This window comes from Emticicia fluvialis (genome assembly GCF_024793945.1).
GTDB classification, from domain to species: Bacteria; Bacteroidota; Bacteroidia; order Cytophagales; family Spirosomataceae; genus Emticicia; species Emticicia fluvialis.
The window spans coordinates 1-57,671 of sequence record NZ_JANUSD010000021.1; the positions used below are offsets into that span (position 1 = coordinate 1).

A 57,671-nucleotide genomic window follows, 5' to 3' on the forward strand; every position below is an offset into this window, starting at 1 on the left:
TATCATTCAAAACGCAACTCTCGCAAACGATTCATAGCAGAATTTATATCTCTAAACCTGAACAGGAAAAGTTACTTAATTTGTTTCATATCAATTTTGGGTGACCCAGCGAGGAAAACAGGAGAAAAGGCAGGTACTTCCGGTTTTTTTAAAACGTGAAGCATCTGCCTTTTTATGGCGGTTCTGTATAGGTTAATCTGATATCTTAAGGTAATTCAGGCACATAATCAAGTGGCAGTAGCTCTCCGATTTTTTCATTTCCCCAACGGCCTTCAAAAATAATGGAGAGCGGGTTAATTAAATGGCCGTTTTTTTCAACCAGTGCGGGGGGCTCAAGCATAGATAAAATAGATACCTGAGGTATGTTTTTTTGTCCGGCCGAAAGAAACTGTGGTTCTTCATACTCTTTGTTATAAACAACATATATATGGTTACTGAAATCTATTTTATATATGTCTTCTGACGGACTTATTACCTCTGATTCTTTCAGTGGTGTTTTTACCAGATACTGCACATGGCGGGCAAAACTGCTGGTGGGTAGTTTACTAAGCGTATGGTCGGCGCGAAGTTTAACATCGGCAGAGTCTACGATAATTTTTTCTTTTGATGCCTCTGTAACTATATTACCCAGGCTGTCTCTTTTTTCCGGAAACATCGGTACAAGAAATGTCTTCTTCTGCTCTCTAATCAGCTTGTGCATAGTATAGCCTTCTTCAACCAGTCGTTTATCAACCAGCGCTTTAAAAAAGTGTTGCGTAGAGCCATAATAGGCGCGGTTACGGTTTTCAATCCACTCTTTCTTCTTTTTATTGCTTTTGGTTTGCATTTCTTCAAAGAAAGGGTATCCATAAAATGAAACATACTGTTGCCTGAAATGATAGCTGAAGTCTTCCAGCTGGTATTTAATTACATACCCTAGTTCTTTGTTTTCTATAATCAGGGGTTCATCTGCTTTAATAATCAATTCAGAATCGTCATTGCTTAACCTGAACGACAACGCCTTTGGGTTTTTAAGTTTGCAGGCAGCCGAGAAAAGGGTTTTGCCCATAAAACCATCCTGAAACAAATGTATATACTTCTTGTAGCCGTCTTTAACTGTTTTTATGGTTACACCCTGTAACTCAATGGCATCTGGTTGTAACAGTAACAGCAAGGGTCTTTTCAGCGTATCGGCTTTAATTTGTAATGAAAATGTTCTATAACCTACAAAACTGATTACGAGGTCAATAGTACCACCCGGCACATTGTATAACTTAAACCGGCCTTTGTCGTCTGTTTGCTGGCCTTTGGTAGTATTGCTGATAAACACATTGGCAAAGGGCAATGGCTTTTTGTCTGAGGCATCAATAACCCGCCCTTCAATATTGAGCTGCCCCAGGCTTAGCACAGGGGCGCTCATTATCAAAAAGAAAAAGGCCGCAATCCGGTTCTTCATTTGTACTTCGGTAAGATTAATTTGTAATAATACTACAAAGGTAGAAACTAATTTCTTAGTTTCAGGTTAATTAAGGTTAAAATAGATTCAGGTAGGTTTATGCTAGGGCTTTATGGTTATACGTAAGATTTGAAATTTACCTGAGTTTTCTTAATATTGAATTAAAATTAATGAACTCATGGAAGAACAAAAGAAAATAACCAAGCACTATACCAATGAAGAATTAACGGTTGTCTGGCAACCGCACATGTGTATTCATTCAGCGATATGTTTTAAAGGCTTGCCGCATGTGTTCGACCCCCGCAAGCGTCCATGGGTTACACCTGAGAAAGAAACCAGCCAGATAATTATGGAGCAGATAGACAAATGCCCCTCGGGCGCTTTGTCTTATTTTATAAACGAGGTAGGAGAGAAAGAAAAACAGATTGACAGCGAAACCATTATTGAAACCACCAAAGATGGCCCCCTGCTGGTATATGGTAATATATTGATTAAAGATACGGAAGGAAACCTGACCAAAAAGCATAAAGTAACGGCGTTGTGCCGCTGCGGGGCTTCGGAAAACAAACCTTTTTGCGATGGCACCCATACCAAGATAGGTTTTACAGCATAAGCCTTTTAGGCATTTATAAAAACCAAAAGCCACTTGCATTAAACAGGTGGCTTTTGGTTTTTACAGCAGATATTTATCATTTATCGCTTTCTTTTTCAAGATCGGCTAAACGTCTTTTTTCTTCTCTGGCTGATATAATAATACTTACTTCATACAATATATATAAAGGAAATGCTACCAGTAACTGGCTGGTCATATCAGGCGATGGAGTGATAACCGCTGCCACAATCAGGATAACTACCACTGCATGGCGGCGATACGTTCTCATAAACTGAGGCCCTATGATACCAATCTTGGTCAAAACAAAAATGGCAATTGGTAGCTGGAAAGCCACACCGCAGGCCAGGGTAAGCGTAGCCAGCAATGAAATGTAAGAACTGATATCAAACTGGTTCTCAATGCTTTTGCTTATCTGAAAATTAACCAGAAAGTTAATAGCCAAAGGAGAAACAATAAAATACCCGAACATTACACCCGAAAAGAAAAGGAAGGTTACATAGAAAACCGCACCTCTGGCCGATTTCCGCTCGGTCATTTTCAGGCCGGGCTTAATGAAACGCCAGATTTCCCAGAAAACATAAGGAAACGCAAACACCAGACCTATAATAGCAGCCGAGGTAAAAGCCATAATAAACTGGCCGGATACCTCGCGGCTCATTAAACTAAACTGGAGTTTTTCTACACACAGGCCCGGGGCTCCTACAGCCTGCCCTAATTTACACATCATCCGGTAGGTCCAGAAATCAACTTTAGAAGGGCCCAGAATAACGGTATCGTAGATTTCCTCAATATAGACAAAAGCGAAAACCATAAAGAAAACAATAGCTGCAGCAGCGCGAATCAGGTGCCAGCGAAGTTCTTCGAGGTGGTCAAGAAACGACATCTCTTTCCCTTCTTCTTTCCCTTCGCTTTCGCTATCATTATCGTAATCGTAATAAGGGGTTTGATCTAACGGCATCTTATTCAATAATTTTCTTTAGTGTACTTTTAGCGAGCTATTATTTTTTGGCGGTTGTGTCTTTTTCAACACTTATTTTGCCACTTTTTTTATCGTCAGCATATTTTTTATTCAGGCCTTCCAAAACTAGTTTGGTTATGTCAAGGTCTTCTTTGGCGTAAAGTACTCCGCCACCTTTAGAATAACCAATTACCATATCATATTTATCGCCGGCGTTAAATTCTTTCAGATATTCATGAATTTTGTTCAATATATCTTCGGTCTTTTTCCCTTCTTCCTGCGCCAGTTGTTGTGCATTTTTGTCGCGGTAGGCCATCAGGTTTTGTTCTTCCTGTTGCAATTGCATTTGTGTTGTTTGCGCCTGCTCTTGTGTCATGTGGCCTTGTTGGGCTCTTTGCTGGAAAAACTGAACTTTGTTCTGGAACGACCGGGCCTTATTAGCTAAATCGTTTTCTAACTGGAATCTTTTATTTTCAGAAGCCTTCAAAATGTCTTTGTAATAATCATATTTGGTTAGCAGGGTGTCTGTATTTACATAAACAATACGGCCAGATGGCTGCTTGCCGCCAGATGTTGTTGAAGTAGAAGCAGACTTGTCGCATCCCCAGGCAATAACAGAAACTAAAAGAACGAAAACTGAAAGTTTTTTCATGAGAAAATTAATTTGATGCACCACCGCTTGAGGCGCCATTAAAAAAGGTATTTAGATAAATTTTATGCAAATAAAGGTTGCAAAGATAGAAAAACCAAACTATTTAAGACTGACTATAAAGGCTTTTATTTGATTAGCTGCCTGAGCTGATAACCCGCCAGAGCCGAGAAGCCGCCAACAAGACCGCCGATAAGGGCCATAATCAGAAAAAACGATACTGAAAACGGTATACTGTTAAGGAATTTGAGGTTGTCGGCAAATAGATTGCCTATTCTGTTGAGCATAAGGCCGTCATGTGTTATGTTCAGATAGGCTGCATAAGCTATCCATAATGTGGCAATGGCGCCTGCTCCGGCCAGCCATGCTCCTTTACCTGATTTCGAGGTAAACATGCCTACCAAAAAGGCGATAGGGGCAATGACCCACCAAGGAAGAAAAAACTGTGCAATGGCACTTATAACGAGAATTCTGATATATGTCATGAGATAACTTCGTTTTATAATTAAATGATAAGCTAATAGCGACTCTTACTATTACTTAGCTGTTATTTTAGTGCTTGATACAATTCTACTGCTCTTTTCAGTTTTGTTTTTCATAAATAGCAGTTCGTTCAACTCGCCTTTAGCCCATTTGTCAATCATATTGTCGTAGTAAGGGCTACCGGGGTCACCAGATTGGCCACCGGGGTATAGCCCATACGCTTTAGGCCATTCTTTATCTAGTTGCACCACCATTCTCCACGACGGCCCGTGGGTTTCTGAAGTAGCATTTACAATACCTGGGCCTCCGCCATTTGGTATGTCTTGTCTGCCAAAGCCGGCTATTCTGCCCAGATGGTTAATGTCAGTACTTTTTACTTTGGTCCATGCCCAGGTTTTGGTATCAAACGGACCCAGTTTAGCAGTTAAAGAGTCAATTGTTGCTTTAAAGCTACCTCTTACAATATCCTGCATGGTTTCTACTTTACCGGTAGTAGTTACGTTATCAAACCATTTGGCATTGGGCTGGTTCTTTATCATGTCCCAGGTGCGGTCTCTGGTTGGTTGAGTCATAATTACATCTGTATTTTTGGTCGGAAACTCATCTTCCCATACCCATGCTCTCAGTTCTTTTACCCATCTTTCAAAAATGGTCGGGCCAATTTCGTTAGCATCGTTTCTCATGTTCCATCTGGCAAGGGTTTCATAAGCTACATTGTTTTTATTGGCGGGGTCTTCAGACAGTATTTTTAGTATATCTGGTAATACCCGGCGTGCTTCCACATTGAAATTGTCGTTCTGTACCGAACGCAGACTGTCTACTGTTGCCTGTTGCATAGCAGTAAGGCGTTCATTAATGCGCAGGCCTCTTTCTGCCGGAGCGAATTTCCAGCCTAAATAATATGGATAGGTAGGGTCTGTAGAAAACTGATTAGCCGAACTCACAAAACCACGGGGCGGATTTTTAACTGTTGGGTTCTGGTCTGCCGGTATCCATCCCTGCCAGTCATGCGCCGGGTTTGAGCCGTCTAGTATAAACTTGCCCTGTTCTTTCCATTTTAAAGGAAGTTTTCCATTGGGGGTTATGGCAATATCATTGTGGTTGTCGGCAAAAACAAAGTTTTGTGCAGGCGCTTTATAGTAGGTTAGCGCTTTACGGTAGTCGTCGTAGTTTTTGGCTTTATTCAGGTAATAGAACCCGAGCAGGTCGGTATTGTCTTCAATATGGCCAACCCATTTCATGGCGTGGCCTATGGGTACGTTTTTACTGAAACTGTTGTCTTCGGCATGGTTGTAGAGTATCGGGCCGTGATGCGTATAAACAAGGGTATCTTTTAAAGGCTCAGCCTTGCCTTTTATTTTAAACTCTTCAATAACGGTGGTTGTAGGTTTCCAGGCACCGTTATACCAGTATTCTTTCATGGTTTTATCCCTGAATTTTATCTGGTAAAAATCCATAACATCAGAGCCCACATTGGTTACACCCCAGGCTATGTCTTTATTGAACCCGATAGTAACGCCGGGTGCGCCAGGCAAACAGGCACCGTAGACATTCATGGTGGGGGTTGAGAGTTGTATCTGGTACCAAATAGAAGGCAAGGTTAATTGCAAATGCGGATCGTTGGCCAAAATAGGTAGCCCACTGGCTGATTTACTGCCACCAACTGCCCAGTTGTTGCTACCTATTTCTGGTGCTGGTGAGGCAATGTTATAGGCTACCTTGCCTTCTTCTTCTGGTTTGGCAGCAATATCGGCAGGTACAGGCGGTACCGGTACGGGTGTAAACTCCCACTTGGTGCCTACCGGTATAATGGGCGATTCTATTACGGGGTAATTGGGAAACAGCTCTTTCACGACATCGGCACCATATTTGGCCAGCACATGGCTCATCCTGAAATCATCGCTTCCGCCGTTCAGAACATTGCGCATGTTCATCAGCATCAGAACTGTTTTGTACGGAGCCCATTCTTCCGGCTTATACCCGATAATTTTGTATTCTACAGGCAAATCTTTGTAAGATAATTGCCTGATATATGCGTTTACCCCGGCGGCGTATGCTTCCAGAATTGTAAGTGCGGTATCGCCTTTTTTGTAGCTTGCGGTAATTTTCTTTGCGGTTTCTGCCATACCCAGGCGCCTGTTGTAGCGGTCAAGTTGTAAGGCTCTGTCACCAACTACTTCGGTCAGTCTACCGGCAGCAGCCAACGTATAAAACTCCATTTGCCAGAGGCGGTCTTGTGCAACCATATAGCCTTGCGCAAAGTAGAGGTCATCTTCGTTCTGTGCAAAAATGTGAGGCACGTGGTTGTCGTCGAAAACAACGGTTACTTCGTCTTTTATACCTTCCAGTTTTAATTCGTCAGCCGAAAGTTTTGTGCCGCCATTTTGCCAGAATCCCTCAAAGGGGTTGAATAGTTTCCCCAGTGCCGGTAAAGCGCCTAAAGGATTGTTAAAGACGTAAGTCAAGCCAGCAGCCAGCAAAAGACTTACAATAAACCTGATGAATATCATAGATGAATTAGTAATTGTATCGGTAGGAATATGGTTAATGGTTTGTTTAAGATGGTTAGCTCATTTGAAAGCCTTTAGAAACTTATCTTTTTAAGGCTTATGAGCTGGTTTTTTACGTTGCGAATGTAAAAAAAAGAATTGATGATTTTATTATTTGTTTAATTTTTAGGATTTTTTTAATAATGCCCTAACCTGCTGGTGCAAACAAAACAGGCTCAACCGATTATTATACCGATTGAGCCTGTAAAAAGGGCTATAGTACCTATTAGTTTTGCATTAGTTTCTCAAGAATCGTTTTCCAACCCTGATAGACATTCTGATAAGCGGCAACATCTTGCGCTGTTGGCTCAATTACTTTCAGTTTTATCAGTTTACTCATGGCCTCTTTTGGGGTGCTGTAATACTGCACGCCATAACCGGCACCCAGTGCCGCGCCTTTGGCGCCATCGGTATCATACAGTTCTATTGGTGTATTGGTTACATTTACCAATGCATTGCTGAAAACATCACTCAAAAACATATTGGCCTTGCCTGCTCTGATAACCTTTGGCTCTACACCATTGGCCTGCATAATACCAAAGCCATAGTTCAATGAAAAGGCGATTCCTTCTTGCGATGCACGGAAAATATGCGCCTGCGAATGTGTGTTAAAATCAAGATTATGGAATGAGGCACCCAGTATACGGTTGTTCAGCATGCGTTCGGCGCCGTTGCCGAATGGCATTACCAGAAGCCCGTTACTGCCAATTGCTACCTGTGCCGCCTGGTTGTTCATTTCGGGGTAGCTCAGGTTTTTGCCAAAATTGTCTTTTACCCAGCGGTTTAAAATACCTGTACCATTTATACAAAGCAGAATACCCACTCTGTTTTCGCCGCCTATCTGGTGGTTTACGTGGGCAAACGAATTGATTCTCGACTGGCTGTCGAATGAAATCTGGTCGCTTACGGCATACACCACCCCTGAGGTGCCAGCGGTTGCTGCAATTTCGCCCGGATTCAAAACATCCAGTGAAAGCGCGTTATTCGGTTGGTCGCCTGCTTTGTAGGTTACCGGTACTTCGGCTTTAATGCCTAATAAATCGGCTATGTTGTTGGTTACTTTGCCATGCTCGCTGAAAACCGGTTTAATATCCGGTATAATGCTTTCATCAAAGCCATAGTAATTCAGTAAATCTTTTGAAACTGCATTGGTACGGAAATCCCAGAAGATACCTTCCGACAAGCCTGAGTTAGAAGATGTAATTTCATCAGTCAGTTTCATGGCTATGTAATCGCCCGGCAGCATAATTTTATCGCATTGCTCAAAAATGTGCGGTTCATTGGCTTTTACCCATGCCAATTTTGATGCCGTAAAATTGCCCGGAGAATTCAGCAGTTGGTTCAGGCACTTTTCTTCACCTATGTCACTAAATGCCTTTTCTCCAATCTGAACGGCACGGCTGTCGCACCAGATGATAGACGGTCTTAAAACATTTTTATTTTTATCAACCATTACCAGCCCGTGCATCTGGTAAGCAATTCCTATGGCGCCGATGTCCTGCGGATTAAAACTACCTGACGCACTTACTCTTTTTATGGCCTCAACGGTGTTGTTCCACCACATTTCAGGGTCTTGCTCGGCCCATCCGGCTTGGGGCGACGAAATTGGCGCCTCAATATCAGGGTACTGAGCAGATGCAATTACTTGTTGGGTGTCGGCGTCTACGACTGATGCCTTAATGGAAGAAGTACCGATGTCAATTCCGAGGAGTAGCATGTTAAATTTTAGATTGAATTTTAATTGTCAAAGTTACACTTTTAATGGTCTAAAACAAAAGGCATAATAACGATAAAGTTTTATAGAATGGCTATGCGCCAATACCAATATAGTGGCAGAAATGCTTATTTCGGTATTTTAAACTACCTTTGCCTCCTAAATACTAATGAATTGTGCAAAATAATTATTATTTCTTAAGGCAGCTTACCAGGCAGATTGAAACAAAAATCAGTGGATTGAAATTGATGGAGTGTTTCAGTCAGGAGAAAGACGAACTCGTTTTGGGCTTTGCTGCTGCCCGCGGAAAAAAGAAGAATTATAAAGAGTTTTATATAAAAGCTGTTGTCTTTCCCGATTTCTCTTGCCTTTATTTTACCGACCAGTTTGAGAGAGCCAGAAAAAACAGCATTGATTTGTTTAGCCAGCTTCTTGATTTAGAAGTAGCAGGCGTGCGGCAGTTTCTGAACGAGCGCTGCTTTGCCATTGATTTTGAGCAGGGTTTTTCGTTGGTTTTCAAGATGTACGGCAACCGTTCAAATATTATTCTGTTCAGTAACGGCGAGGTAATAGACCTGTTTCATAGCCGTATTGTAGCCGACAAAAACCTGGACATTCAATCACTTGACCGTTCAATCGACCAGTCGCATGAGGCTTTTATGGCTAATAATCAGGATCACAGAAAGTTGTTTCCAACTTTTGGGAAACTCGTAAATGCCCATCTTGAACAGGAACCACTGACCTGGGAGCGCATACAAAAGGTGGTGTATCAACTGGAGTATCCAAGCTATTATCTCATACGCTGGCAGCATGAAATCCACCTCTCACTTTTACCAATGGGAGAGGTACTGCAGGAGTTTCAGGAACCCATGGAAGCCATCAATGCTTTTTATGTTCAATACAACAAAGTAAGTACGCTTGACAAAGAAAAGGCCGATATACTCCGGAAACTGAATAAAGAGAAAAAGCAAACAGAGCTATATCTGAAAGATGCTTACCAAAGACTGGAGACGATTGACTCGGCCATCAAGAATGAAGAAATAGGCCATATTTTAATGGCCAATCTGCATCAAATACCTGAACGGGCAGAAAAAGCCGATCTTTTTGATTTTTATCGCAATCAGGATATTAGCATTAAACTGAGAGCGGATTTAACGCCTCAAAAAAACGCTGAAAATTTTTATCGCAAGGCTAAAAATGAGAAAATAGAGATTGAGAAAATCATGGAGAACATTGAAAACCGTGAAGAACTGTTGAAAAGTCTCAACCTGCACATTGAAAAAATTGAAGAAGCCGAACACCTGAAAGCCCTGCGTACTTATCTGAAAACCAATAAGCTCAGCCGTAATACTACACAGGCGATATCTTACAAAGATTTATTCAAGCGGTTTGAGGTAGAAGGTTTTGAAATATTGGTAGGCCGTAACGCTAAAAACAACGATTTGCTTACCCAACAATATGCCTATAAAGAAGACCTTTGGCTGCATGCGAGAGATGCGCAGGGGTCTCATGTTTTGGTAAAATATAAATCAGGTAAAAAGATTCCGAATTCTGTGAAAGAAGCCGCGGCCTCTCTGGCTGCCTATTATTCTAAAAGGCGTAATGAGACCCTGGCACCTGTGATACTTACCCAAAAGAAATTTGTACGCAAAACCAAAGATTTAGCCGAAGGGCAGGTTATTGTAGAAAAAGAAGAGGTAGTTATGGTAGAACCGAAATTGCCTGATAACTCATGACTTTCAGAAACAGGCTTCAGTATCTGTTGGTTAAAAAATTACAGGTTTCTAACCGGCAGGCCTTGCAAATTATTCTTTCCGGCCATGTCTTGCTTAACGGCGAGGCTGTGAGAACCAATGTAGAATTAAGCCAGACCGATGAAGTGGTTTATAATAATGAAGTACTGAAAGAAGGAAAGAAGCTCATCTACATAGCATTCTACAAACCCAGAGGCATAGAAACTACACTTAATACAGAGATACCCGATAACCTGAAAAACATTCTGCCCTTTGAAGAGGATCTTTTTCCGGTTGGCAGGCTTGACAAGGAATCGGAGGGGCTATTGCTACTTACCAACGATGGCACACTTTATGACAAAGTGCTGCGGAACGAAAACAAAACTGAAAAAGAATATATAGTAACAGTAGATAAAGAAATTGACGGCTATTTTCTCGACACAATGAGTAAGGGTATCAATATTATGGGTAAAATGACCTTGCCTTGCACAGTAGAAAAACTGGATGATTATACTTTCAGAATCATACTCGTTCAGGGCCTGAACCGCCAGATACGCCGTATGTGTTATAAACTACATTATGCCGTGCTGAAACTGGTACGGGTTAGGATTGGTTACCTTGCACTTGGCTATTTAAAACCCGGAGAATATAAGGTGCTGGATGGTTTTCAACCATAATTCTTATGGCTTATCAACAAAAAAAGACCACCCTTCAGGGCAGTCTTCTTGAAAAATATAGTAATAGACAAATACTATTCGTCTTTATCAACTAAACCATCCTGGTCGCCGGGTTTGGTGTCCATCAATGCATCAGCGTCAACGGCTACAGTTGCCTTGATTTTCTCTTCCAGCTCAGCCAATAGCTCAGGGTTATCTTTCAGCATATCTCTTACGCCGTCGCGACCCTGGCCTAATTTACTGCCATTATAAGAGAACCATGATCCTGCTTTTTTAACAATTTCCAGGTCTACGGCAAGGTCAAGTATTTCGCCTGCTTTAGAAACCCCCTGGCCGTAAAGAATATCAAATTCAACTACTTTAAAGGGTGGCGCCACTTTGTTTTTCACCACTTTCACTCTTGTGCGGTTACCTAGCACTTCGTCGCCGTCTTTTATGGCTCCTATACGGCGGATATCAATCCTTACCGAAGCATAAAATTTAAGTGCGTTACCACCGGTGGTTGTTTCAGGGTTACCGAACATAACACCGATTTTATCACGCAACTGGTTGATGAATATGCAGCAACAGCCCGTTTTATTAATGGTACCTGTCAGTTTACGCATGGCTTGAGACATCATACGTGCCTGCAGACCCATCTTGCTGTCGCCCATTTCTCCTTCCAACTCCGCTTTAGGCACCAAAGCCGCTACTGAGTCAATCACGCAAATATCAATTGCGCCTGAGCTAATCAGGTGTTCGGCAATTTCCAATGCCTGCTCGCCGTAATCTGGCTGAGAGATAAGCAGGTTTTTGGTATCAATGCCCAGTTTCTGTGCATAAACTCGGTCGAACGCATGCTCTGCATCAATAAAGGCTGCGATGCCACCGCTTTTTTGAGCTTCGGCAATTGCCTGCATGGCAAGGGTTGTTTTACCTGATGATTCAGGCCCATAAATTTCAATGATACGTCCTTTCGGAAAACCATTCACGCCCAGGGCAAGGTCAAGGCCAAGAGAACCTGTAGAAATAGATGGAATCTCTAAAACTTTAGTATCGCTCAGGCGCATAATTGTACCTTTACCAAAGGTTTTATCTATTTTCTCCATGGTCGTCTGGAGAATCTTCAATTTGTCGCTGTTGTTTTCTTTTTCTGCTGCCATTATTTATTGTTATTGAAAATTATATACTAAGTTGTCAGACTAATAAATTATTTCTTGGGTGCATTGAGTGCAGGCGGTATGCATTTTTCCTCAATTAACCGCTGAAAATTTGCTAATAAATCCGACACTATCAACACATCTTTGATTTTTTTGTCGGCTTCCTGCTGTCTCGCCATTTTCAGCAGGTCGAAACAGTAGAAACGGTTTTGTTTTTTGCTCAATGCAGTTTTCATAATTTTATTCACAAATTTGGGTTTTGCTATTAATATTCAGCTTGAACTTATTTCTCCAGTATGCCTTTCAGATTATTCAGTCCGGTTTCAAAGTCTTTGCCAATCATCTGGTCCATGCTCATAAAAACAAGCGTCAGATTGGTTGGATACTCCATTTTTCCTGAGAAACCCCATTTTACTTTGGTATGTGTTGAATCTACGCTTTCGGTAGCCATATAGGCATTGGCGCTTGATTCAAACGGCTCAATAAAACGGAGCATATAATCTATTCTTTGGCCTTCTACTACATTTATAATGGTTTGTTCGCCAGTACCTACATCTTCGTTTTTACTTTGCCAGGCCGACACAAAACCTGTGGTTCCGTCTGTTCCCTTAAAGGTCTTTTTCATGTGAGGGTCCATACTTGCCCAGACACTGAAATTGTTCTGGTTTTTCAGATACTTTACATAGTTAAAAACCTCAGCTTTGGGTTTGTTTATAATCACTTCTTTTTCTACTGCGTAGTCTTCTTTAACAAACATAGCCGCAACAAGCGCAAGAGCAATAATGCCGATTACAGCAAAAAGGATGATTTTAAGCGTTTTCATTTCAGGAATAATTTTAAGGTTAATATTTATCTGTAAACAATAGGTGCTAATGAATATTTTCCAACCTTTTCCCGCTTTACTCAATCTATGCTCTTGTGTCTTGCTAATAATTTAAAACTAACCCGCTATGCCTGTTTTCCGTTTTTTTTCTTTACTTTCCTATCTTTAAGAAAGTATATCTATACGGCTGATTAGTTTTTTAAAGGAACTTTATAAAAAAAATACAATCAGTATTTTTGCTGTTTTTTGACTGTTTTAAAACTTTCTATCATGCCGGATTTATTTATTTGTTACGCTTGATTACAATACAAAGATATATAAAATATGAATATTACACACTTAAAAAATGATAAACGGTTTTTTTTAATGATGAAAGGATTTTATAATTGGAAAATTTTTTGTATGACATTTTTGCTTGCCATCTCCTTGAAACTGCAGGCCCAGACCAATACAACATCGCTCGAGGATACCTATTCTTATAGTAGGTCTAAACTTGGAAAAGTTCAATTCAGGTTTTCGGCGTTAAGCTATGTGAGAAACAACGAGTATTTTAATTATATAGCAGACGGCTACACGCTTTTAGGTACTTATATAAACCCCAGAATAAGTTATCAGCCCCATGAAAAAGTACTGTTAGAATTGGGCGGATTTGCCCGTAAAGACTTTGGCGCGAAAGGACTTAAAGACCTTGAACCTACTTTTACTGTGCGTATTAAACAGAATAACTGGCAGTTTCTGATTGGTAATCTCGATGCCAACATTAACCACCGGATGATAGAACCCATGATGAGTTTCGAGCGCTTGGTTACTAATCCGCTCGAACGTGGAATACAGGTTAAATACAATAAGACAGGTACCATTGGCAAAACAGACATAAAAGATGAAACATTTTTTGATTCCTGGATTGATATGCAACAAAGTACCAGCCCCGGACAAACCCGTCAGGAGTATATCTGGGGTGGCACGTCTTTTATAAGCCCTGGCGTAATGGTGAAGGGCTTTAAACTGAAAGGCCTGGTACAGGGTAGTATCTATCATATGGGCGGGCAGAATATTCAGTCAACTCAGCCGGTACGCACGCTTTTCAATAGTGCAGTAGGGGTTAGGGTACAGAAAGAACTAACCAAGACACAAACACTGACAGCCGACAATTATTATGTAAGCTATTATGAGTCGCCTTTTCAGGGAAGCGCCTATTATCTGAACAGCTATTGGCAGAATCCTAAATATCAGGTAGGGGTAAGTTATTGGTTCGGGCATTTTTTCAATTCGCCAATGGGTAACGATTTGTTCCAGTCATACTCGCGTAAATTTGGGTATTCAGACTGGTACGAAGCCTACCGTAGCATTCTGCTTCTGAGATTGGTAAGAGACTGGAAAGTGATAGACGGGTTAAACGTTTCGTTGCGCGTTGAGCCTCATTACGATGTACAGAATGGCAAGTTTGAGCATTCTGAAGGCCTTTATGTTAAATATAACTTGCCATGATAGCTTTTAAAGCCGGGAGTTAATTTTCCCGGCTTTATTAGTACTAAAATCTTATTTTGATTTTTGCTTTCCAGGATTTGTATATACCGCAACCCCATTTTTTAAGACCATCTCTACATCATACAGGCTTCTTGCAAAATCATTTTCAAGATCTCTGTTGAAAAACACAATATCAGCTTTCATGCCTTTTTTTTTATATCTCCGATGCTTTCAGATGCGCCGAGGGCTTTAGCGGCATTAACCGTGGCATATTGCAATACTTCAGTGACCGGAATGCCCGCCTCATGATATGATAATATTACACCTACGGCGCCTTTGACACGGGGTAAGGCATCAATGTTGAGGTAATAATCAGAGCCTGCTACAATGGTAACGCCCTTGCTTACCGCACGATTCAGCCTTTCATGTACGCTTTTCAGAAAACTATTAGCATAATTTTCGGCCTCTTTACCTTTCATACCCACGCCATCTACCAGAATCATGGCCTGCTCTTTGGTTACATCTGTCGGCACCAGATAGGTGCCGCGTTTAGCCATCAATTCAAGCGTGCTGTCAGATAAGACGTAGCCATGCTCAATGCCATTGACACCCGCCATAACGGCATCCCGCGCCGATTCGTCATAAGTAGCATGTGCAGTTACAGGAATACCGTTTTCATGCGAAGTTTTTACAATAATACCAATTTCGTCAGGAGCTAAAACACGGTTATCAGTATTCATACAAACTTTTATCACATCTATACCCATTTTTATGTGTTCAAGCACAGCAGCCCGTGCATCATCAGCGCCTTTTACAACTCTGTATTCCTGTTTAATAACAAAACTGTCGGCAGGGGCCAGTTTACCAAACTGACCACCCAGAGGGCTAATAATAGGCCCCGATATGTACAAGGTTGGTGCGGTTGTTCCGGTTAGTTGTTTTTTAAGTGCAAGGTCCAGATATTGCCCTGAATTACCCAGATCCCTTAGCGTTGTCAAGCCTGCCTCCAGATTTTGTCTCGCAAATTCCTGTCCCTGCTTCAGGCGTTCTGCCGCTGCCAGTTTTGAACCTTCCACCATGCCATCAGCCGTCTGTTTCTGGTGTAGTAACAAATGGCTGTGCATATCAATTAGCCCCGGAGTGGCTGTGCAGTTACTTAAATTAATGATTTTTGTTCGTTTCTTTTGAGCTACCTGAGCGCCTACATCTTTAATAATGCCGTTTTCAATAAGTATTTTCTGATTGGTAACGAACTTCTTATGTTCGGCATCATATAGTTTCCCTACCTGAATGAGGTAATTGCCGGGTTTTTGTGCCGAGGAGACCAACGATATAAAAACGAGAATGAAGGATAGATACGGACGCATTTTATTGAGGTTATGTTGATTGATAGATGTTCAAAATAAATAAATAGTTGCATTGGCTATATGTACTGTAAACGAAAAAACGTTTTCCAGACCGGAAAGATAACCCTTCCTGTGGTCTTGAAAAACGTTTTTTACTTTGTTTAGTGTTTTCCGGCTTGCCTGATGGCAGCCATTATACAGCCTACTTCTTTAATATAGCTTGTATAGGCTTACCCACACAACCGCTCGGCTCCTGAATTTTAAGCAAGGCGGCAAGCGTAGCGGCAATGTCTGATATATAGGTTTGTTCGGTAGTTTCTCCTGCAGGTATATTCCAGCCATACCATAAAAGTGGTACGTGGCGGTCATATTGCCACATAGTGCCATGGGTGGTGCCCTTTTTGCTTCCGCTATGGAACCAGCCCGGCTCCAGCAGAATCATAAAATCGCCACTGCGCTTAGGGTTATATACGTTTTCAACCAGTGTTTTATAAAACGGCGGGATAACCGTATTGGCCATATCATGGAAGTTAACCACCTGATAAACCGGCGAACCCAATGAAATCAGTTCTTCTTTTACCAGTTTGAACATATCGTTCATGCTTACATTGTTTTTCTTCATCAGTTCACGGTTCATGGTCAACTGATAATTATCTGTAGACAATATCCATTTGCCGGGGCCGTATTTTTCTGTAATGCGGCCATTCAGATAGTTTACTTCTTTTGAGCCTTCCCAAACACCACCGGGCAATTTATTTTTACGTAAAAAAGCCGGTATGTCAGCCGCAGCGTGGTCGGCAGTCAGAAAAACCGTGTAGGTGCCTTTGCCTAGCGTGGCATCCAGATAATTAAGAATTTCTTCAATGTCTTTATCAAGGCGCAGATAGGTATCTTCGGTTTCAATAGAATGCGTTCCGGTGGCATGGCCTACGTAGTCGGGTGAAGAGAAACTCACACAAAGGAAGTCGGTATATTGGCCCTGGCCCATTTTCTCGTTTTTCAATGCAGCCAAAGCTATTTCTTTGGTCATGTTATTGCCGAACGGAGAAGTAAGAATGGCATTGTTATTATTGATAGCATGCGGAAAAACCGGCAGTTTTTCACCACTCATTACGTTTTCATATTCCTGATTGTCTTCATCGCTTTCAGTGTACTGCTCAATCGGGAATAACGTGTTCCATTTCTGGCTTTTGTAATAGTCTGGCAATTTTCTGGCGTTAAACGCTTTTGCCCATTCCGGCAGTTCTTTCATGTAATAGGTACTCGTAATCCAGTTGCCCGATTTGCCATCAAACCAGTAAGCCGCATTGGCCGAATGCCCCGCCGGAAGAATACCTCCACGGTCTTTGGCGGCAATACCAATTACTTTAGATTTAAACTGCGTAGCCAGACGCAACTGGTCGGTAATGGTTGTGGTTTTCATATTCACCGGCGACCGCTTGCCTTCTGTGCCGGCTATGTCGGTTCCTACGGCAGTTACCGTTGTGTCTTCGGCCACATAAACTACTTTATTAAGAAAAGGGTCATACCAGTCATTGCCTATAATGCCATTCACGGCCGGTACTGAACCCGTATATACCGCAGCGTGGCCTGGGCCTGTTATGGTGCTGGCATAATGATAATGGTTATTGCGGCAGTTAAAGCCCTGATTCATCAGTCGTTTAAAGCCTCCGTTGCCATATTTACTGTAATAACGCTCCAGGTAGTCATAGCGCATCTGGTCAACCATAATGCCCAGCACCAGTTTAGGTTTGGCAGGTGTGGCTGCCTTCTGTGGTTTTTGTGCTAAGACAGGCAGGCTTAACAACAGTAGTAGATAGATAAGACGTTTCATTGTTTAAAATTTATTTATAGAATATTATTGGTGTTACGGATTGAACAGGGTTCAAAATTATAAATCTTCTGGATGCTTTTTCAAACATTCGACGCTAATTTTGTGTTAAGAAGACGATAACGAAAATTTTATAGATTTAAACCTAAAATAACCGCACTAAAATGTTTTTAATAAAAGTGGCAATTGTAGCAGGCACTTTCTGCTTTATGGAATTTATGGCCTGGTTCTCGCACAAATATATTATGCACGGCTTCGGCTGGAACTGGCACAGAGACCACCATAATCACCACAAGGGTTTTTTTGAAAAAAACGATTACTACGCCATTGTTTTTAGTATTGTGGCTGCTTCAACCATTATTTATGGCGATTTGAATCCTGACTTCTGGTACCTTACCTGGATAGGCGCAGGCGTTACCTGCTATGGCGTAGCTTATTTTGTTTTTCATGACATCATCGTGCACAGAAGAGTAAAAATAAAGTTTGTGGCCAAAAACAAGTATCTCAAAAGAATTATTAATGCGCATTATGTGCACCACAGGGTACATACCAAAGAGGGCGCCGAGGCATTCGGGTTTTTGTATGCTCCACCCAAATATGAACCCAAAAAACGGGATTGAGTTCTTTATTTCAGGCTTTCCCAGCATATCAGGGCTAAATCACCTATAATTTTTTCTGCCTGGCTCATTTCGCTAAAACCTTCAACAAATACAGATAATATAAACGGGTTGCCGGTATAAACAATACCGGCATCTCCACGTACATAGCTCAATTCTCCTGTCTTATGGGCTATGGCCACCTGCCTGGGCAGGTATCTTGGTATGGTGGTGGTATCGGCACAGTTTTTCAGTATTTCCAGCATTTCTTTACACAAAGCCGGTGTTGCTACTTTGTTGTTGTAGATTTTACGAAGCAAATCGTTAATTTCTACCGTATTTACATAGTTTTCCCGGCCTTGTCTGGTGGCCAGTGTATCCATCATTATACGGTTCAGGCGGGTATGCGTACTACCCAGCCTTATTAAATTATCATTAATTGCTTTCATGCCAACTTCTCGTATCAGCACATTGGTAGCTGTGTTATCGCTTGAATGTATCATCTCCTGAGCCAGTTCTCTGAGCGTAAAATCCTTGCCATCAGGCATACCGGCTATAATTCCTGAGCCTCCGGTTTTATCTGCCGCGGTTAGTTTATAAATTTTAGTCAGTTCTATTTCCTGCTTCCCTGCCTGTTCCATCAGTTCTATCAGAACAGGTATCTTAATCACACTCGCAGCCGGTACTTTTGCTTCAGGTCTGAAAGCAAAATACCTATGCCCTGTAACGCTCTCTGCCACCATAGATACTTTTATTGTTGCCGGAAGCTGCCGTAGGTAGTCATTCAGTTTATTTACGTCTATACTCTTTTGCATGGATTGTTGCCCGTATGCAATGGCTGAAAAAACGAACAGAAGCGGGAATAATAAATGTATTTTCATTTTATTTTGAAAATAAAAAATATTCTGAAAATAATATATTGATTGAATGTATCGAATTAATTGTAAAAATTAATTTTACAGTAAATTTAATCAATTTTGTTTTTATTGAAGATTAATGCCTTTTGATTGGAAAATTTTACTTGGTGCGTTCAATGGTGAACTGAATCAGGTCATGTAATGACTGGCGGTAGACAGACTCAGGGAAAGTAAACAGTATTTCTTTGGCTTCTGCCACATAGCGTTTCATGATGTCGGTAGTGTAATGAATACCACCTGACTGCTTCACAAACGTAATAACCTCGTCAACCTTCTTAGGGTTTTCAGAATGGTTTTTTACAAGATTTATAATCCTACGTTTTTCAGACCAACCGGCATTGTTCAGGGCATAAATGAGCGGAAGTGTCATCTTTTTCTCCTTGATATCTATACCGGTAGGTTTACCGATTTCGGCATCTCCGTAGTCAAACAAATCGTCTTTTATCTGAAACGCCATGCCAATTTTTTCTCCCAATAGTTTGGCCTGGGCAATTGTGGTTTCATCTGCACCCACAGAAGCAGCCCCAACGGCACAGCAGGAAGCTATGAGAGAAGCAGTTTTTTGCCGGATAACGTCATAGTAAAGGTCTTCAGTTATATCAAGCCTGCGGGCTTTTTCCATTTGCAACAGCTCTCCCTCGCTCATTTCTTTTACGGCCGTAGACATAATTTCAAGCAACTGAAAATCCTGATTTTTAACACTGAGCAGCAACCCCCGCGACAGCAGGTAGTCGCCCACAAGCACTGCTATTTTGTTTTTCCAGAGCGCATTGATAGAGAAGAATCCACGTCGGTAGTTTGAGTCGTCCACTACGTCATCATGTACCAGGGTGGCTGTATGAAGCAATTCAATCATGGCTGCTCCACGGTGTGTAGATTCGCTGATAGGGCCTAACGTACCGGCCGTCAGAAAAACAAACATAGGGCGTACCTGCTTGCCTTTACGGTGTACGATATAACTCATTATCTGGTCGAGCAGCATTACATCAGTTTTCATGGACTGACGGAATTTCTTCTCGAAAATTTTTAACTCCTGTTCAATCGGAGCCTGTATTTGCTTTATACTTAAAGACATTTAGACCTGAGCAAGTAGATAGCTTACTCTTAGAGTGCAATGTTACAACCTAAACCTGATTTTTAATGCAGAACTAAGTAAATAATACTATAATTAGTGCTTTAATGCAAATAAATATGGTAATTGTTTTACTTTAATAAGATTTCTGAATCTGGTTTCAGATTACAACAATTGGCGTATGTTATAGTATTCAAAATTTGCTCAAATATAAAACTGATAATAATGATAGCCAAATTTAATTTTGTACGGTATATTTGAATAATTAGTAAATATTTCCTAATTCGCTTATCTAAATTAACTTAACCACTATTCATGAAGGCATTAGTTTTGGGGGGAGGCTCGCTGAAAGGAGCATGGCAGGTAGGGGCCATTCAGGCAATTTTAGAAACCGGGTTTAAGCCTGAAATGATTTATGGCATTTCGGCGGGTGCACTTAATGCCAGTTTTATGGTAAATGAAGCCGGGCGGCAGCACGTTGAAACAGGTGAAATAAACTGGGACCTGGTCAATAAAAAACTGCTTAAATTCTGGCTTGAAAACATAACCCGCCCAAGCGATATCGGTATCCTGAAATCAAGATTCTCATTGGGCATTGATACCATCATGAGCCGCTTCAATGGCCTGATTGATACTAATCCGTTGCATGATAAACTCAAAAAATACCTTGATGCCAACCTGTTGCGTAAGAGTCCGGTTTATCTGAAAGTAGGCGCTGTAAATATTAATACCGGAGCCATGAAATACGCCGACCCCATGGAACAACATTTTCTGGACTACCTGCGGGCCAGTAGCTCTTTGCCGTTTATTATGCCGGCGATACAAATTGGCGGCGACCACCGCGAGGCATATATGGACGGGGGCCTAAGAGAGGTGGTACCCGTAAAAAAAGCCATTGAAGATGGCGCCACTGAAATTTATTGCATACCTACGCACCCCAAGCATCGCCCGCTTGAGCATTTTAACTACCGCAATTTTCTGAGCCTTATAGAACGCGTAAAAGACATAACTGTGAACCAGTTTGAAAACAGTGATATTGAATGGGCCGAAAACTATGCTGAAAATTATATGACGATTGGTTCTTTTAAACTGGCCAGAAAAGTAAATCTGAATATTATCAGGCCTGACGAGCCGATTCATCTGGAATTGACGGATTTCAACTCAAACGATATCAGAGAGGTAATTAAACAAGGATATGAACACGCCTACAAAAAGTTGTTTGAACGTGTGAAGTAGCTGTTAATTAACCAAAAAAGAGGGTCTCAGATTTAATTCTGCAGACCCTCTTTTTTGGTTCAGAAAAGCGCTCTCTCTATTGTGCTACTTCCTGCAAGGTTACTTTGGCAACTGTCAGATCTTTCCGGATGTCGTAAAAAACAAAATATGCGGTTACCAATGTAGATAATATAAAATAAGCAGAAATGGCATAAACCGCCCAGGGTATCTGCGTACTGATACCAAACCAGTTGCCGGTGTAATAAATAATAAACAGACCAGCCAGGTTTTTAAAGATTTCGTACAGCAAGGCATAAGGGTTTCTGTCCATCAGCTCTGAATAGCTGAAAACAATCAGAAAAACGAAGCCACCATAAATAAAGATACCCGGGCTACCAATGGCAGACAGGTTAGCAAAGAAATAACTGATGAGCGCAAATGTAAAAATGAACTGCACCCAGATCCAGGTTTGCATCAGCAATGAAGACTTAGGCGCGTATTTTTCAAAATGATAAGGGTCTTCAATTTTAAAAACCGGATACTTTTCTGTTACGTCGGCGGGTCTCCAGCCGGTAGGCATAAACCATATTCGCAGTTTGTCGCGCCAGCTAGCGGTATGGTAGGCATCCTGCATCAGTAACCACAAATGCTGAAAATTAATCTTAATCGGGTTCCAGGTGCTTACCGGTCTTGTAATACCATAAACCGGGGGTATATCGGGTAGCTCTTCCTGAAATGTGCCAAAGAGTTTGTCCCAGATAATGAATATCTGCGCATGGTTTTTATCCAGATACTCCGGATTAATGGCATGATGCACCCGGTGGTGCGACGGGGTAACTATGATTTTTTCAAGAAAGCCCAGTTTGCCAATATAGACAGTGTGATACCAGAACTGCGCAAATAAATGCAGGGGTGCCACAATGGCAATTACTTTGCTGTCAACCCCCAGCAATGCAGCAGGAAGCAGAAAAACGGTAAATAGATTAACGAACGAAGAAATACTTTGCCGTAACGCACATGCCAGGTTGAACTCTTCACTGCTATGATGGATGGCGTGTTTGTTCCAGAAGAAATTTATCTGGTGGCTCAGGCGGTGTATCCAGTAGCCAGAGAAGTCTAAGGCAACAAAAGCAATGATATAAACCCAGATGGTAGACTCAACTTTGTAAATAGCCCAGTGTTTTACCATGTAGTCATAAGTGATAATAGAAACGCTTAGTCCTAATACATCTTTAATAATATTGGTAAAGCCCGAGCTCATGCTTGAGAGCATATCCATGGTTTTGAATGACTCTTTCCTGATAGCCCATCCATAGAGTTTTTCTAATAAAACCAATGCCAGAAAGACCGGCATGGCTATGTTAAGAATTTTGCCGTAGGTTTCCATTTAAGTATGCCTGCATAATAATTTTAGATCAAAGATAGTAATATTCAGAGAAAAAATAAAGTTTTTTGCAGAAAAGCAGGTTCGGTACGTTGAATGTACATGACCTGGCGGCGAGTCTTGAATGATGGTCTATCTGCCAGAATGGTAGTCAAATTGCCACCGGGTTACTTCTTTTTTCTTAGCGTGTAAACACTGCGTTGCTCGTTGGTAACAATAAAATCAGTATTGTTACTATATGCAATAGCCTCGGTCTGTTTACGGTCAAACTTAATACATCCTTTGGGTTTTGAGAAATCAATCTTACCATTCGTAATCTCAAAAGTAAAGATTTTGCCATAGGTAAGCAGTGCAAATTCTTTACCATCAGGGCTTACATCAGCAGCGGTAACCTGCGTTTTTATAAAAATACTGTCTATGGGGCTTACTGTATAATCGCCGGGTTTGTCTGGCATTACATACAGTTTCGATACATGTTTTTTTGATTTATCCTTAGAAAACAAATAGAGGTTGTTGTTAAACCAGAAAAAAGCCTCGCAATCAAACACCGTCTCCTTTGCCGGATACTCTGTCTGGTCTGCATACCGAAACGTTATTTTATCTGTCTGGCCATCTTTAAATCTGTAAATGCCCAGGTCTTTTCGTTTCTGGCTGTTATTGCCAAAATCGCCTATATAAATGTATCCGCGGGTATCGTGGGTAAGGTCTTCCCAGTCAACATTTTTACTATTGGTAATTTTCAGGGTGTCAGATACATTTCCATTCGTATCTACAAGGTATAATTCTGGTTTTCCGCCGCTGTCGTTGTGGGTCCAGTATAGCCCAGGTTTAGCAGAAGGTGTAAGCCCCGAACTCTCATTCACTACTCCCTTTAATTCTCCGGTTTTTGTTATTTTGTAATGGGCTTTGGCCCTATTAAATCCACTTTTATGAATTTCAGGATAGCAATTGCAAAGCGCCACTTTCATTGAAAACAAAAACATATAAAATTTAAACAACATCGATATGCGGATTTTTTTAATTCATTGTAAATGTTTGAATATCGCAAACAAGTTAGCTATTTTTGGATTGTTTGAGAAAGTTTCCTAATTAATAGTATCCAATTTATTTCTAACCTCTCTGTATGAAGGTCCGTCAGCAGCCATTTTATACCCGTCTAGCGTATGTGCTTATTTCGGTGGTAATTATCATTTACGGTATGTACATCCTGAAAGATTTGCTCATACCGCTCACGTTTTCGGGGCTGTTTGCGCTGCTTTTATTACCGGTATCGCAGTTTCTTGAAAAATACGGGGTGCCGCGCTGGCTGGCTATTTTTATGTCTATTCTGATTGCCCTTTCATTTTTCTGCCTGTTTTGCTATATGATATACGTACAGATAATAGATTTGGAAGAGGTGCTGCCACAACTTACTGAAAAAGCCGAGAAATGGTACCGCAGTTTTCAGTTGTTGATTCGTGATACTTTTCATATCAGCCGAACCAAGCAGCGGATAGAAGGACAGAAATACCTGACTGAACTGCTGAAAAACAATAGTTCTATCATTACCAATACGTTATCAACAACCACCGGGCTGTTAGGTAACCTGACCCTGATTCCGCTTTATATATTTTTATTGTTGCTCTATCGCGACTTCATCCGTGTGTTTTTTTATAAAGCATTAAAGCCGGTAAGTAACCACCGGGTAGACGTGGTCTTGAAAAAGGTGAAAGATGTAATTGTCAATTACGTGGTAGGTCTTATTATAGTAATTGGTATTATTGGCATACTAAACACCCTGGGTTTGTTTATTATGGGTATTGAACACGCCTTTTTCTTTGGTTTTTTTGCAGCCATACTAGTGCTTATACCCTACATTGGCGTGGCCATTGGTTCTTTACTGCCCATAGTGTTTGCTTTAATTACCAAAGATTCGGCCTGGTATGCATTAGGGGTAGCGGCTTTGTTTGGAGGAGTGCAGTTTCTTGAGGGTAATTTTATTACACCTTATGTGGTGGGCTCAAAGGTGAGTGTCAATTCAATGGCGGCTATTATTGCGCTTATTGTTTTTGGCAACTTATGGGGGTTGTCTGGCCTTGTGCTGGCATTACCTATAACGGCCATCATAAAAGTGATATTCGATTCTATAGAAAGCCTGCGTCCTTACGGATTTCTAATTGGCGATGCCGACCATAATGATGTAAAGAAATGGCGTGTAGAAAGATAAAACCCGGTATAGGTGCCATTGCCAGCACAATTCAATACCGGGTTATGTTTAATCTGGTTGATAGATGGGTAGGTAAAGTTGTATCAAATTTCGGCTCCGGCAAGTTTTCGTTGTAATGGTAAATCGGTTCGTTTTACAAAAGTAATAGGCACAAACGCTTCTGTGGGGGCGCCAATGTAATAGAGCGTCCAGTCCTGGTCGTACCTAGCCAGCATGTTTCTGATGCACTCAGCGCGGTCAATTATCGGAAACTCGCACTCGTCCCAATAAAATAGCTCTACTCTGTAATGCAATTCTTGTTTTAAACCATTGATGGTTACTTCGATTTCGATATCCTGCTTACCCGGAAGCGACGGAATCGGTACAGCTATATGTGCCATTGTTTCATTTGGTTTAGAGCAGAAGACAACGGAGCAGGGGGGTAAGGGCAAAGGGCATAAGGTGAAAAACCCTTTGCCCCATGCTACATGCCATTTGCTTTTTTTTATTCAGATTTAAGAGATTTCATCGGATTCATCAAAGCTGCTTTGATTGACTGATAGCTGACAGTCAGCAAAGCAATTGCCACGGCTACTAAACCCGCCACCAAAAAGAACCACCACTGGATTTCAATACGATAGGCGTATTTTTGCAACCAGTTTTTCATCAGATACCACGCCAGCGGGAACGCAATCAAAGCGGCAATAAACACTAATTTCAGAAAATCTTTAGACAGCATAGCTGTAATACTAAATACACTTGCGCCCAGTACTTTTCTTACGCCAATTTCTTTAGTGCGTTGTTCGGCGGTAAACATGGCCAGACCAAATAAACCCAGACAAGAGATAAAAATGGCCAGAAATGCAAAGTAATTAGCCAGCTTGCTAACCACGTTTTCGCCTTTATACTGGTCGGCAAATTCCTGGTCAGTAAAATAATACTGAAACGGAAAGCGCGGATTAAATTTCTTGTAGGCTTTTTCCATACTTGCCAGGGCTTCGCGGGTTTTTCCTGCCTCTGCCCGCACAATTATCTGACCCCAGTTTTCTTTCCCTCTCTGAAAATTAAGAATCAGTGGTGGAATACTCTCATGCAGCGAATTGATATGAAAACTTTTTACCAAACCAATAATAGTGCCTTTTTTGCCCCACATGGTCATTTCTTTACCAACAGGGTCTTTCATGTCCATTTTTTTTGCTGCCTCTTCATTAATAATATAATTGGAGGTATCTGTGCTGAAAGACGGTGAGAAATCGCGCCCGTCTTTTAATTTTATGCCCATCGTTGCCAGATAATCAAAAGAAACCGGATTCTGCGAGAACAGGATTGTCTTGGTGGTATCTTTACCCGGCCAAGTCACCCCCTGCGTAGAGCTTCCAACCTGCAGTGGGTCCGCCTGCGAGCTGGTAACAGATTTAATGCCCTGCATATTGAGTAACTCCTGCTTGAAGGCCGTAAAATTGGCACGGAGGTCTCCTTCAATAGGCGAAAAAATCAGATTTTCTTTGTCGAAACCCAGGTTCTTGGTTTGTATAAATTGTATTTGCCGGTACACCACCATCATGCCTACAATAAGCATGATAGAAAGTGAAAACTGAAATACAACCAGTCCTTTTCTGAAAAACGTAGCGCTGGGTTTAAATTTCAGGCTGCCTTTCAGAACCACTACAGGTTTGAGCGATGACATAAACAAAGCCGGATAACTACCAGCTACTAAACCCGTAATGATGGTAAGGCCCAGCAGAATAAGCAGGAAAAGCGGGTCGGTAAAATTAAGGCTCAGGTGTTTGTCGGTAAGTGTGTTAAACGCCGGGAGTATCAGAAATACCAGTAAAATGGCGAAAATCAAGCTTAAAAATGCGATAATTAGCGATTCTCCCAGAAACTGGCCTATCAGAGAGTATCTTAATGCGCCAACTACTTTGCGTACGCCTACCTCTTTAGCCCGTTTTACCGAACGCGCCGTGGCCAGGTTCATGAAATTGATGCAGGCAATTACCAGAATAAAAACAGCTATAATGCTGAACATCTTAACGTAGTCTATACGGCCGCCATCTTGTAAACCAGCTTTGTAATTAGAGTACAGATAAACGTCTTCATAAGGTTGCAGAAACAACTCAACGTTACTGTCTTTATTTTTGGTTTTGATATAGCCCTTTATTTTGGCCTGAACCTTTTTGATATCGGCGTTTTTGTTGAGCATTACGTAACATCTTGGCCCGTTATTACTCCATTCTTTGGCCCATTCGTTAGTTTTAAGCCAACGGTCATAGCTCATCAGGAAGTCGAACTTGAGAGAAGACTGCTCAGTAATTTGCTTAAGTACACCTGTTACCATTACGTCATCACGGTTATCAACCCGGATGATTTTGCCCATAGGGTCCTGATTAGGGAAGTACTTATCTGCAATTCTTTTAGAAATAACCACGCCGTCGGGGCGTTTCAGTGCTGTGCGGGCATCTCCTGTTGCCAGTTCAAAACTGAACATATTCAGGAAATCGCCGTTTACATACCGGCCTTTTTCCTTTTCAAAGATATCGCCTACCGTAAAAAGTGGAGATTCTTCCCAGAGTATCTGGCTGGCCATTTCAATCTCAGGAATGTCTTTGGTAATATGCTGAGACAAAATGCCCGGAGTGGAAGGGTAGGTAACTACTTCACCGGCGTAAAACTGGTTTTCCATAACCCGGTAAAGCCTGCTACCGTTTTTATGGAACTTGTCTTTTTGTAATTCATCCTGCAACCATAGCATAATAAGCAGGCTGCAGGTCATACCTAAAGCCAGACCCATAATGTTGAGCAGGCTGAATGTTTTGTTTTTCCATAAATTGCGCCAGGCAACTTTCAAGTAATTTCTTATCATAATTTTGTATTAAGGAACAGGTCTTTGAATAAAGCATCTGCAAACCCTATACCAATAAATATAAATGGTTGATATATAGTATTTTATGTTTTTTTGCCTGTGGTTAACTGTCCGAAAACGGACAGTTCTTTGTTCATATTTGGACAAACCAGCTTTGCTGCCTTTCAGCCGCAGCAACAGCTGCATTTTTAGAAGCGCAAAGGTGTTAAACAGGGTTGATGTTTTGTATATTTGCATAGATAAAATCTATTTAAGTTGAATATACAACAATTGGAATACATAGTGGCGGTTGATAAGCACCGTCATTTTATGAAAGCGGCCGAGGCGTGCTTTGTAACGCAGGCTACCCTAAGCATGATGGTGAAAAAACTGGAAGAAGAACTGGAGGTAATTATATTCGACCGCAGCAAGCAACCCGTGGTGCCCACCGATACCGGCAAAAAGATTATAGCCCAGGCGCAGGTAATATTAAGAGAAACCGGAATCTTGAAAGAAGTAGCCAGAGCAGTAAAAAAAGAAGTGCAGGGCCAACTGAGAATTGGTATAATTCCTACCCTAGCGCCTTATCTGCTACCGCTGTTTTTATACGACCTCCTAAAAAAATATCCGCAGGTAAAGGTGCGTATCAGTGAGCTTAACACCGGGCAGATAATTGAACAACTAAGCAATGACCAGATAGATGTGGGGATTCTGGCCACACCCATTAATGCAGAGGGTATAAAAGAATATCCGTTGTTTTATGAAAAACTGGTGGCTTTTGTGTCGGATAGTGAAGAAACGCTGAACAAAAAGTATATAATACCTGAGGATATTGATGTGAATCGCCTTTGGCTGCTGGAAGAGGGACATTGTTTACGCTCACAAATGATGAACCTGTGTGAGCTGCGCAAGAAGAATACCGACCTGGGGAATCTGGAATATGAGGCCGGGAGTATTGAGTCTTTGTTGAAAATTGTAGAAATCAACAAAGGCATAACGGTAATACCCGAACTGGCCATCATCAATTTTGACGACAAAAAGAAAAGCCAGATCCGGGAGTTTATGTCGCCCGTGCCTGTGCGCGAGATTAGCCTGGTTACCTACCGCCACTTTATAAAAACCCGGTTGCTGGAAGTACTGCAACAGGAAATAAAAGAGGCAGTAAATAAGGTATTGCCCGAAAACCCGGACGGCCAATTTGTGGTTGAAATTTAATCCATAAATTCCCAGGCGCTTTGGTAGGTGTTCAGTTGCTCGGTATAGGCAATGAAATCGGCATAGAACGGAAACGAAGCCAGCGTGGCGCTGTCGCCTACAATTACCAGTTTTTTTCGGGCGCGTGTCATGGCTACGTTCATCCGGCGGATGTCTGATAAGAACCCGATACTGCCTTCAGCATTGCTTCGGGTCATGCTGATGTACACAATGTCGCGTTCCTGCCCCTGAAAACTGTCTATGGTATTTACCGAAATCTTAGCCCTATAATCCTGTAAATCGGGGCTGCTTTCTAACTGTGCCTGCAATAGATTAATCTGCTCTTTATAGGGCGATATAACTGCAACAGAAGGGAACTTCTCTGGTGTATGGCCTTGATTTTTTAACTCTGCCACAAGTGCATGCAGGTGTTTGAACACAAACACGGCCTCGTCGGGATTGGTGGTACTCGTGCCTTCCAGTTTTTCATCAAAGCTACACCCCGCCGTATCTATAAAAACAACTGGCAAATCATTTTTAAACAATAAATGATTTGCCACAGTGCTATTGGCTTTCAGACGGTTTTCATAAAATACTTTCGACGAAAAACCCATAATCTGTTCATTCATACGGTACTGTTCTTCCAGCAGCACCACAGCCTCCGGATGCAGGCTGACGAGTTTTTCGAGCAGGGTAGTGGCCAACCCGCCTCTGGCTGCCTCATTTGATTTGATAGTCGGTGGAAGCTGAAGATGGTCGCCGGCCAGAATTACTTTTTGCGCTTTCAGAATGGGTATCCAGCAGGCGGGTTCAAGGGCTTGTCCGGCTTCGTCAATCACCACGGTATGGTACTTCAGATTTTTAACCGTGTAATTGTTTGCCCCAACTAAGGTGGCCGTAATTACCTGAGCCCTGGCAACAATGTCGTCAATCATGTACTGCTCTGAATTACCCACTTCTTTCATTATCTTATGGGCTTCGTCAAACAGTAGTTTACGCTGGTCACGTTCGGCTTTTCCGAAGTTTCGTTTATATTTATGCGCCATGTTTTTGTATTCCTGCGCTTGTTTTTTTAGCTTTTTTGCCTCTTTCATCAGGCTGTGTTCTGCCATTTTGCTGTCGAGCGTCAAGGCCATCAGTCTCTCGGTTACCCGGGCCGGATTACCCACACGCAGCACATTCAGGCCTTCCAGATGCAGTTTCTCGCTTAGTAAATCTACTGCAGTGTTGCTGGGCGCTACTACCAGAATGGGCTTATGATCTTTTTGCCATAAGGCCTTAATGGCCTGCACCAGGGTAGTAGTTTTACCTGTGCCGGGTGGACCATGCACAATGGCCAGTTCGTTGGCTTGCCATATTTTTTCAACTGCCGATTGTTGCGATTCATTCAGATTTCCACCCAAAAAAACAGGTTTTTCAGTCTGAAAAGTAGGCGGTTTTTCTCCAATCAGTATATCTATCAGCTTGCCCTCTTGTTTTTCGCTGATGGCAGATGCCTGTTTCAGTGCCTCCTGCATTTCGTCATAACTGTTGTCATCAAACAGCACATCAATGCCCAACTTACCATCCCGGCTCCAGTCGGGCAGTTCATCAGTGCGGAGCGTTATCTTAAGCCTGTTATTGTGCTGAAAAGCAATTGTACCTTCAACCTTGTCATTTTTGGCATCGTAGTTACTGAAAAGCACGGCCGGCATGCCGGTTCTTAGTTGGTGGGCAATGTCCTGATGGGTGGTTCGCTCAACTTCAACGGTCAGGTAATCTCCCCGGCTCATTTCCATGCCTCTGATAGCAATTGGATACCAGCATAGCCCTTTGGCTCTACGGTCGGCAGCAGAGCTTTGTTCGGTTTGTTTTATGTATTGATTGTGGTCTTCTTCCCGCTCAATCCGGAGTAAGTCCAGTAGTTTTCTGAAATAATTCATGCAGCAAAGGTAGCACTAAAAATGCGGTTTTGGGTTATCTACTGTTTGCAGGCCGTAATCCTGACAAAAAGACCTCAAGAAAAGCAAAAAGCGGCTGTCTGATACACCAGACAACCGCTTTCAGATACAATGGTCGTAAACTTACACCCTTTCCAGTTTGATCGGATAAGTTTTTTTAGAACTCCACTGCGGTACGTAAATGTTGTCGTCAGAGTCCATGTAAGCATCATGCGGGTGCATAAAAACATTAAACGGGTCTTGTTTAAACTGGGGTTCCAGCTTACCGTTGGTATAGATAGGTTCACTACCACCAGGCGTTGAAACCACTTTGTCGTTTTTATCTAAAATTGTTATGTATCCGGAGTTAACGTTGCCCTCTGTGGTTGACCGGAAAGCAGCACCGAAAAGGGTATCTCCTTTAATTACCGGCCGGCAAATAAATGTGCCCGGCAGGGCAATGGTTGATATATATTTGCCATCAAGGGTATAGCGTTTCCAGCAGTTTTCTACACGTGATGTTACCAGTAAGGTGGGTTTCTGTTTGTTGCGGGTGTCAACAATTACCCCGTGGTTACATTTAAACTCGTCTTTACCGCCCCAATGGCGTATCAGTTTACCTTTGGCGTCATATTGCATTACGTAATTGAGGCCGTAGCCGTCAACAACGTAAATATCTCCGTTGGCATGATTTACCGCTGTTTCAGTTGGTTTAAACTGAGTAGGGTAGTCATAGACGCCGGTTTCTTTCGGATAATCTATTTTAAATAGTACTTTACCGTTCAGGTCTGTTTTTATTACCTGGTGGCGGTCAGTATCGCAAATGAGCAAAAACTGGTCGGTGCCTTGGCCGCCTATGGTCAGCCCATGCCCACCCGGATAGGAGTTTCCCCAGGTGTCCAGCAACTTACCCGATTTGTCGTAAATCAATACGTTGTTTCTGGTTTCATTGGTTAAAAGTATAAGACGCCCTTTGGCGTCTTCCACCATTTCGTGGCAGTCGTTAACCGGATTCTGCGCTGCATCCAGCACACCCCAACCTTTCCGGATACGGTATTTATGGGTATTATGGCCAATGATAATTTCATCATTTTTGCCGTAAGTAAGGCCCGGTAATAAAGTTGCAGCAGTTGCCAGTCCGCAAAGCTTGAAAAAATCGCGTCGGTTCAGGTAATGATTCATGATAGGAGGTTGAATATATCAGTACTTTTGCGACTCAAGTTAATATAAATATTTTATTATCTGCGTTTTGCAGATTTTTTTGTCGTGCTTTTTCTTTTATCCGGCGAGTGTTTTTTTCTTGCCGATGTAGCCGGTTTGCTTTTTTTCATAACTGGGAATCTGACTTTCTTTTCATGGAATGCCCCCTGAAAGGTCGGGTCTTCTTTCTTGCGTTGGTCGTCAATTTCTCTGAGATAATTCTGGCGTTCATCAAAAGGCGTGGCAGGAGTTTCTACCTCTTCAGGTATCTGCATGCGCGGAATCTCCATGCGGATTATCTTCTCAATTTTTTTGATGTGATAATCTTCCGGAGATGTCAGGAAGGTTATAGCTTCACCAACATGATTGGCACGCCCGGTTCTGCCGATACGATGTACGTAGTCTTCATAAATAATGGGCACATCGAAATTAATAACATGTGATACCTGCAGAATGTCGATTCCTCTTGCTGCCACGTCTGTGGCCACCAAAACACTTACACTGCCCTCACGGAACGCATCCATAGAGTTAATACGGGTGTTTTGGCCCTTATTGGCATGTATGACACGTATTTTATTGAATGGCACAATCTTTTGCACCATTGAATTATAAACGTGGTCGGCCACTTCTTTTGAACGCGTAAAAATGATAGCTTTTTGTACTTCTTCTGTTTCAAAGATATATTTAAGCAGATTCAGCTTGGTTTGTGCATTGGGTACCTCATACATACGCTGTTTTACTGTTTCTGCTGTAGTGGCCTGCGGGGTAACCTCTACCCGTAGCGGAAACTCAAGAAATTCTTCTGAAAGTTTCTCAACTTTATCAGCAAAAGTGGCCGAAAACAAAAGATTCTGTCTTTTTCGCGGAATCACCTCCAGAATTTTGCGTATCTGTGGCATAAATCCCATGTCCATCATCTTATCGGCTTCGTCAAGCACCATTACTTTTATTTCTTTTACGCCTATTTCTTCGCGAAGGTACAAATCCATGAATCTGCCCGGTGTGGCTACAATTATATCTATGCCTTTCTTGATGGTCTCAATCTGTGTTTTGGGGCCTAGCCCACCATAAATGGCGGTGTGGCGTAAATCGGTATATTTGGCCAGTTCTGCCACTGCCTTATCTATCTGTATTACCAGTTCGCGGGTGGGTGCAAAAATAATGCAGCGGGGCATGTGGCCCTGAGCGTATTTTATTTTCATTAGCACTGGCAAAAGATAAGCAGCTGTTTTGCCGGTGCCCGTCTGAGCAATACCCAGTACATCATGCCCTTTCATTATCAGCGGTATGGCCTTTTCCTGTATAGGTGTGGGCGTGGTATATCCGCTGTCTTCAATGGCATTCAGCAACTGACGGTTCAGCTCAAATTTTTCAAAAGAATTTTCCATGTATTTCTGTTCAATCAAGCCAAAATTTAAGGCTTAACTCCTGATTATTAACTGCAAAAGTACATAATAAAAAAATCTTAGACTAATTAATACTGTTTTCCAACCTTTTACCGAAATGCAAGTCAGGGTTTTTAAATACCATTTATTTATGCAAAAAGTAACCATAGCTTTATTATTTCTGCTGGCTTTTATTGCCAGCGCTTGCGGGGAGAAAAATGAACCTTCGCCTGACGATAAGATTTCTAATATGGCGGTTTTGGCCAGAAACGTAAACGATGATGTTTTACTTACCATAACTGCTTATACATTTAAGAGCCTGAGTGGCCCGGTACCTACTACCTTTGATGCCGCCGAGGTCTGGCTTTCAGAAGGCTCTTCGGGGCTTAGCAATATGCAATTGCTGAAAACCACCAGCGAGGAGACACTAAAACTGGAAAACTTAAAGCCAGACCAGACCTATTATGTTTCAGTAAAAGGTATAAAAAAAGGTATGAAAACTGATTTTGCAAGGCAGATAATGTTTACCACCAATACACTGAAGCCTAAGGATACAATATTGGAGTTGCCCAAAAGTTTGTATATGAATAGTTCTGCCACCAGCCCGTATCTTGCCTATACAGATATAAATACAGGAGAGACTGTTTTACAGAATTGGGTAGATAAACAGAAGCAGGTGATTTTTAAGAATACGTCTGCCAAGAGTTATCTGGTAAAAGGTTTTAATGGGCGGGGGACTCAATTGTTTCTGGAAACCACCCGAAATAAAGAGCGCGCTTTTGATTTCTATGATATAGCAGCAAAGAAGTTTGAAGAAATAAATTTACCCACTGGTGCAAGAATTTGGAACTATGACTTTTCGCCGGATGGCACGCAGCTGGCATATACCGACTACGATAAAGCCGGATTGTATATTTATAATCTGGTTACCAAAGAAAACAAGCAGTTTTCTGCAGACAGTTTTTATTCTTTCAAGTGGTCTAACGATGGAAGTAGCATTATTCATTTAAGAAACAAACTGAACTCAGGCGGTGCATTGAAAGAATTAGTGAAGCTTTCTGTAAGTAAGGAAGGGCAAATACAGACAAAACAGATTTTTGAATGGGCTTATAACCTTGAATGGGTAATGTTTTCACCTAAAGATGAATACATGCTATTTGCGAGTGATGCCGCCAATAATCCGGATTTATGGGTATATAACCTCAACACACATAAAACATGGCAGATATCTGACGTAGCTAATTTCGGGTGGTTGTCTGACAAAGAGTTTTTTGTCAATACCACCAAGCAGGCAGGAGAAACAAGCTGGAAGACTTTACGGTATACCTTGCCTTAAATTTGTTTGCAAATAAAAAAGCGAGACATACATCCATTGTAAGCCTCGCTTTTTTATTTCAGTTGTAAACTATTTCCCTGCTCTTTTCAACAAATCTTCTCGTTTCAATGTAATCAGGTGTCCAACTGCTGATTTATTCTTGTAAGTAACAATTCTTAAGGTTACCTGTGCATCAGCGATTTCAATCGGCTGAGTGTATTTTTTAGAGAAATTGTCCGGCATGGTGTCGTCAGTAGTGTAATAGATGTCAATTTCCGGCATTTCACAGGCCAGCTCAACCATTAACTTGCCATCTTTAATGCTTGCATTTATAATAGCATCATAAACGGCTTTCGAATACCCCATTTCTGCCACATCCGCTCTGTCAAAATGGGCTTCCATGCGTTTTGTAAAGTTGGCCCAGTCTTTACTTCCTTTTGCCGACCAGTAGATATCAGACAACGCCCAGGCTCTCGGGTAGGTCATATATTCAGCATAACGGATCGTCGGAATCTGCTCTGTCCATAAATTACCTTGCCCGCCTAAAATGTATTTGGCATCAACTTCGTCTGGCACAGGCTCAAAACTGTAGGTTTTGCTCAGGCGTAACGAAGCGTAGATGGGAGGGTCAATGCTGGCATCGCCCTGCATGTAATCAAGGTATGCAAAGGTAGTGGGGGTCATAACCACATTATGTTTCATTTTGGCGGCCTCAATACCACCTTTTACACCACGCCAGCTCATAACGGTAGCCGTTGGCGATATACCACCCTCCAGAATTTCATCCCAACCCAATAGCTGTTTGCCACGGGCGTTCAGTATTTTTTCTACCCGTTTCATAAAGTAGCCTTGTAATTCTTCTACGTGGGTCATACCCATTTTTTTCATAAGCGCCTGGCAACCGGGGTCTTTTTCCCAGAAACCCTTGTAACATTCGTCGCCACCTACATGAATGTATTTGTTAGGAAACAAGGCGGCCATTTCGGTAAACACTTTATCCAGAAAATCATATACTTTTTCGTCTGAGGGGTTCAATGTGTTGTCTATAAACATTCTGAACTTGCCATCGCCATACCATTCGGCAAAGTTGGTGCCCGGGTTTACCTTTGTTTTAGGGTCTTTAGAGCACGAAAGCTCAGGATAAGCCGCTAATGCAGCCATGCTATGGCCGGGTACGTCTACCTCGGGCAAAATGGTTACGCCACGGTCTGCCGCATACTTAATAATCTCTCGGATGTCATCCTGTGTATAAAAGCCCCCATAAGTGGCAGGTTCGCCGTCTTGCGGGTCTTTTCTGTCGCCAAATCTTCCGGCTCTTTCCACGCGCCATGCGCCTACTTCAGTTAGTTTTGGTAATGATTTTATCTCAATTCTCCAGCCGTTATCATCGGTCAGGTGCCAGTGCAGGGTATTGAATTTGTAACGAACCATATCATCAATATAGCGTTTTACATCTTCTTTCGGAAAGAAGTGACGGCTTACGTCAAGCATTAACCCGCGCCATCCGAAACGCGGATAATCGGTGATTTTTACGCCAGGTACTGTCCAGCTTACGTTTTTAACCACTGTTTTACTTTCAATCTCTTTAGGTAGCAATTGTAATAAAGACTGCAGGCCGTAAAACAAACCGGCAGGCTTGTTGGCCGCAATTTTTACACCTGCGCTACTGGCATGTAGTGTATAGCCTTCGTCACCAATTTTGTTATTTGGGGTAGTGTTAATACTAAACTGAATGACCCCGGTCTTTTTTATGACGGGCGCAAAACCTGCCGCATTTTTTAGTTTGGCAGCCAGCATGGCAGCAATTTTACGGCTTTCTTCATCGCTGGCGCCTATGGTTGTGGCCGCTGTAATTTTAAATACCCCGGCTAGACTTTCAATTTCAACAGGCTTAGGAATAATATTTTGTGCAAAAGCATTACAGGTAAGTATGCTTAGCAGAAGCAGAACAATATTTCTTTTCATAAGAAAATTTAGGTTTTGAGTCGAAACAGGCCCCAAAGTAATCAAAAAAAGGCAGGGCAAACAAATATTTCTGTATGCAGGTAATTTGTGGGGTTACAATAGCCCTGCACAGACTTTTGCAGGCAAATAAGGCAATATAACAATTATTTAACCAGATATGCAGGGGTATGTAACAATTATCACGGATTGGCGGCCGGGTAAAATCTAGTTTTGCAATCGTTATTAAAATGTATTGCAAAATGAATATTACAGAAATCTTAGGATTTGCTTCTTCAGTATTAATTGGCATAAGCCTGGGCCTGATAGGTGGTGGCGGGAGCATCCTTACCCTGCCGGTTCTGGTTTATCTGCTGCATGTAAACCCTGTGTTGTCAACGGCGTATTCTCTTTTTGTAGTGGGTACTACGTCATTAATCGGGTCGGCCAATTACATGAAGCAAAAGTTGGTTAATTATCAGGCCGCTTTGGTTTTTGCTGTGCCTTCATTCATTACTGTTTTTCTTACCCGCAAATATCTGGTGCCTGCCATACCAGACCCTATTCTGGCAGTTGGTGGTTTTGAACTCTCAAAAAATTTAGGGGTAATGCTGTTTTTCGCCATTATTATGCTGGCGGCTGCTTATTCTATGATCAAAAATAAAAAACAGCAGGCAGATGCGGAAGACGGGGCAATCAGATTTAATTATTTTATGATTGCGTTGGAAGGCGCAGTAGTAGGAACCCTGACAGGTGTGGTGGGCGCCGGAGGTGGTTTTTTGATTATTCCGGCACTGGTATTGTTTGCCCACCTGCCCATGAAGTCGGCGGTAGGTACTTCATTGCTTATCATCGCGGCGAAATCATTGATTGGTTTTCTGGGCGACCTGTCTAATCTGGATGTAGACTGGCCATTTCTGCTCGAATTTACGGCCTTGTCTGTAGTAGGCATTTTTGCAGGCACGTATCTTTCAAAGTTTATTGCAGGCGAAAAACTAAAGAAAGGCTTTGGCTGGTTTGTGCTTCTGATGGGTACCTACATACTATTAAAAGAGCTGGTGTTAAAATAACAGCCTTGCGTAATATAAGTCACAGACACGAAAAGGTATGAATAATAAATTTGTAACAAAATTAAACTAATCTAAAGATGTTTTTTCAACATATATACGACAAATCGCTGGCGCAGGGAAGTTATTTTATTGGCTGCCAGAAAGCCGGTGTGGCAATGGTTATTGACCCCAAAAGAGATGTAGATACCTACCTTGAAATAGCCCGGCAGAACAATATGCAAATTACACATATTGCTGAAACGCATATTCATGCCGATTTCCTTTCAGGTGCCAGAGAACTGGCTGCCATTACCGGTGCCGGTATGTACCTGTCAGATGAAGGCGGCCCCGACTGGCAATATGCTTTTGACCACATAGGGCTGAAAGACGGTAGCCTTATTAAGGTAGGCAATCTGAAATTTGAGGTGCTGCATACACCGGGGCACACGCCAGAAAGCATCAGTTTTCTTCTGACAGATACGCCAGCCTCCAGTGCGCCCGTTATGCTGTTTACCGGAGATTTTGTTTTTGTCGGCGATATTGGCAGACCAGACTTACTGGAAAAAGCCGCTGGATTAAAAGGTACTATGGATGCAGGTGCCAGACAAATGTATCTGTCGTTGCAGAAGTTTGAGCAACTGCCTGATTACGTGCAGGTTTGGCCAGGGCATGGGGCTGGTTCGGCCTGTGGTAAGGCTTTGGGCGCTGTAGCCAGCACCACAGTAGGCTATGAGAAGATAAGAAACTGGGCTTTTCAATACCCTGAAGACCCCGAAGGTTTTTCGGAGAGTCTGTTGGCTGACCAGCCTGAACCTCCTAAGTACTTTGCCATGATGAAAATGCTTAACAAGACAGACAGACCCTTGTTAACAACGGTACCCGAACAGACAAAGTTAACCGCCGAGCAGGTGCTGGAAGGGTTGGCTGCAGGAATACAGCTGATTGATACCCGCAATAAGGCTGATTTTGCAGCCGGGTACGTACCCGGGAGCCTGAATGTTCAGGGTAATAACTCTTTTGCTACCTGGATGGGCTGTTTTTTGAATTATCAGGAGCCATTTATGCTGGTGGCTGAAGATAAGCAGATTGAAGACCTTACCCGCAAACTAATGCGTATAGGCCTTGATAACGTGCTGGGTTATGTAAATGATGTAAATAGCCTTGGTATTGAACTTGAAGTAAGCCATGTGCTGACTACTGATGAATTCAGGAATATGGCCAGCAATGATGACATTCAGCTTATTGATTTAAGAGGTGCATCTGAATATAAAACCGGACACATACCTGGCGCCGAAAATGTATTTATTGGCACCCTGCCGCAAAATCTTGATAAGCTGAATAAAGACAAAGAGGTTGTGATTTACTGCCAGGGAGGCGACAGAGCCACCATTGGATATTCTATACTGAAAAAAAACGGATTTGAGCGCATTAGCAATTACTCGGGTGGTATGAACGAATGGGTAAAAACAGGTAATACAGTGGCAATAGAAGAAACTATTGTTAACCTGGTTTAATTCGGTGTTCTCTACAGCAGGATCTTTAAAGGGAGAGAACAGAACCCAACCCCGCAGACGTTTATATTTATTGTAAAGTTTGTGGGGTTGTAGAAAAGTTTCCTAAGCCATATTAAGTACAGATTTATATCATTATTTTGCAGCAAAAAACACCCAGCATGGATATCAGGCTTTTACAAAAACAAATCAGAAGGGTTTCGCTGGTTCTGCGCTTATCGGTTCTGCTTGTTTTTGTTTCTATTGCCGCATTAATTTATACGCTTTATTTTCCTCATTCAAACAGAACTTTTACAAAAACAAAACAGCCTGCCAACGTTGCGTCAGATTCTAATTTTGTAAATGTGTGGAGTGCCCCGTCCGACTGGCGATTAAGCCGCCTTGCCGTTGACGAACAGGAAAGCATTAAGTATGGCCGTGAACTGATAGCCCATACTTCGGCCTATCTGGGGCCTAAGGGCAGCGTGGCGGCTATATCAAACGGGATGAACTGCCAGAACTGCCATCTGGAGGCCGGAACCAAACCCTGGGGAAATAATTATTTTGGAGTACAAGCCAATTATCCAAGATTCAGAGAACGTTCGGGTACTAAAGAGAACCAGGTAAAGCGGGTTAACGATTGCTTTGAACGCAGCCTGAACGGACATCCGCTTGATTCCACCAGTAAAGAGATGAAGGCAATTCTGGCATATATTAAATGGTTAGGCGCTGATGTGCCGCATAAAACCACACCCAAAGGTACAGGCATTTTTAAACTTAAATTGCTTGACCGCGCAGCAGACCCCATTAAAGGTAAGGCTGTGTATGAGCAAAAATGCGCCAGCTGCCACCAGAAAAATGGAGAGGGTATGCTGGCCGAAAGCGGTAGAGAGTATAGTTTTCCGCCGTTGTGGGGGCAACATAGTTATAATGTTGGGGCTGGGTTATTCCGGATATCAAACTTTGCCGGTTATGTAAAGTTAAATATGCCTTTGGGGGCTTCTTTTGATAAGCCACAACTAACCGACGAGGAAGCATGGGATGTAGCCGCTTTTGTGAACACTATGCCCAGACCAACCAAAGATTTAAGTCATGACTGGCCCAAAGTTGCCGCAAAGCCTTTTGACCATCCTTTTGGGCCTTATGCCGACCCGTTCTCAGAGGTTCAGCATAAATACGGGCCTTTCAAGCCTATTAAAGACTGGAAGGCATCTCATCACTAACAAGACAATTTTAATATATTAGATAAGTAATGAACAGTATCTCGCAGCCGGGGTACTGTTTTTATTTACTTTTCCTGTAAGAATGTAACATTTGTCACGGTACTGCCCAACCAGGCCATGTAGTTTTGTAATACTAATTACTGATACATGAGGCAAATAAGTGTGGTTTACCTGCTGTGCCTGTTTTTTATACCAGTACAAATGCTAAAAGGGCAGGAGCAGAAGGCTGTGATTAAAACGGATACTTCAATAATAGCTTACAAGCTGATTAAAAATGGCAGGCTTTATGGCAGAGCGCGGAATTATTTTTCTGCCACCGTTAATCAGGGGGCGCTGACCGATTATTTCGCCTGGGCAGCCGGTGCAGGTATCGGTTATGAGTCGCCCGTTTTTTTCAAACATTTCAGTATGGGCATCAGCGGTTTTACGCAGTTTAACCTGTGGGCATCAGACATGCTGAAACCAGACCCCACAACCAGGCAGGTAAACCGTTATGAAGTAGGGCTTTTTAATATAGAAGACCCGAACTCCGGTAAGGACCAGACTCGACTGGAAGAACTTTACCTCAGATTCAGAGCAGGCCGGAAAATGAATATCACAGCAGGCAGGCAGTACCCGTCAAGCCCATTTTTAAACGTGCAGGATGGCAGAATGCAACCTACGCTGATAGAAGCTGTGGTGACAGACTGGAAACCCACCCAAAATCTGGCTATTCATGCCGAATACATCGGTAAAATTTCACCTCGTTCAACTATTAAATGGTTTTCAGTAGGCAACAGTATGGGGGTTTATCCGATGGGTGTAAACCCTGACGGCTCGGTCTCTGCTTATAAAAATAACATCACAACCCGCGGCATTGGTGTACTGGGTTTAACCTTTACCAGAAAAAACTGGCAAATACAACTTTGGGATACTTATCTGGACCAGGTACTGAATACTGCCTTTGCTCAGGTTGAATGGAGGTCGGTACCCCAGGCAGGATTTAACTGGTTTGCAGGCGCGCAGGCTGTTTTTCAGCATACGCTGGCCGATGGCGGTAATGCCGACCCGGCCAAAACTTACGCCTTGCCCGGTGGTGGTGCGCAGGTGTTTTCAGGTCGGTTCGGCCGGCAGGCGAAAAATTTCAGCTGGTTCGTAAACGTAACCAGAATTACTGACAAGGGCAGATACCTGATGCCCAGAGAATGGGGCAAAGAACCCTTCTATACTTTTATGCCCCGCGAGAGAAACGATGGTTTCGGCGATTTATCTGCTGTTTCAATTAACACTGCCCTGCAGTTAAGGTCTGATTTGAGTCTGGAAATAAGCGGAGGGTATTATCAATTGCCTGATGTAAAGAACTACAACCTTAATAAATACGGAATGCCATCGTACACCCAGTTGAATCTTTCAGTTACCCATAAGTTCGGCCAATACCTGCGTGGCCTGAGTACCCGCCTGTTATTGATGAGGAAAGACGCCACGGGTGAAACCTACCAGAACATGAAATTTATATTCAACAAAGTGAATATGACACACCTGAACTTAATTACAAATTACCAATTCTAAAAAAAATCCTTATGAAAGAAATCCTCGAACTGATTACCCAACCCTGGCCCTGGTATGTTGCCGGGCCGCTTATTGGTCTTACAGTACCCACACTGCTATTAATTGGCAACAAATCTTTTGGTATCTCTTCTTCTTTGCGGCATATATGCGCTGCTTGTTTTCCGGCAGATATTCCTTTTTTTAAATACAACTGGAAAAACGAAATATGGAATCTGGTTTTTGTATTGGGGGTATTTTTTGGAGGAATGATAGCCACCCATTTTCTTGAGAATCCGAATGCCTTTGTGTTGTCTGAAAATACCATAGCAGACCTTAAAGCGCTCGGCATAAAAGATTTCGGCGGTTTAATGCCCGCCGATTTGTTTACAGTAGCAGAGTTGTTTACCTTAAAAGGCTTTGTGTTTTTTGTGGTGGGTGGTTTTATGGTTGGTTTTGGTACGCGCTATGCAGGCGGCTGTACTTCCGGCCATGCCATTATGGGGTTGTCTAATCTGCAATGGCCCAGTCTGGTGGCTACCTGCTGTTTTATGGCTGGGGGCATTTTTATGACGCACCTCGTTCTTCCACATATTTTAAAACTTGTTTAAGCATTAAAACCACTTTGTACTTCAATGAAAACCACTAAAGAGCAGATTGAAATAAGCGGGGAACCCTTTATATGTGAAGCCCCTAACGATATGAAAAGAGCCGAAGGCCCTTTGGAAAACCTGAAATATCTGGTGGTAGGCATAGCCTTCGGTATTGTTTTTGTGAAGGCCGAAATCATTTCCTGGTTTCGTATTCAGGAGATGTTCAGGTTTCAGAGCTTCCACATGTATGGCGTAATAGGTAGCGCCATTCTGGTAGGTATGGTATCTGTCTATCTGATAAAAAAATACAACATTAAAACTATGAATGGAGAAGAGGTGATTTTCCACCCCAAGAAATTCCAGAAAGGCCAGATTTACGGCGGTTTGATTTTCGGGTTGGGTTGGGCACTAACGGGCGCCTGTCCGGGCCCGCTTTTTGCTCAGATAGGGAGTGGCTTTGTTGTGGTACTTGTTACATTGGCCAGTGCAGTGGCAGGTACCTGGGTGTATGGTTTTTTGAAAGATAAGCTTCCCAACTGACCGAGGTTTAGATGGTTAAATGTTGAGATAACTCCGGATGTTTTTTCCGGAGTTATTTTCTTAACATAGATTTTAACTGAATCAGATATCATATTTAGAAAAGTATATCTGCCATTAATTCAGCCTTGGGTCTGTTGGGTAGTTAGATAACACCTTGTATTCGCCACCCATGTTTTTTAGCACCGAACGCCAGAACTGGTCTGCCGGGGTATCAAAAATAAAATGGGCATTGGTTTCTGTAACAATCCATGAATCGCGCTTCATTTCGTCATCCAGTTGCCCGGCCGACCACCCCGAATATCCTACAAAAAGGCGAATGTCTTTTTCTGTAATTTTACCGATGTTAATCAGTGTTTTCACGCTTTCAAAATCTCCTGACCAGTAGATACCTCCACCCAGCGAAACAGCCCCTTCAATTTCATCACCAAGGCGATGAATAAAGTGCAAAGTGTTCTGTTCAACGGGGCCACCCAGAAACAAAGGCAGGTCTCCGTAAATATTCTCCATTACGTCGTCCAGTTTCAGGTTAGTGGTCTGGTTCAGTACCAGCCCGAAAGACCCCTGCGCGTTATGTTCACACAATAGCACAACGCTCCGTTCAAAATTGGGGTCACCTAAAAACGGTTCAGCAATTAATAATTTCCCTTTACCTACCGGCATATTCCTTGGCTTATGTGTAAAAAAATATTTTTGTATTCGTGCGGTATACCAAAACACCGCGTTAGCAACCGCTCTGAAAACATTCTCCAAAATAGAGGTTTTCAGACTAACGAAAAAACAATTTCCTGAAAATCTTGCTATTGTAAATTTAAAATTTATGAACTATATTGCCTTGCGAATTGAACTTTTAATCTTAATAGTTATATGGGCAGGAAAGTTTTAGTTTTGAATGCCGACTATAGTGCATTAAGTATCTGTACCGTTCCCAAAGCTTTTTCGTTAGTGTACCTCAACAAAGCTGAACTGGTATCAGACTCCCAGCGGGGCTACCTCCGGACCGTCAGTAGCACTTATCCGCTCCCCTCAGTTATCAGGCTTCACCGTTACGTAAGTTTACCGTTCAAAGGTGTGATGCTCAGCAGGCAGAATGTATTCAGGCGGGACGGTAACAAATGTGTGTACTGCGGAAGCCACGAAGACCTCACCCTCGACCACCTGACACCTAAATCAAAAGGCGGAAAAACAAACTGGGATAACCTGGTAACCGCCTGTCGCCGTTGCAACTCCCGAAAAGGCGACCTTTCCCCTGAAGAAGCAAACCTCTCTCTCTCCCGAAGACCCTACAAGCCCTCATTTATTATGTTCCTCCGCGATTTCGCAGGCTCCATAGAGGAGAACTGGGTTCCTTTTCTGGGTATCAGAGAGAAAACATAAGGCTTTAAACTCATTGTATTATCATGCCGGTAGTTTATTAGCATAAACTAATCAATAAGTAGTCTATAATTGTAGTAGATTATTTTGTAGGTTTGTGCATAAAACTATTGTAATATGCTCGAACTTCTCAAACAGCCCTGGCATTGGTCAGTAGCCGGTGTCATTATAGGTCTTTTTGTCCCTTTGCTCTTAGTAGCCGGCAATAAGGCTTTCGGAATCTCGTCGTCTATGCGGCATATCTGTGCAGCTATTCTGCCCGCTAAAATTCCTTACTTTAATTATGACTGGAAGAAAGAAAGCTGGAATCTGGTTTTTGTAGCCGGTGTAGTTATCGGTGGCTGGATAGCGGCGCATCTGCTTACTAACCCTGAACCTGTAAAAATAGCCGACAGCACCCGTGCTTATCTGCAATCTATTGGTATTCAGGAGTACGGCGCTCTGGTACCCACCGATTTGTTCAGCTGGGAAAACCTACTGACCATTCGCGGATTCATATTTATGGTAGTAGGGGGCTTTCTGGTAGGTTTTGGCACCCGCTATGCAGGTGGTTGTACTTCGGGGCATTCTATTATGGGTTTGTCTAATCTGCAATTGCCCTCGCTTATAGCCACTATCTGTTTTATGGCAGGTGGTTTTATAGTTACCTGGTTTGTAATACCCTATTTAAAATGAGCAACATGAAAGATATTAAAGATATAGACCAGTTAGATTTTGAAACACAGAATCTGGCAGAAGAGGCTCCCAGGAAAATTACCCCTGCCAGTTTGCTGAAATACCTTGTGTTTGGGATGGGCTTTGGCATTGTGCTGGTTAAGGCCGAGGTTATTTCGTGGTTCCGCATTCAGGAGATGTTCCGGCTTGAATCTTTTCACATGTACGGCGTAATAGGCACAGCTGTAGTGGTGGGTGCCATATCTGTACAGATTATTAAAAGATTAAATATAAAAAGCCTTAGCGGCGAATCCATTAAACTAGACCCGAAGCCTTTCAGCAAAGGGCAGATATTTGGCGGTTTGCTCTTTGGCTTTGGCTGGGCGTTAACAGGGGCTTGCCCGGGCCCTATTTATGCGCAGATAGGTACTGGAGTTACCGTGTTTATTGTTACTTTATTAAGCGCACTGGCCGGAACCTGGTTTTACGGTTTAATCAGAGAAAAACTACCGCATTGAGCAAATGGCTTATTTAAAGTCAAAAAAATATAATAAAAAGCTAATATATGGGTAGAGACATTAGCAAATGCTTGCTTAATTTGCTCTATCATTATTTCAATCCGATATACTCATGAAAAAATTATTGTTGTTATTACTGTTGAGTCCGGCAATGCTTTTTGCTCAAACCAAAGATGTGAAGCTTGTACGAGACGATGCAGGCAAGAAAGTAAATGTACTGATAGACGGCAAACCATTTACTTCTTATTTCTATCCGGGTCCGGATGTACTCAAAAAAGCTGTTTTATATCCGGTTTATACCTCAAAAGGAACATTGATTACCCGTGGCTGGCCGCTGGACCCTCGTCCGGGCGAAAGAGTTGACCATCCACACCATGTAGGTATCTGGTTGAACTACGAAGACGTAAACGGCCATGATTTCTGGAATAACTCTAACACACCGCCTAGCGCCAAGGGTACTTATGGTACTATTGTGCATACGGGTATCAAATCAGTAAAATCAGGTAAAAAAGGTATATTGGTAGTAACTGCCAACTGGCTGGATAAAGAGGGCAAAGTAATGCTGACAGAAGAAACTACTTATACTTTTCAGGGTACAGGTAACCAACGGATTATAGACAGAGCTACCACACTTACAGCTGCTGATAAAGAGGTGGTGTTTAAAGATGTGAAAGACGGTTTATTTGCGATTCGCGTAGCCAGAGAACTGGAACACCCATCAAACAAGCCTGAGGTATTTACTGATGCCAGTGGTGTGGCTACTAAAGTGCCTGTGCTAGACAACAAGGGTATTGTAGGAAGCTATCAGAACAAAGAAGGTATCGAAGGAGAAGCGACCTGGGCAAAACGCTCGGAGTGGGTAAACCTGAGAGGCCAGATTGGCGACGAGAAAATATCGGTAGCCATTATTGACCACCCTAAAAATCCGGGGTACCCGGCTTACTGGCATTCACGTGGGTATGGTCTTTTCTCGGTGAATCCATTGGGACAAAAAGTATTCTCAAACGGTAAAGAGACATTGAATCTGACATTGGCACCGAAACAATCTACTACCTTCCGTTACAGAGTGGTAGTAACATCTGGCGAGGTGTCTGATGCTGACTTAAATAAACTGGAAACAGATTTTGGCAAGTAAGAGATAGATTAAATAGCAGGAAAGGGTGTCACGATTATTCGAGACACCCTTTCTTGTTTCAGATAATTCCATTAGTAAATATTTATAAGTTCGATAAAAGTATCACGTAGTGATAGTATATCTGTAGATAAGAGCCCTCTAGCAAAATTGTGAAGTCCCGTAGGGACGATATATTAATATGCCGTCCCTACGGGACTTTGAATGGGTTTTGCGTCTTAATTTTCAACTGATATGTCGTCCCTGACGGGGCTTTTTAACTTACTGTTGGCATAATAATTTATGACTAGTTGACGCGAAATGATAGCAGGAAAAGTATCACGTAGTGATAGTATATCTGTAGAAAAAGAGGTCTCCTAATAAGCTCGAAATCCCGTAGGGACGATATATTAATATGCCGTCCCTACGGGACTTTGAATGGTTTTTGTGTCTTAATTTTCTACTGATATGTCGTCCCTGACGGGACTTTTTAACCTACTGTTGGCATAATAATTTATGACTAGTTGACGCGAAAAGTTAGCAGGAAAAGTATCACGTAGTGATAGTATATCTGTAGGAAAAGAGGTCTCTTAATAAGCTCAAAATCCCGTAGGGATGATATATTAACATATCGTACCTACGGGATTTCGAATGGGTTTTACGTATTAATTTTCTACTGATATGTAGTCCCTGACGGGACTTTTTAACCCATTATCATTTAAAAAATAATTCTTACAACAACGCCCCCGTACCATTCACATTCGGGAAGATGGGCTTGCCTTTATCAAGATATACACCCGTAGCAGGGTCGTTGGCAATCAGGATAGAGCCATCCATATCTACGTAGTCTAATAACGGCAATAACTGCCCGATGGCCGAAATACCAATGCTGGTTTCGGTCATGCAGCCGCACATTACTTTCATGCCTAACTCACGGGCTTCGGCTATCATTCTTCTTGCGGGTGTTAAACCACCGCACTTAGCCAGTTTTACATTTACGCCGTGGAAACGCCCGAAGCATTTTTTTACATCTTCTTCCACGATGCAGCTTTCGTCGGCAATCAGTGGTAAAACAGAGTGCTTCATTACTTCTTCCATAGATGCGTACTCACCTTTTGCCATCGGCTGCTCAATAAACTCTACGTTCAGTTTGCTGAATTCAATAGAATTTTTGATGGTTTCTTCCACGCCCCAGGCACAATTGGCATCTACCCTGAAAACGGCATCGGTATGCTTGCGGAGTTCTTTTACAATCTCCACGTCGTGGTCAGTACCCAGCTTGATTTTGTAAATCGGGAAATCGAACTCCTGCATTTTTGATACCATCATTTCAATGGTATCAATACCGATTGTATAGTTTGAATACGGAACTTTATCAATTGATAATCCCCAGAGTTTATAGAGCGGCTGCCCCAGTTTTTTACCAAACAAGTCCCACGCAGCCATGTCTAAGGCACAGTGCGCAAAAGGATTATCTTTCAGGTAAGGGTACATGGTTGCCCAGAAATCTTCCGGATTCTGCAAATCGTAGTTCTCAATTAACGACTGGTATTCGGCTAGTTTATCTCTCATACCCTCGGCGGTTACACCATAGTAGGGTATAGGGGTGGCTTCACCATAGCCGCTGTGTTCGCCATCCTGCAGCTCAACAATAAACGCATCGATATCATCTCGCGAGCCATGTGCAATGGTAAAAGTATGCCGCATTTGCAGCTTTAGAATATGGAATTTCAGTTTCATGGGAGAACCATTGAGCGAATTAGTGATTGAGCGAATGAGCGATTAATTGTTTGCATTCATCAAATTTATAGATTTACCAGCTCATTGCCTCTTAAGATAGGTACTACGTCGTACAGGTCTTTTTGAAGGCAATAGGCAATGTCTTTATGAATACCCAGGTTTTGCAGGCGACGAATGTGCGACGAATTAGCCAGATACCCGATTAAATCGTCCTTAGCCTGGTTGTACAAACGATGCGACATAATGGCGCTGTCTTCCGGTACAAAATACTCGTCTTCCAGTGCGGCAATTAAAGCCCCGGCAAATAGCGTATCTTCAATGTTTACACGGCCTTTCCAACCGGCACACAGCACCAGTACATCATAAGGCTGCGTTTTCAGGTAAGTAACTATGGCATTCAGGTTCAGAAAAGACCCGGCCAGCACTTTTACTGCCGATGCCTTGGCTTTGGTGATAGAGTAGGTGCCGTTGGTGGTGGTCATGGCTATTTTTTCACCAATCAGTTTTTCGTTCATGTAGCTGAACGGCGAATTGTCAAGCTCAAAGCCTTCTACTTTACTGGCATTGCGCTCGGCAGCGGCAATATAACCTTTCTCCTGCAGGTTTTTGCACTCCTCTACGGTTTCTACCGGAATAATGCTCTTAACGCCATAAGCAAATGCAGTAACCATGCAGGAAGTAGCACGAAAGATATCTGCTATAATTACAATGGAGTTGTCGATATTATGCAGGTGTAGTAAATCAGGAGTGAGGCAAACGTCAATATTTTTCATTCAGTGATAATAAAAAAACTCAGACAACAGGCTGGCTATCTGAATTGGCTTTAGTGACTAAAATTTCAGCAAATATGCCAAAAAATGCTGTAAAAGCCTATTAAAAACGCTAAATTGCAAGCACAAAAATTGAACAGATGATTTCGATAATAGTAGCCATTGCTGAAAACAGAGCCATAGGAAAAAACAACCAGTTGCTGTGGCGACTTTCAACCGATTTAAAGCATTTCAAGACGCTCACAAGTGGCCATGCCATCATTATGGGCCGCAAAACGTTTGAGTCAATCGGTAAGCCGCTGCCCAACCGCACCAATATCGTTATTACCCGTTCGGATAAGGTTTCAGATGATGCTTCGGTTCTGATAGCCGATTCTATTGATAAAGCCATTGAACTGACAAAACAAGCGCAAGGGGCCGATGAAATTTTTATAGTAGGCGGAGGGAATATCTATGAACAGGCGCTAAGCATTACAGATAAAATTTACCTGACGGAAGTAAAAGTAAGCATTGAGGGGGATACGTACTTCCCGGAATTGAGTGCTGATGAATGGCAGGAGGTTTCAAGAGTAGCGCATCAGAAAGATGAGAAGAATGAGTTTGATTTTGATATTGTAGAGTTAGAAAGAAAATAAAACAAAAAAGCCCGGCAAAACCGGGCTTCCTGCTTATTATGCTTTCAACTGCGCAAATTCTTTTGCAAAGTAGCTCAATATAATATTTGCCCCGGCACGTTTTATGCTCAACAGCATTTCATACATGGCTTTTTGTCCGTCTATCCAGCCGTTTTGTGAGGCGGCTTTTATCATGGCATATTCGCCGGATACGTTGTAGGCTGCTATGGGCAACGGGAAATTATCTGACAAGGTTTTGATAACATCCAGATACGAGAAAGCCGGTTTCACCATCAGGAAGTCTGCGCCTTCTTCCATATCCAACTGGCCTTCAATCAAAGCCTCGCGTACGTTGGCCGGGTTCATCTGATAAGTCTTTTTATCTCCAAATTTCGGTGCAGAATCAAGCGCATCACGGAAAGGTCCGTAAAAGGCACTGGCATATTTGGCGGAGTATGACATAATGCTGACATCTGAAAAACCTTCATCTTCCAGCAACTCGCGGATATAACCCACACGGCCATCCATCATGTCTGATGGCCCCAGTATATCGGCTCCCGCTCTCGCCTGTGCCACTGCCATTTTGCCCAGCACATCAAGTGTTTCATCGTTCAGAATCCGTCCGTTTTCAACAATACCATCGTGGCCGTCGCTGCTATAAGGGTCAAGCGCAATATCGGTCATTAATGCCAAATCAGGGAATTGAGTTTTTATCTCGCTCAATGCGCGTAGGTAGAGCGTATCCGGATTATAGCTTTCGGTGGCATATTTATCTTTCTTGGCCTCAGGATAATTGGGGAAAAGACAGATAGATTTAATACCCAAATCGGTTACTTCTTTCAATTCTTCCAGCATTGTATCTAATGAAAAGCGATAGATACCCGGCATGGATTTAATTTCGCTTCTGATGTCTGCTCCTTCCATTACAAACATCGGAAATATAAAGTCGTTGACAGAAAGCGTGGTCTCCTGCACCAGGTCTCTGATAGCAGCACTTTTACGGTTTCTTCTGGGTCTATGAATAAGCATGTGTATATCTGGTATTGTTTGAATACTTAAAAATTAAGGGTGTCCAGTTCCTTGAAATGGCCATTCATGGCAATGCGTTCTTTGGCCCGCTCTATTTCTGTTACAACGGGTATAATCCGTTCCAGGTGAGAGATGAGTATTTTCTGCCTTTCGGCTTCGGTCGGAATCGTTAGCAATTGATATTCTTCATTAACAGAAAGACCTATCTTATGGGCAATGCGGTAGCTGAACGGCTGGTAGTTTGGCTTATAATAGTCAATATTTATTTTCAGCAGTTTGTATAGCCGGTCTACAAGGCTCAATAAAAACGGATTTATTTCTTCGCTTAAATCCTGATTTTGGTCAAACGCCACTTCACCACCTGAATAGAGTTTTCCTTCAACCGGATTCTGGAAATCAACAATTCTGAAAACCCTCAGCCCTTTGGTTTTAATATCCATCTGGCCGTCGTCATAGCGTTTCGAAAGCTGGGTAATATGCACTTCGGTGCCGTATCCGGCTACCTTATTAATAACGAAAGTAGGGATGCCGAAAGTTACCTGATTCTCAAGGCACTCGTTAATCAACTCTTTGTAACGAGGCTCAAAAATATGCAGGTTTAAATCTTCATGAGGAAAGACTACCAGATTTAGCGGAAAAAGCGGTAAGAAACTCATAGCAGCCTAATTTGTGGAACATCAGCTTTGAATGATAACACGATGCCTGCCGTTATGGTTTCGGTGGCAGCGGTTTTTCGATACTCACACCAACCGACATAATATAAGGCAGGGGGTCCTGGCGCATGTATTGTTTCAGCTTGATAGTGTATTTGCCTTTTTTAGGAAATCTGAAACCCCGGCTGGAGATAATCTTGCTGTCGAAAATATCACCCAAGCCTTTACCAAGCGGCTTGCCCGTTTTAGGGTCAAACAAAATAACCTGCTCAAGCCTGTTGCTTATCAGCTTGTTATCCGGCCCGTAAATGTAGCGGGTGAGGTACAGGTTATTATATGGGTACTGTGAGGCATTTCTAATTAAAAGAAAGATATCATAATCGATGGTTTCGTCAGTCACCTCAAAGGTAAAAGACGGCACATCTTTGATATACCACTTCATATCCTTAAAATCTGTAAAAGACTTATAGATGGCGTTGCTGTCGCAGGATAGCACCGCCATACATAGTATAAAGCCTAAAAAAAGGTTTTTCATCCGATCAATTGATTTTCAGTTCCGTAATTCTCAGCCGGGCTGATTCGGATTATTATTGTTTTTATTGCCATTAGGCTGGGAATTGTTTTTCGGCTGATTTCTCTGCTGATTTTTGTTCCCGCCCTGGTTGTTCTGCTGTTTAGCCGGGCTATTTGCGTTTGCACCCTGATTATTGGGTTGGTTCGACTGTTTTGGCTGGTTGCCGCCCTGTTTGCTCGGGGTGCCACCGGCGTTTGGCGTGGCCGGCTGCTGTTTATTGGGCTGGTTTTGTTGCTTAGGCTGGTTAGCTACGTGATTGCCCTGGTTGTTCTGTGGCTTGGTCTGGTTAGCGCCCTGATTGCCGGGCTGCTGCTGTTTATTGGGATTACCACCCTGGTTTGGCTGATTACCCTTCTGATTTGGTTGTTGCGCCCCTTTATTGCCCTGATTATTCTGTGGTTTATTCTGGTTTCCCGGCTGCCCGCCTTGTTTGGGTTGTTGCGGCTGGTTGCCTTGTTTTTGTGCAGGTGGCTGGTTACCGGTTTTCTGGTTATTACCTTGTGGCCTTACCTCATTTCTTTGCTCTTTAGATGAAGAATGATGAGGCTTCTTACCCTTATCGGTATATTTTCTATCCAGACGGTCAAGATCTGAATTCCTCGGTGCGTTTCTGTCAGATACAGTGGTATCGAGCAGGTTCAAATCTTCCAATGACGAAGGTACGAGGCCTTGTTCATTCATTTTCATGATTTCAACTACCTTATGAATAGGAAGCGAGTGCCAGTTAATATCGTTATTATAACTGAACCACATAATACGGCGGAAGATATCCGTCTTTTGAAGAACTGCGATGCCTTTCTCGGTTTTCAGTGGTTTTTCTACAGTTGGTATGTCGCTCAACGCATCCAGATAAGTCTCCAACTCGTAGTTAAGGCAGCATTTCAAACGCCCGCACTGGCCGCTAAGTTTGGCCGGATTCAAGGATAGATTCTGATAACGTGCCGCTGAAGTAGGAATAGCCCTGAAGTCAGTCAGCCAGGTTGAACAGCACAATTCGCGACCGCAGGAACCAATACCGCCGACACGGGCGGCCTCCTGACGCAGGCTGATTTGCTTCATTTCAACCCGGATTTTGAATTCGGCAGCCAGTAATTTGATTAACTCGCGGAAATCGACACGGTCGTCGGCAGAATAATAGAACGTCGCCTTGGTGTTGTCTGACTGAAACTCAACGTCAGACACCTTCATGCCCAGTTTCAGGTCTTTGGCAATTTCGCGTACGCGGTACATAGTGGGCAGGTCGCGGGCAATGGCCTGCTGGTGCTTTTCTATGTCTTTATCCTGCGCAATCCTTAATATTTTTCTGATGTTTTCGTCGTCCTGAATACCCTTTTTTATCATTTGCAGGCGAACCAACTCGCCTTGTAACGACACGCTACCAATGTGGTAGCCGGTAGGCATTTCACAAATCACAAAGTCGCCGGTATATAACTCAAGGTTGTTTGTATTTCTGAAATACTCCTTACGGCCGCCTTTAAATTTTATCTCAACAACATTATAGCGCATACTGGTTGGTACTTCCATGTTTGAAAGCCAATCGTATGCATTCATTTTATTACATCCACCTGTTGAGCAGCCGCCTGATGAGCAGCCTGCAACGGTTTTATGATTCGATTTTTCGGTTCTGTCTAAGGCCTTTACTGCTCCGCAGCCACCTGATGAACATTGTCCACAGCCCATATCCTCTTTATTGTAAATGAGTGAATTATTTGATTAATCAATAGCTGAAGTATATTGAGTGAACTAGTGATTGAGCTAATTAGTGATTTAAATAAAGCTCAGTCATACTCATTTTCTGCAGCCATTGTTTTGATATAGGCAGAGGTCAGTTTACGCTGTTTTATAAACAATAAGTGTATAGTTATGGTGAATAAAATTCCACTAATCTTAAATGTTGTTTGCGTCTGAAACGATTCCGAGTACCTTAATTATCTGTTTTCAGATACTCCAAAAGGTCTTTGCCTATGTCTTTTCTATAGTATTTTCTGTCAAATATAATGTTTTTTGCTAATCTTTGCGATTTCTGGCGGGCAGAATTTAAAGTACGTGCCATACCTACCGAAACAATCACCCGGCCACCGTTGGTTAAAACACTGTTGTTCTCTGCCAGTTTTGTGCCTGCATGAAAAATAATGGTGTCTTTTTCGGCCTCTGGTATCTGCATCAAATCACCTTTGCGGTAGTCTTCCGGGTATCCTCCGGCCACAACCACGGTAGCAATTGCCGCTTTCGGATTAATGGTCAGTTTTATTTTATCCAGTTTACCGTCAGCAGTAGCTTTCATCAGTTTTACCATATCGGTTTTTATTCTTGGTAAAACTACCTCCGTTTCAGGGTCGCCCATGCGGGCGTTATATTCTATTACATAAGGTTCGCCGTTGACATTCATCAATCCAACGAAAATAAACCCTACATATTTGATTCCCTCAGCCTGCAAGCCAATCAAGGTAGGTTTTACTACCTTTTCTTCTACTTTTTGCAAAAAGGCTTCATCAGCAAACGGCACCGGCGAAACAGCGCCCATGCCACCGGTATTCAAGCCTTTGTCGCCTTCGCCAATGCGTTTATAGTCTTTGGCTTCGGGTAGTATTTTGTAGTTTTTGCCGTCGGTAAGCACAAATACCGACAGCTCAATGCCACTCAGAAACTGTTCTACCAGTACTTTGCTGCTGGCATCGCCAAACTTTGCCTCGGCCAGCATTTCATGCAAAGCCTGTTTGGCTTCTTTCATGCTCTCGGCAATAATTACTCCTTTGCCTGCTGCCAGGCCGTCGGCCTTTAATACAATTGGTAACGATTGTGTTTCAAGGTATGCTAAACCTTCTGCTAGCGTGTCTTTGGTAAAGGTTTTAGAAGCTGCCGCCGGTACGCCGTATTTCTGCATAAAGGCTTTTGAGAAATCTTTGCTTCCTTCCAACTGTGCACCTGTGGCATCGGGGCCAACAATTTTTATTTTTTTAAGGGCTTTGTCTTTCTTAAAGAAATCAACAATACCTTTAACCAGTGGTTCTTCGGGCCCTACTATTACCATTTCTATATTATGCTCTTTTACTGCTGCAGCAATACCGGTAAAATCGCTCACTGCCAGAGGTAAGTTGGTAGCCACTTGTGCCGTACCTGCATTACCCGGTGCAACAAATAGTTGCGAACAGTTTTTAGATTGAGAAATCTTCCAGGCAAATGCATGCTCGCGACCACCAGAGCCAATAATCAAAATGTTCATTTAATCTAAAATTATAAGTTTCAAAGGGGCAAAGGTCGGAAGTTTTTCGGAAAAGAAAAAAACGGAAATTAAAATTGACGGTTTGAAGCGCTAAAATTCAAATTGGTTATGCTGTTTTACTTTTTCTACGGTGTGCATGATGGCTATTCGGCCACCGTAAGCAATCTTGCCTGATACCGCTCTGGCGGCTGTCAGATAAGCCAGTTTGGTATGCAGTCCGCCTTGGCCAAAAAACTCTTTTTCTGTACTAAGGTTGGTGAGCGCAAGAGGTACCGGCGACAAAAAACCGAGTTCTGCCCGGTATGCTTTGTAGCGCAGGGCGCTGTCGGTGGTGCTCACAAACCGGTTGTCTAGCATCAGTGCCACACCTTCGTCAAACCAGGTGGGTATGGTGGTTCTGGTTTTCCACCAGCCCAGGCGGGTCATCAGTTCATCGTGCGACATCTCATGCGCAATAACATCGGCATTCAGCCCGTCTTTATTCAGTACAATCCATGAGCCCACCGGTGTGCCTATCGTGCAGCCTGCACCCTCGGCAGTGCGGCAATACTTCAAATACTGCTGTGGGTCATTACAAAAGATAATGGTTGCATGCCCCAGCCTGTTACCCCAGAAATCATTTACTCTTTTTTTTGCAATGCCTATATACTTTAGTAGAGCGTCGCGCTGTTTTAATGTAGAGCTGCCTGAAACATACACCCGGGGCTGCAATGATTGGAAATCATCATAGGCCACAACCGAACAGCGTAATACCTGCGGAAAAACCGCCATAAAGAGTACAAAAACAACTAAAAGAAAGAAAAGTATGGGTTTGATAAATTTCATTAAAATGGTAACATTAGACTATTCGACGAAAGTTCGCTTCAGAACATTTATGTTATTAAAAGATTATGACGTAATTTTGACAAAAAAATTTATTAAACGGCTTAATTAAAAACTATATGTATCAGATCATCCAACCGATTCACTCATACCTTGCCTATCTGACTCTCATTTTGCTGGCCTATGCCACCATTAATGGTATTTCTGGTGTTAGTAATGAGAAAGCATTTGAAGAAAAACACCTGAAAGTAAATAAATTTGCTCTCATTGCAACCCATACCATGTTTTTATTGGGTATTCTTTTGTTGTTTACGTCGCCCATAGCTCAGTCGGCTTTTGCTGATATGAAAGCAGCCATGAAAGATAAAACCCTGCGCCTGTATGCGGTAGAGCACCCTACCATTAACCTGATTGCGGTTATTCTGGTAACAGTAGGCAATGCCCGTGTAAAACGTGCAGTGGGTAACGGAAAGAAATTCAAACAAACCATGATTTTCTTCGGATTGGCACTGGTATTGATTCTAAGCAGAATTCCGTGGTTTGCATGGTTTGATTGATTCAGGTAATAATGCCGTTTACGGCGGTTACCTGAAATCAATTTTCAAATTTAGTTTATCAATTTTATGTTAAGATCATATTTAGGAAGTATAGGGCATTTGTCCATTATTGTCGCGTTTGTTGCTGCCTTAGTTTCTACATATGCATATTGGCAGGCAAGCCGCCAGACTACCCGGGGTACTAAAACTGTTATTGACGACTGGCTGAAATTTGCCCGCAGGGCATTTTATGTGCATACGGTGGCAGTAATAACGGTTTGCGCCACTTTGCTGGGTATTATTCTGAACCATTATTTTGAATACCATTACGCCTGGGACAACGCCTCGCTGAGCCTACCTGTTGACTACGCCATTTCTTGTTTCTGGCAAGATCAGGAGGGAAGTTTCCTGTTGTGGATGTTCTGGAATGTATTGGTAGGGGTAGTGCTTATTAACACAACCCTTAGAAAAAGCAAAGGACTGGAGGCCCCGACCATGACTATCTTTACTCTGGTAGAGGCTTTTCTGGCATCAATGATTCTTGGGGTAGTTATTTTTGGTGATTTTAAGGTAGGAAGTTCTCCTTTTCTTACACTGAAAGAGTCTATGCCTAATATTCCAATCTGGAAAACCAACCCGGATTTTGTTCCGAAAGACGGTAGCGGTTTGAATCCGCTTCTCCAAAACTACTGGATGGTTATACACCCACCCACCACTTTCCTGGGGTTTGCGCTGGCACTTGTACCTTTTGCTTTTTGTATGGCGGGGTTGTGGCGCAAGCAATTTACAGAGTGGGCCAAGCCTGCATTACCCTGGACACTCGTGGCTACGGTAGTACTGGGTACTGGTATAATGATGGGGGGTATATGGGCCTACGAAACCCTAAACTTTGAAGGTTACTGGAACTGGGACCCCGTTGAAAATGCGGTTTATGTTCCCTGGCTGATATTAGTGGCTAGTTTTCATACCATGATGTTGGCCCGCCGCAACAGCTCTGCATTGAAATACACCATTATACTGGTTATAGCTCAATATGTTTTGATACTATATTCAAC

General features: G+C 42.5%; 53 protein-coding genes (1 of these 53 running past the window's edge). 22 read left to right on the forward strand and 31 right to left on the reverse strand.

The features are described from left to right. Window positions 1-205: 205 nt before the first annotated feature. Window positions 206-1,435, reverse strand: coding sequence for a carboxypeptidase-like regulatory domain-containing protein (locus NZ848_RS19665; protein WP_259016956.1), 1,230 nt, complete (start codon window positions 1,433-1,435; stop codon window positions 206-208). 178 nt (window positions 1,436-1,613) lie between these two features. On the opposite strand from NZ848_RS19665, the gene NZ848_RS19670 reads away from it, so the two are divergent. Further along, a complete protein-coding gene (locus NZ848_RS19670) occupies window positions 1,614-2,048 on the forward strand; it encodes a (4Fe-4S)-binding protein (RefSeq protein WP_259016957.1) in 435 nt (144 codons plus the stop codon). Between the two features lie 76 nt (window positions 2,049-2,124). Here NZ848_RS19670 and tatC read toward each other — a convergent pair whose 3' ends face one another. The 5 genes from tatC to NZ848_RS19695 all read right to left on the reverse strand — a co-directional run bounded on the left by tatC (window position 2,125) and on the right by NZ848_RS19695 (window position 8,404). Beyond that, window positions 2,125-3,006 carry a twin-arginine translocase subunit TatC gene (gene tatC / locus NZ848_RS19675; RefSeq protein WP_259016958.1) on the reverse strand — a complete coding sequence of 294 codons (882 nt, stop codon included), beginning with the start codon at window positions 3,004-3,006 and terminating at the stop codon, window positions 2,125-2,127. A gap of 40 nt (window positions 3,007-3,046) precedes the next feature. Next, window positions 3,047-3,658 (reverse strand): OmpH family outer membrane protein, encoded by a 612-nt coding sequence (locus tag NZ848_RS19680; RefSeq protein WP_253529023.1) that lies wholly within the window; start codon window positions 3,656-3,658, stop codon window positions 3,047-3,049. 125 nt (window positions 3,659-3,783) lie between these two features. After that, window positions 3,784-4,140, reverse strand: a complete 357-nt coding sequence (locus tag NZ848_RS19685) for a hypothetical protein (RefSeq protein WP_259016959.1) — start codon at window positions 4,138-4,140, stop codon at window positions 3,784-3,786. Window positions 4,141-4,191: 51 nt separating this feature from the next. Then, on the reverse strand, window positions 4,192-6,648 hold the full coding sequence (locus NZ848_RS19690; RefSeq protein WP_259016960.1) for a penicillin acylase family protein: 2,457 nt from the start codon (window positions 6,646-6,648) through the stop codon (window positions 4,192-4,194). Between the two features lie 265 nt (window positions 6,649-6,913). Beyond that, window positions 6,914-8,404: a xylulokinase gene (locus NZ848_RS19695; RefSeq protein WP_259016961.1), complete on the reverse strand. Its 1,491-nt coding sequence runs from the start codon at window positions 8,402-8,404 to the stop codon at window positions 6,914-6,916. 173 nt (window positions 8,405-8,577) lie between these two features. Between NZ848_RS19695 and NZ848_RS19700 the strand changes: the two genes are divergently transcribed. Together NZ848_RS19700 and NZ848_RS19705 are read left to right on the forward strand one after the other, a co-directional pair. Then, entirely contained in the window at window positions 8,578-10,137 is a 1,560-nt protein-coding gene (locus NZ848_RS19700; RefSeq protein ID WP_259016962.1) for an NFACT RNA binding domain-containing protein, read from the forward strand. Further along, window positions 10,134-10,811 (forward strand): pseudouridine synthase, encoded by a 678-nt coding sequence (locus tag NZ848_RS19705; RefSeq protein WP_259016963.1) that lies wholly within the window; start codon window positions 10,134-10,136, stop codon window positions 10,809-10,811. Before NZ848_RS19700 ends, NZ848_RS19705 begins: the two co-directional genes overlap by 4 nt. Window positions 10,812-10,885: 74 nt before the next feature. Here NZ848_RS19705 and recA read toward each other — a convergent pair whose 3' ends face one another. From recA to NZ848_RS19720, 3 genes are read right to left on the reverse strand one after another with little or no spacing between them, the layout of a single operon-like run. Further along, the gene (recA, locus tag NZ848_RS19710) at window positions 10,886-11,953 is read right to left on the reverse strand and encodes a recombinase RecA (RefSeq protein ID WP_253528969.1); all 1,068 of its coding nucleotides are present in this window, start codon (window positions 11,951-11,953) and stop codon (window positions 10,886-10,888) included. Window positions 11,954-12,000: 47 nt separating this feature from the next. Next, window positions 12,001-12,186 carry a hypothetical protein gene (locus NZ848_RS19715; RefSeq protein ID WP_253528957.1) on the reverse strand — a complete coding sequence of 62 codons (186 nt, stop codon included), beginning with the start codon at window positions 12,184-12,186 and terminating at the stop codon, window positions 12,001-12,003. Window positions 12,187-12,233: 47 nt separating this feature from the next. Continuing rightward, on the reverse strand, window positions 12,234-12,773 hold the full coding sequence (locus tag NZ848_RS19720) for an SRPBCC family protein (protein ID WP_259016964.1): 540 nt from the start codon (window positions 12,771-12,773) through the stop codon (window positions 12,234-12,236). Between the two features lie 402 nt (window positions 12,774-13,175). Between NZ848_RS19720 and NZ848_RS19725 the strand changes: the two genes are divergently transcribed. Continuing rightward, window positions 13,176-14,261: a hypothetical protein gene (locus NZ848_RS19725; protein ID WP_259016965.1), complete on the forward strand. Its 1,086-nt coding sequence runs from the start codon at window positions 13,176-13,178 to the stop codon at window positions 14,259-14,261. Window positions 14,262-14,312: 51 nt separating this feature from the next. On the opposite strand, the gene NZ848_RS19730 is transcribed toward NZ848_RS19725, so the two are convergent. The 3 genes from NZ848_RS19730 to pafA all read right to left on the reverse strand — a co-directional run bounded on the left by NZ848_RS19730 (window position 14,313) and on the right by pafA (window position 17,420). Continuing rightward, a complete protein-coding gene (locus tag NZ848_RS19730; RefSeq protein ID WP_259016966.1) occupies window positions 14,313-14,444 on the reverse strand; it encodes a hypothetical protein in 132 nt (43 codons plus the stop codon). Then, window positions 14,441-15,607, reverse strand: coding sequence for an amidohydrolase family protein (locus NZ848_RS19735; protein WP_259016967.1), 1,167 nt, complete (start codon window positions 15,605-15,607; stop codon window positions 14,441-14,443). The genes NZ848_RS19730 and NZ848_RS19735 overlap by 4 nt, the downstream gene beginning before the upstream one ends. Window positions 15,608-15,788: 181 nt before the next feature. Further along, window positions 15,789-17,420 (reverse strand): alkaline phosphatase PafA, encoded by a 1,632-nt coding sequence (pafA, locus tag NZ848_RS19740; protein ID WP_253528936.1) that lies wholly within the window; start codon window positions 17,418-17,420, stop codon window positions 15,789-15,791. A 161-nt stretch (window positions 17,421-17,581) separates the two neighbouring features. On the opposite strand from pafA, the gene NZ848_RS19745 reads away from it, so the two are divergent. Beyond that, window positions 17,582-18,037, forward strand: a complete 456-nt coding sequence (locus tag NZ848_RS19745) for a beta-carotene hydroxylase (RefSeq protein ID WP_253528935.1) — start codon at window positions 17,582-17,584, stop codon at window positions 18,035-18,037. Between the two features lie 5 nt (window positions 18,038-18,042). Here the strand turns inward: NZ848_RS19745 and NZ848_RS19750 are convergent, their stop codons facing one another. Together NZ848_RS19750 and NZ848_RS19755 are read right to left on the reverse strand one after the other, a co-directional pair. After that, on the reverse strand, window positions 18,043-18,894 hold the full coding sequence (locus NZ848_RS19750) for a serine hydrolase (protein WP_259016968.1): 852 nt from the start codon (window positions 18,892-18,894) through the stop codon (window positions 18,043-18,045). 136 nt (window positions 18,895-19,030) lie between these two features. Further along, window positions 19,031-20,005 carry a polyprenyl synthetase family protein gene (locus NZ848_RS19755; protein ID WP_259016969.1) on the reverse strand — a complete coding sequence of 325 codons (975 nt, stop codon included), beginning with the start codon at window positions 20,003-20,005 and terminating at the stop codon, window positions 19,031-19,033. A gap of 312 nt (window positions 20,006-20,317) precedes the next feature. Here NZ848_RS19755 and NZ848_RS19760 point away from each other — a divergent pair, with 312 nt between their 5' ends. After that, window positions 20,318-21,238 carry a patatin-like phospholipase family protein gene (locus tag NZ848_RS19760; protein ID WP_259016970.1) on the forward strand — a complete coding sequence of 307 codons (921 nt, stop codon included), beginning with the start codon at window positions 20,318-20,320 and terminating at the stop codon, window positions 21,236-21,238. A gap of 76 nt (window positions 21,239-21,314) precedes the next feature. Here the strand turns inward: NZ848_RS19760 and NZ848_RS19765 are convergent, their stop codons facing one another. Both NZ848_RS19765 and NZ848_RS19770 read right to left on the reverse strand, forming a co-directional pair. Next, window positions 21,315-22,604: a sterol desaturase family protein gene (locus tag NZ848_RS19765; RefSeq protein WP_259016971.1), complete on the reverse strand. Its 1,290-nt coding sequence runs from the start codon at window positions 22,602-22,604 to the stop codon at window positions 21,315-21,317. Window positions 22,605-22,768: 164 nt separating this feature from the next. After that, window positions 22,769-23,602 (reverse strand): esterase-like activity of phytase family protein, encoded by an 834-nt coding sequence (locus NZ848_RS19770; RefSeq protein WP_259016972.1) that lies wholly within the window; start codon window positions 23,600-23,602, stop codon window positions 22,769-22,771. Window positions 23,603-23,724: 122 nt separating this feature from the next. Here NZ848_RS19770 and NZ848_RS19775 point away from each other — a divergent pair, with 122 nt between their 5' ends. Beyond that, window positions 23,725-24,807, forward strand: a complete 1,083-nt coding sequence (locus NZ848_RS19775) for an AI-2E family transporter (protein WP_253528908.1) — start codon at window positions 23,725-23,727, stop codon at window positions 24,805-24,807. An 83-nt stretch (window positions 24,808-24,890) separates the two neighbouring features. Here the strand turns inward: NZ848_RS19775 and NZ848_RS19780 are convergent, their stop codons facing one another. Both NZ848_RS19780 and NZ848_RS19785 read right to left on the reverse strand, forming a co-directional pair. Then, entirely contained in the window at window positions 24,891-25,187 is a 297-nt protein-coding gene (locus NZ848_RS19780) for a hypothetical protein (RefSeq protein WP_253528906.1), read from the reverse strand. Window positions 25,188-25,291: 104 nt separating this feature from the next. Further along, window positions 25,292-27,649 carry an ABC transporter permease gene (locus NZ848_RS19785; protein ID WP_259016973.1) on the reverse strand — a complete coding sequence of 786 codons (2,358 nt, stop codon included), beginning with the start codon at window positions 27,647-27,649 and terminating at the stop codon, window positions 25,292-25,294. 255 nt (window positions 27,650-27,904) lie between these two features. Here NZ848_RS19785 and NZ848_RS19790 point away from each other — a divergent pair, with 255 nt between their 5' ends. Beyond that, window positions 27,905-28,843: a LysR substrate-binding domain-containing protein gene (locus NZ848_RS19790; RefSeq protein WP_253528901.1), complete on the forward strand. Its 939-nt coding sequence runs from the start codon at window positions 27,905-27,907 to the stop codon at window positions 28,841-28,843. Here NZ848_RS19790 and NZ848_RS19795 read toward each other — a convergent pair. The 3 genes from NZ848_RS19795 to NZ848_RS19805 form a co-directional block, all read right to left on the reverse strand. Further along, window positions 28,840-30,744, reverse strand: coding sequence for an AAA domain-containing protein (locus tag NZ848_RS19795; protein WP_259016974.1), 1,905 nt, complete (start codon window positions 30,742-30,744; stop codon window positions 28,840-28,842). The genes NZ848_RS19790 and NZ848_RS19795 overlap by 4 nt on opposite strands. A gap of 141 nt (window positions 30,745-30,885) precedes the next feature. Further along, on the reverse strand, window positions 30,886-31,923 hold the full coding sequence (locus NZ848_RS19800) for a 6-bladed beta-propeller (RefSeq protein ID WP_259016975.1): 1,038 nt from the start codon (window positions 31,921-31,923) through the stop codon (window positions 30,886-30,888). A gap of 56 nt (window positions 31,924-31,979) precedes the next feature. Continuing rightward, window positions 31,980-33,329: a DEAD/DEAH box helicase gene (locus tag NZ848_RS19805; RefSeq protein WP_253528885.1), complete on the reverse strand. Its 1,350-nt coding sequence runs from the start codon at window positions 33,327-33,329 to the stop codon at window positions 31,980-31,982. Window positions 33,330-33,477: 148 nt separating this feature from the next. On the opposite strand from NZ848_RS19805, the gene NZ848_RS19810 reads away from it, so the two are divergent. Beyond that, window positions 33,478-34,662: a TolB family protein gene (locus NZ848_RS19810; RefSeq protein ID WP_259016976.1), complete on the forward strand. Its 1,185-nt coding sequence runs from the start codon at window positions 33,478-33,480 to the stop codon at window positions 34,660-34,662. A 69-nt stretch (window positions 34,663-34,731) separates the two neighbouring features. Here NZ848_RS19810 and NZ848_RS19815 read toward each other — a convergent pair whose 3' ends face one another. Beyond that, window positions 34,732-36,606, reverse strand: coding sequence for a beta-N-acetylhexosaminidase (locus NZ848_RS19815; RefSeq protein ID WP_259016977.1), 1,875 nt, complete (start codon window positions 36,604-36,606; stop codon window positions 34,732-34,734). 239 nt (window positions 36,607-36,845) lie between these two features. Between NZ848_RS19815 and NZ848_RS19820 the strand changes: the two genes are divergently transcribed. The 6 genes from NZ848_RS19820 to NZ848_RS19845 all read left to right on the forward strand — a co-directional run bounded on the left by NZ848_RS19820 (window position 36,846) and on the right by NZ848_RS19845 (window position 43,001). Further along, entirely contained in the window at window positions 36,846-37,652 is an 807-nt protein-coding gene (locus tag NZ848_RS19820; RefSeq protein ID WP_259016978.1) for a sulfite exporter TauE/SafE family protein, read from the forward strand. A gap of 77 nt (window positions 37,653-37,729) precedes the next feature. Continuing rightward, complete coding sequence (locus tag NZ848_RS19825; RefSeq protein ID WP_259016979.1) at window positions 37,730-39,145, forward strand: MBL fold metallo-hydrolase; 1,416 nt, start codon at window positions 37,730-37,732, stop codon at window positions 39,143-39,145. Window positions 39,146-39,303: 158 nt separating this feature from the next. Beyond that, the gene (locus tag NZ848_RS19830; protein ID WP_259016980.1) at window positions 39,304-40,344 is read left to right on the forward strand and encodes a c-type cytochrome; all 1,041 of its coding nucleotides are present in this window, start codon (window positions 39,304-39,306) and stop codon (window positions 40,342-40,344) included. Between the two features lie 147 nt (window positions 40,345-40,491). Continuing rightward, complete coding sequence (locus tag NZ848_RS19835) at window positions 40,492-41,892, forward strand: hypothetical protein (protein ID WP_259016981.1); 1,401 nt, start codon at window positions 40,492-40,494, stop codon at window positions 41,890-41,892. Window positions 41,893-41,903: 11 nt separating this feature from the next. After that, window positions 41,904-42,479 carry a YeeE/YedE family protein gene (locus NZ848_RS19840; protein ID WP_259016982.1) on the forward strand — a complete coding sequence of 192 codons (576 nt, stop codon included), beginning with the start codon at window positions 41,904-41,906 and terminating at the stop codon, window positions 42,477-42,479. A 24-nt stretch (window positions 42,480-42,503) separates the two neighbouring features. Next, entirely contained in the window at window positions 42,504-43,001 is a 498-nt protein-coding gene (locus tag NZ848_RS19845) for a DUF6691 family protein (protein WP_253528851.1), read from the forward strand. 114 nt (window positions 43,002-43,115) lie between these two features. On the opposite strand, the gene NZ848_RS19850 is transcribed toward NZ848_RS19845, so the two are convergent. Further along, a complete protein-coding gene (locus NZ848_RS19850; protein ID WP_259016983.1) occupies window positions 43,116-43,661 on the reverse strand; it encodes a YqgE/AlgH family protein in 546 nt (181 codons plus the stop codon). A gap of 204 nt (window positions 43,662-43,865) precedes the next feature. Here NZ848_RS19850 and NZ848_RS19855 point away from each other — a divergent pair, with 204 nt between their 5' ends. The 4 genes from NZ848_RS19855 (at window position 43,866) to NZ848_RS19870 (ending at window position 46,679) form a co-directional block, all read left to right on the forward strand. Next, window positions 43,866-44,375 (forward strand): HNH endonuclease, encoded by a 510-nt coding sequence (locus tag NZ848_RS19855; protein ID WP_101728402.1) that lies wholly within the window; start codon window positions 43,866-43,868, stop codon window positions 44,373-44,375. A 114-nt stretch (window positions 44,376-44,489) separates the two neighbouring features. Continuing rightward, window positions 44,490-45,047, forward strand: coding sequence for a YeeE/YedE family protein (locus NZ848_RS19860; RefSeq protein WP_253528847.1), 558 nt, complete (start codon window positions 44,490-44,492; stop codon window positions 45,045-45,047). A gap of 5 nt (window positions 45,048-45,052) precedes the next feature. Continuing rightward, entirely contained in the window at window positions 45,053-45,544 is a 492-nt protein-coding gene (locus tag NZ848_RS19865; RefSeq protein WP_390890901.1) for a DUF6691 family protein, read from the forward strand. Window positions 45,545-45,656: 112 nt separating this feature from the next. Next, the gene (locus tag NZ848_RS19870) at window positions 45,657-46,679 is read left to right on the forward strand and encodes a DUF6807 domain-containing protein (RefSeq protein ID WP_259016984.1); all 1,023 of its coding nucleotides are present in this window, start codon (window positions 45,657-45,659) and stop codon (window positions 46,677-46,679) included. A 708-nt stretch (window positions 46,680-47,387) separates the two neighbouring features. On the opposite strand, the gene NZ848_RS19875 is transcribed toward NZ848_RS19870, so the two are convergent. Next, window positions 47,388-48,395, reverse strand: a complete 1,008-nt coding sequence (locus NZ848_RS19875) for a dipeptide epimerase (protein ID WP_259016985.1) — start codon at window positions 48,393-48,395, stop codon at window positions 47,388-47,390. A gap of 65 nt (window positions 48,396-48,460) precedes the next feature. Continuing rightward, the gene (locus NZ848_RS19880; RefSeq protein WP_259016986.1) at window positions 48,461-49,168 is read right to left on the reverse strand and encodes a 2-phosphosulfolactate phosphatase; all 708 of its coding nucleotides are present in this window, start codon (window positions 49,166-49,168) and stop codon (window positions 48,461-48,463) included. A 137-nt stretch (window positions 49,169-49,305) separates the two neighbouring features. Here NZ848_RS19880 and NZ848_RS19885 point away from each other — a divergent pair, with 137 nt between their 5' ends. Then, window positions 49,306-49,800 carry a dihydrofolate reductase gene (locus tag NZ848_RS19885; protein WP_259016987.1) on the forward strand — a complete coding sequence of 165 codons (495 nt, stop codon included), beginning with the start codon at window positions 49,306-49,308 and terminating at the stop codon, window positions 49,798-49,800. A gap of 36 nt (window positions 49,801-49,836) precedes the next feature. Here NZ848_RS19885 and hemB read toward each other — a convergent pair whose 3' ends face one another. The 6 genes from hemB to NZ848_RS19915 all read right to left on the reverse strand — a co-directional run bounded on the left by hemB (window position 49,837) and on the right by NZ848_RS19915 (window position 56,083). After that, a complete protein-coding gene (hemB, locus tag NZ848_RS19890) occupies window positions 49,837-50,808 on the reverse strand; it encodes a porphobilinogen synthase (protein ID WP_259016988.1) in 972 nt (323 codons plus the stop codon). 26 nt (window positions 50,809-50,834) lie between these two features. Then, on the reverse strand, window positions 50,835-51,464 hold the full coding sequence (locus tag NZ848_RS19895) for an LON peptidase substrate-binding domain-containing protein (protein ID WP_259016989.1): 630 nt from the start codon (window positions 51,462-51,464) through the stop codon (window positions 50,835-50,837). Between the two features lie 52 nt (window positions 51,465-51,516). Next, on the reverse strand, window positions 51,517-51,996 hold the full coding sequence (locus NZ848_RS19900) for a gliding motility lipoprotein GldH (RefSeq protein WP_259016990.1): 480 nt from the start codon (window positions 51,994-51,996) through the stop codon (window positions 51,517-51,519). 30 nt (window positions 51,997-52,026) lie between these two features. Then, window positions 52,027-53,586, reverse strand: coding sequence for a regulatory iron-sulfur-containing complex subunit RicT (gene ricT / locus NZ848_RS19905; protein WP_259016991.1), 1,560 nt, complete (start codon window positions 53,584-53,586; stop codon window positions 52,027-52,029). A 373-nt stretch (window positions 53,587-53,959) separates the two neighbouring features. Continuing rightward, the gene (gene purD / locus NZ848_RS19910) at window positions 53,960-55,258 is read right to left on the reverse strand and encodes a phosphoribosylamine--glycine ligase (protein WP_259016992.1); all 1,299 of its coding nucleotides are present in this window, start codon (window positions 55,256-55,258) and stop codon (window positions 53,960-53,962) included. 90 nt (window positions 55,259-55,348) lie between these two features. Next, window positions 55,349-56,083 carry a hypothetical protein gene (locus NZ848_RS19915; RefSeq protein WP_259016993.1) on the reverse strand — a complete coding sequence of 245 codons (735 nt, stop codon included), beginning with the start codon at window positions 56,081-56,083 and terminating at the stop codon, window positions 55,349-55,351. Between the two features lie 116 nt (window positions 56,084-56,199). Between NZ848_RS19915 and NZ848_RS19920 the strand changes: the two genes are divergently transcribed. Together NZ848_RS19920 and ccsA are read left to right on the forward strand one after the other, a co-directional pair. Then, window positions 56,200-56,637: a hypothetical protein gene (locus NZ848_RS19920; RefSeq protein ID WP_253528814.1), complete on the forward strand. Its 438-nt coding sequence runs from the start codon at window positions 56,200-56,202 to the stop codon at window positions 56,635-56,637. 66 nt (window positions 56,638-56,703) lie between these two features. Continuing rightward, a protein-coding gene (gene ccsA, locus NZ848_RS19925) for a cytochrome c biogenesis protein CcsA (protein WP_259016994.1) crosses the window boundary here: on the forward strand, window positions 56,704-57,671 show its 5' portion. It continues 1,579 nt past the right edge of the window; 968 of the gene's 2,547 nt are visible here — the first part of the coding sequence; the start codon lies at window positions 56,704-56,706; the stop codon falls past the right edge of the window.

Coding starts and splice junctions, on each gene's coding strand:
- NZ848_RS19665 (WP_259016956.1), bottom strand. CDS start 1,435: ATGAAGAACCGGATTGCGGCCTTTTTCTTTTTGATAATGAGCGCCCCT.
- NZ848_RS19670 (WP_259016957.1), top strand. CDS start 1,614: ATGGAAGAACAAAAGAAAATAACCAAGCACTATACCAATGAAGAATTA.
- tatC (WP_259016958.1), bottom strand. CDS start 3,006: ATGCCGTTAGATCAAACCCCTTATTACGATTACGATAATGATAGCGAA.
- NZ848_RS19680 (WP_253529023.1), bottom strand. CDS start 3,658: ATGAAAAAACTTTCAGTTTTCGTTCTTTTAGTTTCTGTTATTGCCTGG.
- NZ848_RS19685 (WP_259016959.1), bottom strand. CDS start 4,140: ATGACATATATCAGAATTCTCGTTATAAGTGCCATTGCACAGTTTTTT.
- NZ848_RS19690 (WP_259016960.1), bottom strand. CDS start 6,648: ATGATATTCATCAGGTTTATTGTAAGTCTTTTGCTGGCTGCTGGCTTG.
- NZ848_RS19695 (WP_259016961.1), bottom strand. CDS start 8,404: ATGCTACTCCTCGGAATTGACATCGGTACTTCTTCCATTAAGGCATCA.
- NZ848_RS19705 (WP_259016963.1), top strand. CDS start 10,134: ATGACTTTCAGAAACAGGCTTCAGTATCTGTTGGTTAAAAAATTACAG.
- recA (WP_253528969.1), bottom strand. CDS start 11,953: ATGGCAGCAGAAAAAGAAAACAACAGCGACAAATTGAAGATTCTCCAG.
- NZ848_RS19715 (WP_253528957.1), bottom strand. CDS start 12,186: ATGAAAACTGCATTGAGCAAAAAACAAAACCGTTTCTACTGTTTCGAC.
- NZ848_RS19720 (WP_259016964.1), bottom strand. CDS start 12,773: ATGAAAACGCTTAAAATCATCCTTTTTGCTGTAATCGGCATTATTGCT.
- NZ848_RS19725 (WP_259016965.1), top strand. CDS start 13,176: ATGACATTTTTGCTTGCCATCTCCTTGAAACTGCAGGCCCAGACCAAT.
- NZ848_RS19730 (WP_259016966.1), bottom strand. CDS start 14,444: ATGAAAGCTGATATTGTGTTTTTCAACAGAGATCTTGAAAATGATTTT.
- NZ848_RS19735 (WP_259016967.1), bottom strand. CDS start 15,607: ATGCGTCCGTATCTATCCTTCATTCTCGTTTTTATATCGTTGGTCTCC.
- pafA (WP_253528936.1), bottom strand. CDS start 17,420: ATGAAACGTCTTATCTATCTACTACTGTTGTTAAGCCTGCCTGTCTTA.
- NZ848_RS19745 (WP_253528935.1), top strand. CDS start 17,582: ATGTTTTTAATAAAAGTGGCAATTGTAGCAGGCACTTTCTGCTTTATG.
- NZ848_RS19750 (WP_259016968.1), bottom strand. CDS start 18,894: ATGAAAATACATTTATTATTCCCGCTTCTGTTCGTTTTTTCAGCCATT.
- NZ848_RS19755 (WP_259016969.1), bottom strand. CDS start 20,005: ATGTCTTTAAGTATAAAGCAAATACAGGCTCCGATTGAACAGGAGTTA.
- NZ848_RS19760 (WP_259016970.1), top strand. CDS start 20,318: ATGAAGGCATTAGTTTTGGGGGGAGGCTCGCTGAAAGGAGCATGGCAG.
- NZ848_RS19765 (WP_259016971.1), bottom strand. CDS start 22,604: ATGGAAACCTACGGCAAAATTCTTAACATAGCCATGCCGGTCTTTCTG.
- NZ848_RS19770 (WP_259016972.1), bottom strand. CDS start 23,602: ATGTTGTTTAAATTTTATATGTTTTTGTTTTCAATGAAAGTGGCGCTT.
- NZ848_RS19775 (WP_253528908.1), top strand. CDS start 23,725: ATGAAGGTCCGTCAGCAGCCATTTTATACCCGTCTAGCGTATGTGCTT.
- NZ848_RS19780 (WP_253528906.1), bottom strand. CDS start 25,187: ATGGCACATATAGCTGTACCGATTCCGTCGCTTCCGGGTAAGCAGGAT.
- NZ848_RS19785 (WP_259016973.1), bottom strand. CDS start 27,649: ATGATAAGAAATTACTTGAAAGTTGCCTGGCGCAATTTATGGAAAAAC.
- NZ848_RS19795 (WP_259016974.1), bottom strand. CDS start 30,744: ATGAATTATTTCAGAAAACTACTGGACTTACTCCGGATTGAGCGGGAA.
- NZ848_RS19800 (WP_259016975.1), bottom strand. CDS start 31,923: ATGAATCATTACCTGAACCGACGCGATTTTTTCAAGCTTTGCGGACTG.
- NZ848_RS19805 (WP_253528885.1), bottom strand. CDS start 33,329: ATGGAAAATTCTTTTGAAAAATTTGAGCTGAACCGTCAGTTGCTGAAT.
- NZ848_RS19810 (WP_259016976.1), top strand. CDS start 33,478: ATGCAAAAAGTAACCATAGCTTTATTATTTCTGCTGGCTTTTATTGCC.
- NZ848_RS19815 (WP_259016977.1), bottom strand. CDS start 36,606: ATGAAAAGAAATATTGTTCTGCTTCTGCTAAGCATACTTACCTGTAAT.
- NZ848_RS19820 (WP_259016978.1), top strand. CDS start 36,846: ATGAATATTACAGAAATCTTAGGATTTGCTTCTTCAGTATTAATTGGC.
- NZ848_RS19825 (WP_259016979.1), top strand. CDS start 37,730: ATGTTTTTTCAACATATATACGACAAATCGCTGGCGCAGGGAAGTTAT.
- NZ848_RS19830 (WP_259016980.1), top strand. CDS start 39,304: ATGGATATCAGGCTTTTACAAAAACAAATCAGAAGGGTTTCGCTGGTT.
- NZ848_RS19835 (WP_259016981.1), top strand. CDS start 40,492: ATGAGGCAAATAAGTGTGGTTTACCTGCTGTGCCTGTTTTTTATACCA.
- NZ848_RS19840 (WP_259016982.1), top strand. CDS start 41,904: ATGAAAGAAATCCTCGAACTGATTACCCAACCCTGGCCCTGGTATGTT.
- NZ848_RS19845 (WP_253528851.1), top strand. CDS start 42,504: ATGAAAACCACTAAAGAGCAGATTGAAATAAGCGGGGAACCCTTTATA.
- NZ848_RS19850 (WP_259016983.1), bottom strand. CDS start 43,661: ATGCCGGTAGGTAAAGGGAAATTATTAATTGCTGAACCGTTTTTAGGT.
- NZ848_RS19855 (WP_101728402.1), top strand. CDS start 43,866: ATGGGCAGGAAAGTTTTAGTTTTGAATGCCGACTATAGTGCATTAAGT.
- NZ848_RS19860 (WP_253528847.1), top strand. CDS start 44,490: ATGCTCGAACTTCTCAAACAGCCCTGGCATTGGTCAGTAGCCGGTGTC.
- NZ848_RS19865 (WP_390890901.1), top strand. CDS start 45,053: ATGAAAGATATTAAAGATATAGACCAGTTAGATTTTGAAACACAGAAT.
- NZ848_RS19870 (WP_259016984.1), top strand. CDS start 45,657: ATGAAAAAATTATTGTTGTTATTACTGTTGAGTCCGGCAATGCTTTTT.
- NZ848_RS19875 (WP_259016985.1), bottom strand. CDS start 48,395: ATGAAACTGAAATTCCATATTCTAAAGCTGCAAATGCGGCATACTTTT.
- NZ848_RS19880 (WP_259016986.1), bottom strand. CDS start 49,168: ATGAAAAATATTGACGTTTGCCTCACTCCTGATTTACTACACCTGCAT.
- NZ848_RS19885 (WP_259016987.1), top strand. CDS start 49,306: ATGATTTCGATAATAGTAGCCATTGCTGAAAACAGAGCCATAGGAAAA.
- hemB (WP_259016988.1), bottom strand. CDS start 50,808: ATGCTTATTCATAGACCCAGAAGAAACCGTAAAAGTGCTGCTATCAGA.
- NZ848_RS19895 (WP_259016989.1), bottom strand. CDS start 51,464: ATGAGTTTCTTACCGCTTTTTCCGCTAAATCTGGTAGTCTTTCCTCAT.
- NZ848_RS19900 (WP_259016990.1), bottom strand. CDS start 51,996: ATGAAAAACCTTTTTTTAGGCTTTATACTATGTATGGCGGTGCTATCC.
- ricT (WP_259016991.1), bottom strand. CDS start 53,586: ATGAATGCATACGATTGGCTTTCAAACATGGAAGTACCAACCAGTATG.
- purD (WP_259016992.1), bottom strand. CDS start 55,258: ATGAACATTTTGATTATTGGCTCTGGTGGTCGCGAGCATGCATTTGCC.
- NZ848_RS19915 (WP_259016993.1), bottom strand. CDS start 56,083: ATGAAATTTATCAAACCCATACTTTTCTTTCTTTTAGTTGTTTTTGTA.
- NZ848_RS19920 (WP_253528814.1), top strand. CDS start 56,200: ATGTATCAGATCATCCAACCGATTCACTCATACCTTGCCTATCTGACT.